56 protein-coding genes and 3 pseudogenes (1 of these 59 cut by a window edge) are annotated in these 54,036 nt (G+C 62.8%); 31 read left to right on the forward strand and 28 right to left on the reverse strand.

Translation table 11 applies throughout. From position 1 onward, the window contains the following. From CCOS864_RS21220 to CCOS864_RS21270, 11 genes are all read left to right on the forward strand, one after another. Positions 1–775 carry the end of a thiamine pyrophosphate-binding protein gene (locus CCOS864_RS21220; RefSeq protein ID WP_115088233.1) on the forward strand. It extends 908 nt beyond the left edge of the window, so only the last 775 of its 1,683 coding nucleotides appear in the window; its start codon lies off the left edge, out of view; the stop codon is at positions 773–775. A 10-nt stretch (positions 776–785) separates the two neighbouring features. Continuing rightward, positions 786–1,589: an aspartate dehydrogenase gene (locus tag CCOS864_RS21225; RefSeq protein ID WP_115088234.1), complete on the forward strand. Its 804-nt coding sequence runs from the start codon at positions 786–788 to the stop codon at positions 1,587–1,589. Positions 1,590–1,599: 10 nt separating this feature from the next. Beyond that, positions 1,600–3,090 carry an aldehyde dehydrogenase gene (locus tag CCOS864_RS21230; protein ID WP_115088235.1) on the forward strand — a complete coding sequence of 497 codons (1,491 nt, stop codon included), beginning with the start codon at positions 1,600–1,602 and terminating at the stop codon, positions 3,088–3,090. Continuing rightward, positions 3,087–4,052, forward strand: coding sequence for a VOC family protein (locus tag CCOS864_RS21235; protein ID WP_115088236.1), 966 nt, complete (start codon positions 3,087–3,089; stop codon positions 4,050–4,052). Before CCOS864_RS21230 ends, CCOS864_RS21235 begins: the two co-directional genes overlap by 4 nt. Before the next feature lie 13 nt (positions 4,053–4,065). Then, complete coding sequence (locus tag CCOS864_RS21240) at positions 4,066–5,208, forward strand: FAD-dependent monooxygenase (protein WP_115088237.1); 1,143 nt, start codon at positions 4,066–4,068, stop codon at positions 5,206–5,208. Between the two features lie 9 nt (positions 5,209–5,217). Further along, a complete protein-coding gene (locus CCOS864_RS21245; protein WP_115088238.1) occupies positions 5,218–5,535 on the forward strand; it encodes a hypothetical protein in 318 nt (105 codons plus the stop codon). Between the two features lies 1 nt (position 5,536). After that, entirely contained in the window at positions 5,537–5,764 is a 228-nt protein-coding gene (locus CCOS864_RS21250; RefSeq protein WP_115088239.1) for a recombinase-like helix-turn-helix domain-containing protein, read from the forward strand. Positions 5,765–5,784: 20 nt separating this feature from the next. Then, on the forward strand, positions 5,785–6,816 hold the full coding sequence (locus CCOS864_RS21255; RefSeq protein ID WP_115088240.1) for an aromatic ring-hydroxylating oxygenase subunit alpha: 1,032 nt from the start codon (positions 5,785–5,787) through the stop codon (positions 6,814–6,816). Beyond that, complete coding sequence (locus CCOS864_RS21260; RefSeq protein WP_115088241.1) at positions 6,816–7,253, forward strand: Rid family hydrolase; 438 nt, start codon at positions 6,816–6,818, stop codon at positions 7,251–7,253. The genes CCOS864_RS21255 and CCOS864_RS21260 overlap by 1 nt, the downstream gene beginning before the upstream one ends. Before the next feature lie 3 nt (positions 7,254–7,256). Beyond that, on the forward strand, positions 7,257–8,216 hold the full coding sequence (locus tag CCOS864_RS21265; RefSeq protein WP_115088242.1) for a PDR/VanB family oxidoreductase: 960 nt from the start codon (positions 7,257–7,259) through the stop codon (positions 8,214–8,216). A gap of 478 nt (positions 8,217–8,694) precedes the next feature. Further along, complete coding sequence (locus CCOS864_RS21270) at positions 8,695–9,924, forward strand: hypothetical protein (RefSeq protein WP_115088243.1); 1,230 nt, start codon at positions 8,695–8,697, stop codon at positions 9,922–9,924. A gap of 39 nt (positions 9,925–9,963) precedes the next feature. Here the strand turns inward: CCOS864_RS21270 and CCOS864_RS21275 are convergent, their stop codons facing one another. From CCOS864_RS21275 to cysK, 3 genes are all read right to left on the reverse strand, one after another. Further along, positions 9,964–10,854, reverse strand: a complete 891-nt coding sequence (locus CCOS864_RS21275) for a DMT family transporter (protein WP_115088244.1) — start codon at positions 10,852–10,854, stop codon at positions 9,964–9,966. 402 nt (positions 10,855–11,256) lie between these two features. Further along, on the reverse strand, positions 11,257–12,192 hold the full coding sequence (locus CCOS864_RS21280) for an aspartyl/asparaginyl beta-hydroxylase domain-containing protein (protein WP_115088245.1): 936 nt from the start codon (positions 12,190–12,192) through the stop codon (positions 11,257–11,259). Positions 12,193–12,353: 161 nt separating this feature from the next. Further along, positions 12,354–13,328 carry a cysteine synthase A gene (gene cysK / locus CCOS864_RS21285; protein WP_115088246.1) on the reverse strand — a complete coding sequence of 325 codons (975 nt, stop codon included), beginning with the start codon at positions 13,326–13,328 and terminating at the stop codon, positions 12,354–12,356. 130 nt (positions 13,329–13,458) lie between these two features. On the opposite strand from cysK, the gene CCOS864_RS21290 reads away from it, so the two are divergent. The 3 genes from CCOS864_RS21290 (at position 13,459) to CCOS864_RS21300 (ending at position 16,711) form a co-directional block, all read left to right on the forward strand. Next, positions 13,459–14,532, forward strand: a complete 1,074-nt coding sequence (locus CCOS864_RS21290) for a DUF748 domain-containing protein (RefSeq protein WP_115088247.1) — start codon at positions 13,459–13,461, stop codon at positions 14,530–14,532. Between the two features lie 138 nt (positions 14,533–14,670). Next, positions 14,671–15,516, forward strand: a complete 846-nt coding sequence (locus tag CCOS864_RS21295) for an AAA family ATPase (protein WP_115088248.1) — start codon at positions 14,671–14,673, stop codon at positions 15,514–15,516. Positions 15,517–15,532: 16 nt separating this feature from the next. Beyond that, positions 15,533–16,711 carry a vWA domain-containing protein gene (locus tag CCOS864_RS21300; RefSeq protein WP_010223112.1) on the forward strand — a complete coding sequence of 393 codons (1,179 nt, stop codon included), beginning with the start codon at positions 15,533–15,535 and terminating at the stop codon, positions 16,709–16,711. 96 nt (positions 16,712–16,807) lie between these two features. Here the strand turns inward: CCOS864_RS21300 and CCOS864_RS21305 are convergent, their stop codons facing one another. Genes CCOS864_RS21305 through CCOS864_RS21320 form a run of 4 tightly spaced genes read right to left on the reverse strand, consistent with a single transcriptional unit; the run spans position 16,808 to position 20,490 of the window. Further along, positions 16,808–17,728, reverse strand: a complete 921-nt coding sequence (locus tag CCOS864_RS21305) for a 5-oxoprolinase subunit C family protein (protein WP_115088249.1) — start codon at positions 17,726–17,728, stop codon at positions 16,808–16,810. Then, positions 17,725–18,429 carry a 5-oxoprolinase subunit PxpB gene (gene pxpB / locus CCOS864_RS21310; protein WP_115088250.1) on the reverse strand — a complete coding sequence of 235 codons (705 nt, stop codon included), beginning with the start codon at positions 18,427–18,429 and terminating at the stop codon, positions 17,725–17,727. The genes CCOS864_RS21305 and pxpB overlap by 4 nt, the downstream gene beginning before the upstream one ends. Further along, positions 18,426–19,178 carry a 5-oxoprolinase subunit PxpA gene (locus CCOS864_RS21315; RefSeq protein ID WP_095161870.1) on the reverse strand — a complete coding sequence of 251 codons (753 nt, stop codon included), beginning with the start codon at positions 19,176–19,178 and terminating at the stop codon, positions 18,426–18,428. The genes pxpB and CCOS864_RS21315 overlap by 4 nt, the downstream gene beginning before the upstream one ends. Before the next feature lie 25 nt (positions 19,179–19,203). Next, positions 19,204–20,490: an MFS transporter gene (locus CCOS864_RS21320; protein ID WP_095161868.1), complete on the reverse strand. Its 1,287-nt coding sequence runs from the start codon at positions 20,488–20,490 to the stop codon at positions 19,204–19,206. 142 nt (positions 20,491–20,632) lie between these two features. Here CCOS864_RS21320 and CCOS864_RS21325 point away from each other — a divergent pair, with 142 nt between their 5' ends. Beyond that, positions 20,633–21,544, forward strand: a complete 912-nt coding sequence (locus CCOS864_RS21325; RefSeq protein ID WP_095161866.1) for a LysR family transcriptional regulator — start codon at positions 20,633–20,635, stop codon at positions 21,542–21,544. Here CCOS864_RS21325 and CCOS864_RS21330 read toward each other — a convergent pair. From CCOS864_RS21330 to CCOS864_RS21340, 3 genes are read right to left on the reverse strand one after another with little or no spacing between them, the layout of a single operon-like run. Then, positions 21,541–22,062, reverse strand: coding sequence for a DUF2937 family protein (locus CCOS864_RS21330; protein ID WP_115088251.1), 522 nt, complete (start codon positions 22,060–22,062; stop codon positions 21,541–21,543). The two genes, CCOS864_RS21325 and CCOS864_RS21330, sit on opposite strands and share 4 nt — an antisense overlap. 10 nt (positions 22,063–22,072) lie before the next feature. Then, on the reverse strand, positions 22,073–22,849 hold the full coding sequence (locus CCOS864_RS21335) for a class II glutamine amidotransferase (protein WP_095161862.1): 777 nt from the start codon (positions 22,847–22,849) through the stop codon (positions 22,073–22,075). Positions 22,850–22,870: 21 nt separating this feature from the next. Further along, on the reverse strand, positions 22,871–23,362 hold the full coding sequence (locus CCOS864_RS21340; RefSeq protein ID WP_095161860.1) for an MFS transporter: 492 nt from the start codon (positions 23,360–23,362) through the stop codon (positions 22,871–22,873). A gap of 84 nt (positions 23,363–23,446) precedes the next feature. Between CCOS864_RS21340 and CCOS864_RS21345 the strand changes: the two genes are divergently transcribed. After that, entirely contained in the window at positions 23,447–25,498 is a 2,052-nt protein-coding gene (locus CCOS864_RS21345) for a S9 family peptidase (RefSeq protein ID WP_115088252.1), read from the forward strand. 137 nt (positions 25,499–25,635) lie between these two features. Next, the gene (locus CCOS864_RS21350; protein ID WP_115088253.1) at positions 25,636–26,109 is read left to right on the forward strand and encodes a cyclic nucleotide-binding domain-containing protein; all 474 of its coding nucleotides are present in this window, start codon (positions 25,636–25,638) and stop codon (positions 26,107–26,109) included. Here CCOS864_RS21350 and CCOS864_RS21355 read toward each other — a convergent pair. After that, on the reverse strand, positions 26,106–26,378 hold the full coding sequence (locus tag CCOS864_RS21355) for a hypothetical protein (protein ID WP_115088254.1): 273 nt from the start codon (positions 26,376–26,378) through the stop codon (positions 26,106–26,108). The two genes, CCOS864_RS21350 and CCOS864_RS21355, sit on opposite strands and share 4 nt — an antisense overlap. 126 nt (positions 26,379–26,504) lie before the next feature. Between CCOS864_RS21355 and CCOS864_RS21360 the strand changes: the two genes are divergently transcribed. The 3 genes from CCOS864_RS21360 to CCOS864_RS21370 all read left to right on the forward strand — a co-directional run bounded on the left by CCOS864_RS21360 (position 26,505) and on the right by CCOS864_RS21370 (position 27,841). Beyond that, positions 26,505–26,876 carry a YajD family HNH nuclease gene (locus CCOS864_RS21360; RefSeq protein WP_038996595.1) on the forward strand — a complete coding sequence of 124 codons (372 nt, stop codon included), beginning with the start codon at positions 26,505–26,507 and terminating at the stop codon, positions 26,874–26,876. A gap of 62 nt (positions 26,877–26,938) precedes the next feature. Further along, on the forward strand, positions 26,939–27,409 hold the full coding sequence (locus CCOS864_RS21365; protein WP_010223125.1) for an RNA methyltransferase: 471 nt from the start codon (positions 26,939–26,941) through the stop codon (positions 27,407–27,409). A 66-nt stretch (positions 27,410–27,475) separates the two neighbouring features. Beyond that, complete coding sequence (locus CCOS864_RS21370; RefSeq protein WP_115088255.1) at positions 27,476–27,841, forward strand: YgaP family membrane protein; 366 nt, start codon at positions 27,476–27,478, stop codon at positions 27,839–27,841. On the opposite strand, the gene CCOS864_RS21375 is transcribed toward CCOS864_RS21370, so the two are convergent. Both CCOS864_RS21375 and CCOS864_RS21380 read right to left on the reverse strand, forming a co-directional pair. Next, positions 27,838–29,058: a hypothetical protein gene (locus CCOS864_RS21375; protein ID WP_115088256.1), complete on the reverse strand. Its 1,221-nt coding sequence runs from the start codon at positions 29,056–29,058 to the stop codon at positions 27,838–27,840. The genes CCOS864_RS21370 and CCOS864_RS21375 overlap by 4 nt on opposite strands. A 50-nt stretch (positions 29,059–29,108) precedes the next feature. Then, the gene (locus CCOS864_RS21380; protein ID WP_045193480.1) at positions 29,109–29,558 is read right to left on the reverse strand and encodes a YcgN family cysteine cluster protein; all 450 of its coding nucleotides are present in this window, start codon (positions 29,556–29,558) and stop codon (positions 29,109–29,111) included. Positions 29,559–29,706: 148 nt separating this feature from the next. Between CCOS864_RS21380 and CCOS864_RS21385 the strand changes: the two genes are divergently transcribed. Continuing rightward, positions 29,707–30,300: a nitroreductase family protein gene (locus CCOS864_RS21385; RefSeq protein WP_115088257.1), complete on the forward strand. Its 594-nt coding sequence runs from the start codon at positions 29,707–29,709 to the stop codon at positions 30,298–30,300. 90 nt (positions 30,301–30,390) lie between these two features. On the opposite strand, the gene CCOS864_RS21390 is transcribed toward CCOS864_RS21385, so the two are convergent. From CCOS864_RS21390 to CCOS864_RS21410, 5 genes are all read right to left on the reverse strand, one after another. Beyond that, positions 30,391–31,323, reverse strand: coding sequence for a D-2-hydroxyacid dehydrogenase (locus CCOS864_RS21390; protein WP_115088511.1), 933 nt, complete (start codon positions 31,321–31,323; stop codon positions 30,391–30,393). Between the two features lie 66 nt (positions 31,324–31,389). Further along, positions 31,390–31,683, reverse strand: a complete 294-nt coding sequence (locus CCOS864_RS21395; RefSeq protein WP_115088258.1) for a YcgL domain-containing protein — start codon at positions 31,681–31,683, stop codon at positions 31,390–31,392. Next, entirely contained in the window at positions 31,680–32,813 is a 1,134-nt protein-coding gene (rnd, locus tag CCOS864_RS21400) for a ribonuclease D (protein WP_115088259.1), read from the reverse strand. The genes CCOS864_RS21395 and rnd overlap by 4 nt, the downstream gene beginning before the upstream one ends. Before the next feature lie 99 nt (positions 32,814–32,912). Next, positions 32,913–34,547: a phosphoethanolamine transferase gene (locus CCOS864_RS21405; RefSeq protein ID WP_115088260.1), complete on the reverse strand. Its 1,635-nt coding sequence runs from the start codon at positions 34,545–34,547 to the stop codon at positions 32,913–32,915. 169 nt (positions 34,548–34,716) lie between these two features. After that, the gene (locus tag CCOS864_RS21410) at positions 34,717–35,082 is read right to left on the reverse strand and encodes a 5-carboxymethyl-2-hydroxymuconate Delta-isomerase (protein WP_115088261.1); all 366 of its coding nucleotides are present in this window, start codon (positions 35,080–35,082) and stop codon (positions 34,717–34,719) included. Between the two features lie 120 nt (positions 35,083–35,202). Here CCOS864_RS21410 and CCOS864_RS21415 point away from each other — a divergent pair, with 120 nt between their 5' ends. Beyond that, entirely contained in the window at positions 35,203–35,427 is a 225-nt protein-coding gene (locus CCOS864_RS21415) for an HP1242/YdcH family protein (RefSeq protein ID WP_115088262.1), read from the forward strand. 84 nt (positions 35,428–35,511) lie between these two features. Here the strand turns inward: CCOS864_RS21415 and CCOS864_RS21420 are convergent, their stop codons facing one another. Next, positions 35,512–36,315 carry a phytanoyl-CoA dioxygenase family protein gene (locus CCOS864_RS21420; protein ID WP_115088263.1) on the reverse strand — a complete coding sequence of 268 codons (804 nt, stop codon included), beginning with the start codon at positions 36,313–36,315 and terminating at the stop codon, positions 35,512–35,514. A 203-nt stretch (positions 36,316–36,518) separates the two neighbouring features. Here CCOS864_RS21420 and CCOS864_RS21425 point away from each other — a divergent pair, with 203 nt between their 5' ends. Continuing rightward, positions 36,519–37,916 carry an amino acid permease gene (locus CCOS864_RS21425; RefSeq protein WP_115088264.1) on the forward strand — a complete coding sequence of 466 codons (1,398 nt, stop codon included), beginning with the start codon at positions 36,519–36,521 and terminating at the stop codon, positions 37,914–37,916. Here the strand turns inward: CCOS864_RS21425 and CCOS864_RS21430 are convergent, their stop codons facing one another. The 5 genes from CCOS864_RS21430 to CCOS864_RS21450 all read right to left on the reverse strand — a co-directional run bounded on the left by CCOS864_RS21430 (position 37,917) and on the right by CCOS864_RS21450 (position 43,631). Beyond that, entirely contained in the window at positions 37,917–38,813 is an 897-nt protein-coding gene (locus CCOS864_RS21430) for a LysR substrate-binding domain-containing protein (protein WP_115088265.1), read from the reverse strand. It lies immediately after the preceding gene. 42 nt (positions 38,814–38,855) lie between these two features. Continuing rightward, a complete protein-coding gene (locus CCOS864_RS21435; RefSeq protein WP_115088266.1) occupies positions 38,856–39,512 on the reverse strand; it encodes a DUF1266 domain-containing protein in 657 nt (218 codons plus the stop codon). 10 nt (positions 39,513–39,522) lie between these two features. After that, positions 39,523–40,743, reverse strand: coding sequence for a hypothetical protein (locus CCOS864_RS21440; protein ID WP_115088267.1), 1,221 nt, complete (start codon positions 40,741–40,743; stop codon positions 39,523–39,525). Beyond that, a complete protein-coding gene (locus CCOS864_RS21445; RefSeq protein ID WP_115088268.1) occupies positions 40,734–43,061 on the reverse strand; it encodes a hypothetical protein in 2,328 nt (775 codons plus the stop codon). The genes CCOS864_RS21440 and CCOS864_RS21445 overlap by 10 nt, the downstream gene beginning before the upstream one ends. 192 nt (positions 43,062–43,253) lie before the next feature. Next, positions 43,254–43,631 (reverse strand): type 1 fimbrial protein, encoded by a 378-nt coding sequence (locus CCOS864_RS21450; RefSeq protein ID WP_115088269.1) that lies wholly within the window; start codon positions 43,629–43,631, stop codon positions 43,254–43,256. 631 nt (positions 43,632–44,262) lie between these two features. Between CCOS864_RS21450 and CCOS864_RS21455 the strand changes: the two genes are divergently transcribed. Continuing rightward, positions 44,263–44,496, forward strand: coding sequence for a helix-turn-helix domain-containing protein (locus CCOS864_RS21455; RefSeq protein ID WP_244211943.1), 234 nt, complete (start codon positions 44,263–44,265; stop codon positions 44,494–44,496). A gap of 956 nt (positions 44,497–45,452) precedes the next feature. Further along, entirely contained in the window at positions 45,453–45,836 is a 384-nt protein-coding gene (locus tag CCOS864_RS28280; protein ID WP_167458915.1) for a fimbrial protein, read from the forward strand. Positions 45,837–46,166: 330 nt separating this feature from the next. On the opposite strand, the gene CCOS864_RS21465 is transcribed toward CCOS864_RS28280, so the two are convergent. From CCOS864_RS21465 to CCOS864_RS21475, 3 genes and pseudogenes are all read right to left on the reverse strand, one after another. Beyond that, positions 46,167–46,961: a DNA adenine methylase gene (locus tag CCOS864_RS21465; protein WP_115088271.1), complete on the reverse strand. Its 795-nt coding sequence runs from the start codon at positions 46,959–46,961 to the stop codon at positions 46,167–46,169. A gap of 155 nt (positions 46,962–47,116) precedes the next feature. Then, positions 47,117–47,224, reverse strand: a pseudogene (locus CCOS864_RS28525) (lysis protein); the annotation flags it as partial. A 29-nt stretch (positions 47,225–47,253) separates the two neighbouring features. After that, positions 47,254–47,838 (reverse strand): phage baseplate assembly protein V, encoded by a 585-nt coding sequence (locus CCOS864_RS21475; RefSeq protein ID WP_115088272.1) that lies wholly within the window; start codon positions 47,836–47,838, stop codon positions 47,254–47,256. A 97-nt stretch (positions 47,839–47,935) separates the two neighbouring features. Here CCOS864_RS21475 and CCOS864_RS21480 point away from each other — a divergent pair. The 3 genes and pseudogenes from CCOS864_RS21480 to CCOS864_RS28530 form a co-directional block, all read left to right on the forward strand. Next, positions 47,936–49,333: pseudogene (locus CCOS864_RS21480) on the forward strand (terminase gpA endonuclease subunit); the annotation flags it as partial. A gap of 170 nt (positions 49,334–49,503) precedes the next feature. Further along, positions 49,504–50,091, forward strand: a complete 588-nt coding sequence (locus tag CCOS864_RS21485) for a Clp protease/crotonase-like domain-containing protein (RefSeq protein WP_244211944.1) — start codon at positions 49,504–49,506, stop codon at positions 50,089–50,091. A 131-nt stretch (positions 50,092–50,222) separates the two neighbouring features. Beyond that, positions 50,223–50,768, forward strand: a pseudogene (locus tag CCOS864_RS28530) (hypothetical protein); the annotation flags it as partial. Positions 50,769–50,850: 82 nt separating this feature from the next. Here the strand turns inward: CCOS864_RS28530 and CCOS864_RS28535 are convergent. Further along, positions 50,851–51,387, reverse strand: coding sequence for a hypothetical protein (locus CCOS864_RS28535; protein ID WP_415842475.1), 537 nt, complete (start codon positions 51,385–51,387; stop codon positions 50,851–50,853). 265 nt (positions 51,388–51,652) lie between these two features. Between CCOS864_RS28535 and CCOS864_RS21515 the strand changes: the two genes are divergently transcribed. From CCOS864_RS21515 to CCOS864_RS21525, 3 genes are all read left to right on the forward strand, one after another. After that, positions 51,653–51,916: an AAA family ATPase gene (locus tag CCOS864_RS21515; protein ID WP_115088273.1), complete on the forward strand. Its 264-nt coding sequence runs from the start codon at positions 51,653–51,655 to the stop codon at positions 51,914–51,916. Then, positions 51,913–53,592, forward strand: a complete 1,680-nt coding sequence (locus CCOS864_RS21520) for a DNA cytosine methyltransferase (RefSeq protein ID WP_115088274.1) — start codon at positions 51,913–51,915, stop codon at positions 53,590–53,592. The genes CCOS864_RS21515 and CCOS864_RS21520 overlap by 4 nt, the downstream gene beginning before the upstream one ends. Before the next feature lie 114 nt (positions 53,593–53,706). Beyond that, positions 53,707–53,910: a hypothetical protein gene (locus CCOS864_RS21525; protein WP_115088275.1), complete on the forward strand. Its 204-nt coding sequence runs from the start codon at positions 53,707–53,709 to the stop codon at positions 53,908–53,910. The last annotated feature ends 126 nt before the right edge of the window (positions 53,911–54,036 follow it).

A 54,036-nucleotide genomic window follows, 5' to 3' on the forward strand; every position in this document is an offset into this window, starting at 1 on the left:
CATCGAAGGACGCAGCTATTCCAGCGAACTGTTCATCTGCGGCGACTCGGCCCTGGCCCTCGATGGCCTGGCTGATCGGCTTGAAGGCCGGCTGAACATCGACCCGAACTTCATCGACGAGTTGAAGGCGGTGCGCACGCAGTCCCGCGCGCAACTGGTGGCCGACCTCGGCCCGTACTCGGCGATGGTCGAACAGCTGCAAGGGCTGACCGGGCGCAACTTCTCCTGGGTGCGCGACGTGACCCTGTCCAACAGCATCTGGGGCAACCGCCTGCTCAACCTCTACCACCCGCTGGCCGGCGTGCACGCCCTCGGCGGTGGCATCGGCCAAGGGTTGGCCATGGGCATCGGCGCGGCGGTGGCTGCGGCGGAAACCGACCCGCAGCGCAAGGTCTTCGCCCTGGCCGGTGACGGCGGCTTCATCCTCAACCTCGGTGAGCTGGCGACCCTGGTGCAGGAGAAAGCCAACGTGGTGATCCTGCTGATGAACGACCAGCGCTACGGGGTGATTCGCAACATCCAGGACGCCATCTACGGCGCCCGCCACGCCTATGTCGAACTGCACACCCCGGACTACACCAAGCTCGCCGAGTCCATCGGCCTGCGCCATGGCCTGGTCAGCGACCTCAAGGACTTCGGCCCGGTGCTGGACAACGCCCTGAGCCAGGGCGGGCCGTTCCTGCTGGAAGTCGACATGCTCAGCGTCGGCGGCTTTGCCACCCAGTTCGCCGGCCCGCCCAACAGCGAAACCAAAGCCCAGAAAGCCACGGCCTGAGGACTTGAAGATGCTCAATATCACCATGATCGGCTGCGGTGCCATTGGCGTCGCAGTGCTGGAACTGCTGGAGAACGACCCGCAGCTGCGCGTCGAGCATGTGATCGCCTCGGCCGGCTCCGAAACCCTGGTAGAGCAGCGCCTGGCCAGCTTCAAGCGCCCGCCGCAGGTGCTCACCGCCCTGCCCGCCGACGCCCGCCCGGACCTGCTGGTGGAGTGCGCCGGGCACAAGGCGATCGAGGAACACGTACTGCCGGCGCTGGAGCGCGGCATCGCCTGCCTGATCGTCTCGGTCGGGGCCCTGTCGGAGCTGGGCCTGGTCGAACGCCTGGAGGCTGCCGCCGCCCGTGGCAACACCCGCATCGAGCTGCTGCCCGGCGCCATCGGCGGCATCGATGCGCTGTCGGCGGCCAAGGTCGGTGGCCTGGATTCGGTCGACTACACCGGCCGCAAACCGGCCAGGGCCTGGAAGAATACCCCGGGCGAGCAGGTCTGCGACCTGGACGCCATCGACCAGGCCACGGTGATCTTCGAAGGCAGCGCCCGCGAGGCAGCACGCCTGTACCCGAAGAACGCCAATGTCGCCGCCACCCTGTCGCTGGCCGGGTTGGGCCTGGACCGCACGCGGGTGACGCTGATTGCCGACCCGCTCAGCGAAGAGAACGTGCACCACTTCGAAGCCCGTGGCGCCTTCGGCGGTTTCGAGATGAGCCTGCGCGGCAAGCCGCTGCAGGCCAACCCGAAGACCTCGGCGCTGACCGTCTACAGCGTGGTCCGTGCCCTGGGCAACCACGCCCATGCCATTTCCATCTAGGGGAACGACGATGACTCTGGAACAGACTTTACCTATCTGCGTCGCCGGCACCTGGCGCCTGGGCGGTGGCGAGCGCTACGCCACGCGCTACCCGGCCACGGGCGAGCCGGTGGCCTGGCTCAACGCCGCCAGCCTCGAGGATGTCGAAGACGCCGTGCAAGGCGCCCATCAGGCGTTTCTCAACAGCGGCTGGGCCCAGCGCAAGCCCCACGAACGCGCCACAGTGCTGTACCGCATCGCCGAGCTGATCCGCCAGCGCAGCGAAGAGCTGGCGCAATTGCAGCGTCAGGACAACGGCAAACCGATCAATGAAACCCGGGCGCTGGTGGCCAGCGCCGCCGGTACCTTCCAGTTCTTCGCCGCCGCCTGCGAAACCCTGGAAGAAACCATCACCCCGTCGCGCGGCGACTTTGTCAGCATGAGCGTCTACGAGCCGATGGGCGTGGTGGCGGCCATCACCCCGTGGAACTCGCCGATCGCCAGCGAAGCGCAAAAGGTCGCCCCGGCCCTGGCCGCCGGCAACGCCGTAGTGATCAAGCCGGCGGAAATCACCCCGCTGCTGGCCCTGCAACTGGCACAGATCTGCGAAGAAGCAGGTTTGCCCAAGGGCCTCGTCAGCGTGTTGCCGGGCAAGGGCTCACTGCTCGGTGATGCGCTGACGCAGCACCCGCTGATCAAGCGTGTGTCGTTCACCGGCGGGACCAAAACCGGCAAGCACATCGCCCATATCGCCGCCGACAAGATGATGCCGGTGTCGCTGGAGCTGGGCGGCAAGTCGCCGACCATCGTCCTCGATGACGCCGACCTCGATCACGCCGTGGCCGGAGTGTTGTACGGCATCTTCAGCTCCTCGGGCGAGGCCTGCATTGCCGGTTCGCGGCTGTTCGTCGCCCGCGCCCTGTATGCGCCGTTCATGCAGCGCCTGGTGGCCGGGGCAGCGCGTTTGCGCCTGGGTGACCCGGCTGACGAATCGACGCAGATGGGCCCGCTGATCAGCGCCGCGCACCGCGAGTCGGTGGAGCGCTATGTCGCTCTCGGCCTGGCCGAAGGCGGTCGCCTGCTGCTCGGCGGTCAGCGCCCCAGCGGCGGCATCTACGATCAAGGCTACTTCTACCCGCCGACCATCCTCGAAGGCCTGGGCAACAACCAGCAGACCTGCCAGGAAGAGATCTTCGGCCCGGTGCTGGTGGCCCTGCCGTTCGACAGCGAAGCCGAGCTGATCGAGCAGGCCAACGACAGCCTCTACGCCCTCGCCGCCGGCATCTGGAGCCGCGACTACAAGCGCGCCTGGGCCCTGGGCCGCAAGATCCAGGCCGGCACGGTGTGGATCAACACCTACAAGCAGTTCTCCATTTCCACGCCGTTCGGCGGCTGGCGTGACAGCGGCCTGGGCCGCGAAAAGGGCCGCCTGGGGATCCTGCAGTACATGGAACAGAAAAGCCTCTACTGGGGCATGAACGAACAACCACTGGCCTGGGCCGGTGCGGAGGCAAGGCCATGAGCGTATTGGGCATCGATGAAGTCACCTACGGCGTCGAAGACCTCGCCACCTGCGTGCGCTTCTTCAGCGACTGGGGCCTGGACAAGGTCAGCGAACAGGCCGACGAGGTGATCTTCGAAACCCTCAACGGCTGCCGGGTGGTGTTGGCCGACATCAACAAGGCCGGCCTGCCAGCGGCCATCGAGCCGGGCTCGACCGTGCGCGAAGTGGTCTGGGGCGTGGAGAGCGAAGCCGATCTGGCCCTGTACAGCCAGCGCATCGCCAACGACCCGGGCTTTGTCGAAGGTAACGGGCGCATCGGCTGCACCGACCCCAACGGCCTGGCGATCCGCCTGCAGGTGACCCGCAAGCGCGCGCTGGATATCGAGTGCAGCGGCCACAACACCTGGCAGACCAAGGGCCGGATCAACAAGCCGGCGCCGGTCTACGAGCGCGCCACGCCGATCGAAGTCGGCCACGTGGTGTTCTTCGTCAAGGATGTGAATGCCTGCGAAGCCTTCTACCACGAGCGCTTCGGCTTCCAGGCCTCGGACCGCTACCCCAATCGCGGCGCGTTCTTGCGCACCGCCGAGGAAGGTGGCCACCACGACCTGTTCATGCTCCAGCTGCCCGCGCCACGGGCCGGCCTTAACCACGTGGCCTTCACCGTGCGCGACCTGCACGAAGTGTTTGGCGGCGGCATGCACATCTCGCGCAGTGGCTGGGCCACCGAGATCGGCCCGGGCCGCCACCCGGTGTCGTCGGCGTTCTTCTGGTACTTCAAGAACCCGGCCGGCGCCCTGGTCGAGTACTACGCCGACGAAGACCAACTGACCGGCGAATGGCAGCCGCGCGAGTTCGAACCGGGCCCGACGGTGTTTGCCGAATGGGCGATTGCCGGCGGCATCGATGGCAATACCCGGCGTCAGCAGCATGTCGAGGCGCCGCAAGGCAAGTTCCTTACCGACAAACCCAAACCCTGAGCAGGAGTCGTCCATGTCTTCGCTGAACATTGCCATCAACGGTGCCGGCATCGGCGGCCTCACCGCCGCCATTGCCCTGCGCCAGGCCGGTCACCAGGTCACGGTATTCGAACAGTCCAAAGCGTTTTTGCGGGTTGGTGCCGACATCAACCTCACGCCCAATGCCGTGCGCGCCCTCGACGGCCTCGGTGTAGGCCCGGCCGTGCGTATCCCGGCAGCGCGCCCCACCCATCGCATCAGCCGCCTGTGGAACACAGGCGAAGAAACCTCGCGCCTGGAGATGGCCGATGCCGCCGAAAGCCAGTATGGCGCCCCGCAACTGACCATCCACCGCGCCGACCTGCTGGCCGCCCTGGCCGAAGTGTTCCCGCTGCAGAACGTGCAGTTCGCCAAGCGCGCCGAACAGGTGCTGCAGGATGCCAGCGGCGTCGAGTTGCGCTTCAAGGATGGCAGCCACCATCGTGCCGACCTGCTGATCGGCGCCGACGGCATTCACTCGGTGGTGCGCAACGCCCTGTTCGGTGAAGAGCAGCCACGCTTCACCGGCGTGGTCGCCTACCGCGCCGTGGTCCCGGCCAGCCGTGTGGCCCAGGTGCCGAACATCCAGGCCTTCACCAAATGGTGGGGGCCGAACCCGCAGAGCCAGATCGTCACCTTCCCGCTGAACCAGGGCCGCGACATCTTCATCTTCGCCACCACCGCCCAGGACAGCTGGCACCTGGAGTCCTGGACCACCGCCGGTGACGCCGCCGAGCTGCGCAGCCACTACCAGGACTTCCACGCCGACGCCCGGGCCCTGCTCGACGCCTGCGACGATGTCCTCAAGACTGCGCTGTACGAACGCGACCCGCTGCCGTACTGGTCCGAAGGCGCGATCACCCTGCTCGGTGATGCCTGCCACCCGATGATGCCGTTCATGGCCCAGGGCGCCGGCCAGGCCATCGAGGATGCGGTGGTGCTGGCCCGTCATCTGCAGAACGTAAACAGCCCTGCGCAGATCGCCAGCGCGCTGCAGGGTTATCAGCTGGCACGCCTGGAGCGTACCAGCCAGATCCAGATCGGTTCGCGCGGCAACCAGTGGCTCAAGGCCGGCGGCAACGCCGACTGGGTCTACGGCTATGACGCCTGGGCCGTGCCCACCGCCAGCGCCGCCTGAGGCCTGAACATGAGCGAAACGATGCAACTGACGGTGCTGCTCAAGCACGACCAGTCAAAGAACCTGGAAGAGATCCAGGCGCACATGAAAACGATGGGCTGGTGGGACAGCTTCCCGCCTGCTGGCGTCGAGCTGGTGTCCTGGACCGTGGCCATGGGCCTGGGCCAGATCGTCACCCTGCGCCTGCCGCCGAGCCTGCTCGGCAAGGTCAATGTGGAACTGGAGCGCGCCGCCTGGGGCGTGTTCCGCACCGAATGCTATCCGACGTACGACTTTGTCCCGGTCCGCGAAATGATCCGCGAACGGGTCCGCAATGGAGGTCAATGACATGAGCAACAACCAACCGTACCTGGAGCCCCATCAGGCGCGCAAACGGCCCAACACCCCGTTCGAGGAGCTGCTCGGCGACTCCATCGAGCGCGCCTACGGCAACGGCGTGACCCAACTGCCCGAATTGCTGGCGCACCTGAACCTGGCCGGGCCGCCCTGCCCGCTGACCAGTGGCGAGTGGACCGAAGATTCCTATAAAACCCTGATGGCGCGGCTGGGCGCATGACCCGCCGGAGGTAAAACAAGATGAATATGCAATTCACCGTCGATCCTGTTGAGAACCACCTGGCCAACGGCCTCAAAGACCTCTGGTTTCCTGTGTTGCCCTCGCAGCTGCTTGGCGAGAAGCCGGTGTCGGTGCGCCGCCTGGGCTACAAGATCGCCCTGTGGCGCGACAACGATGGCAGCGTGCATGCCCTCGAAGACCACTGCCCGCACCGTGGCGCGCCGCTGTCCCAGGGCCCGGTGCTGGGCGACCGCCTGCAGTGCCCGTACCACGGCGTCGAAGTACGCTGCGACGGTACCGTGACCAAGGTCCCCGGCAGCCCGGGCTGCAAGCTCGAAGGCAGCCGCCCGACGCGCATGTTTCACACCCGTGAAGCGGCCGGGGCGATCTTCCTCTTCAACGCTACCGAGCCGCACCTGGACACCCCGCCGGAACTGGTGCTGCCCGAGCAGCTGACTTCGCCCGAGTGGAGCAGCTTCCTCTGCTACACCGAGTGGCAAGGCGATTACCGCTACGTGCTCGACAACGTCATGGACCCGATGCACGGCACCTACCTGCACAAGATGTCGCACTCGATGAGCGAAGGCGAAGCCACCGCCAAGTTCGTCACTCGCGATACCGAGCAGGGTTTCTTCTTCGAGAAGGAAGGCCAGCGTGGGGTCAACTTCGACTGGACCGAATTCCTCGACAACGGCTGCCACTGGCTGCGCCTGGAAATTCCTTACCCGAAGACCGGCGGCCCGGGCGGCAACTTCACCATCATCGGCAGCTACACCCCGAGCAGCCGCAGCCTGTCGGCGGTGTTCCACTGGCGCGCGCGGCCACTGACCGGCTGGCAGCGCGACACCTGGCGCTTCCTCTACAAGAACCGCCTGGAAGCCCGTCACTGGGCGGTGCTGGAACAGGACCGGGTGCTGCTGGAGTTCATGGAGTACGACGCCAACCAGCGCGAGAACCTCTACCAGCATGACCTGGGTGTGGTGCGCCTGCGCCGCTACCTGAAAGGCAAGGCCAAGGAACAACTGGCGCTGATCGAAGCGAAACAGCTGTGATGAACCTGGCCGTACAACGTATCCAGGCCCAGGGCTTGACCGAGCCGGCCAGTGCCAGTTGGTCCAACGCCCTGCTGCTCGGCAACGACCTGGTGATGTCCGGCATGACCGGTCATCCCGCCACCCGTCAGGCCGTCGAGCGCGGCACGCCACTGGGTGCTTACCAGCAGACCCTGGTGGTGCTGGACAAGGCCCGGGCACTGGTGGAAGCGGCAGGCGGCCACATCGGCAATATCTATCGGCTGACGGTGTACCTCACCGACATTGCCGACAAGGACGAAGTGGGTCGCGCCCGCCGCGACTTCTTCACAGGTTTTGCCTGCTACCCCACCTCCACCCTGGTTGCAGTGAGCGCCCTGGTGTTCCCTGAACTGCTGGTGGAAATCGAAGCCAGCGCCCGGCTCGACATTGACTTGCGCACTGCGCCATTGAGGTGACCGATGTCCAACTCCTCTACCATCACCGCGCTGGTGCACACCCTGCGCCACGAAGCCGAAGGCATCATCAGCGTCGAACTGCGCCCGTGGGGCGATACCGTGTTCGCGCCGTTCGAAGCCGGCTCGCACATCGACCTGCACCTGCCCAACGGCCTGGTGCGCAGCTATTCATTGCTCAACTCGCCGAGCGACCAGGGCCGTTATGTGGTCGGCATCCTGCGTGATCGCAACAGCCGCGGCGGCTCGGCGTTCGTCCATGAGCAACTGCGCGTTGGCACGCAACTGAACATCTCGCCGCCACGCAACAACTTCGCCCTCGACCCGCACGCCAGCCACAATGTGCTGGTGGCCGGGGGTATCGGCATCACGCCGATCTACTGCATGTTTCGCCAGTTGCTGGCCCTGGGTAAATCCGCCGAGCTGGTCTACTGCGCCCGCTCACGCAAGGAAGCGGCGCTACTGGAAGAGCTCAGCGGGGTCGATGCCAAGGTGCTCTACCACTTCAACGACGAGAAGAACGCGGTGCCGGACCTGGCTCACTACCTGGCCGGGCAGCCCAGTGATACGCACTTCTACTGCTGCGGCCCGACGCCGATGCTCGATGCCTTCGAGAGCACCTGCGAAAGCCTGGGCTACCCCCATGCCCACATCGAACGCTTCACCGCCGCCGAGCTGCCGCCTTCGGAAGATGCCCAGGACAGCTACAGCGTCGAGCTGAAAAAGTCCGGCAAGACGCTGAACATCGAGCCCGGATTGAACCTGCTCGATGTGCTGCTCGAAGCCGGTTGCGATATCGAATACAGCTGCCGCGAGGGTGTATGCGGCTCGTGCGAGACCCGGGTGCTGGAGGGTGATATCGACCACCGCGATGGTGTACTGACCAAGGCCGAACGGGCGGCGAATACATCGATGATGGTCTGTGTGTCGGGCTGCAAGAGCCGGCGCATGGTGCTTGACCTGTAACTGTTGCAACACGCGCAATTGGCCGGCACCGGGTGTGCCGGTTTTTTTTGCGCGGCTTTCAGGACCTGTGGGAGCTGGACTTGCCAGCGATGGGCCGCAAAGCGGCCCCAAAACAGTCAATTACTTATTCATTGATAAAACAACCCACGCACTGTCAACGCGCGCTGTGCAGTTAAACCGCACTGCCATTGCCCACTGCTGTTACTTAAATCCCGGCCTGTTCCACCCACGGCACAACTTCATGTGTTTCAGATATAAATAATTGTTTTACATGATATTTATCTGACAACAAACCGTTTATCCGCACTGGCACAGTTCCTGCTCTTTCCCTCTCGAGTTCAAATATAAAAACAACGTACCACCTATAAAACAATAAAAAACCCACCGATGCGCCACCGCTGACTCTCGCTTAACGCCTTGCTCAAGGCGGCGGACAGCTGTTGCCCACAGAAACTGCTCAACCTTGCGGGGCATTGATATGAACAAGTACGTGATAAGCCTGGGCCTGATCATCAGCAGCGCCGCCAGTTTCGCTTCCGAGCCCGGCCCTGCGGCGCCGGACCAGCCGCCAGCAGTGAAAAAACCATTCCCGCACATTGCCTGGCGCAGTGACGACGGCCAGAGTTCGCTGGATATCGGCGGCGCGCTGCGGGTCAACTACCGCGATGAACACTGGGACACCACCGAGAACAACGGGCGTTTCCTCTTTGATACGTTCCGCCTGGATGTCCAGGCCACCCACAAACAACTGTTCAGCGATGTCGGCTACTGGTTCCAGGATGATGGCAAGCGCTCGATCGACCGCGGCTACGTCGGTTATCGCTTCAATACCAATTCCAACGTGCAACTGGGCGCGCCGTTCAAACCCTTTGGCCTTGAGCCGTACCCGCAGTTTGGCTGGAGTTACCACATCCCGTTTTTCATGGGCTATGGCGTCAGCGCCGGCACGGGCCTGAAATACAGCTACAAGGACAAGGACTGGGACCTGCAACTGGGCTACTTCCCGCGCATGCTGCCCAGCGGCATTCGCTACTCGCCGGAAGTCGGCCGTTATAGCGATCTCGACGACAACGCCGTGGCCTTCACCCAGTCGCGCCAGGACAACGAGAAGCGCAACCAGGTCAATGCCCGGGTCGCCCGGACTTTTACCGGTGACGGCTGGAAAACTGAAATCGGTGCCTCGCTGGCGGCGGCCGAACTGTACAACGCCACTACCCGTGACGATGGCGACTACTGGGCAGGCGGCGTGCATGCGATCGTCAACGCCGGCAACTGGACCGTGACCAGCCAGGCCATACGTTACGAATACGATCCAGAGAACCCCGACGGCGTCAGCAATGACTCGGTGCTGATGGGCGGCAACGGCCTGACCCCGGCCTACCTGATCGCCTCCAAGGCCACCATCGGCTCGATCAACGTCGGCTACGACATCTTCACCCCGAGCCTGGGCCAGTTGAAGAAGATCAAGGTGTACAACGACTACAGCCGCATGATGAAAGACAAAAGCGGCTGGGATGATTCGCAGATGTTTACCGTGGGCGCGCAGTTTCTGGCCATGCCGATCATGGCCTGGGTCGACTTCACCTGGGCGAAGAACGCCAACCCCTTCGGCGGCGCCGAGAACGGCACGGGCTGGACCAACACCAACTCGGTCGGCAGCAACGACTGGTACTACCGCACCAACATCAACATCGGCTACTACTTCTGAGGGCAGGCCGCCCGGCGTTGTGCCGGGCGGCCTGCAGTGCTAGTCAGCTTGCAGTTGCGCCTGTGCGGCAGCCGGCTTGCGAAACACGAACAGCAGGCCAATGACGATCAGCCCCATGCCCAGCAAGCTGAGTGCCGCCAGACGGTTGCCGAAGATCAGGTAGTCCATCACCGCAGTGACGGCCGGCACCAGGTAGAACAGACTGGTGACATTGACCAGATTGCCCTTGGCGATCAGCCGGTACAGCAGCAAGGTCGCCAGCAGCGACACCACCAGTCCCATCCACAACAAGGCGCCAATGAAGCTGTCGGTCAGCTCCACCTGCAGCGGCTGAAACGGTGCGAACACTGCACACATCAACAGCCCGGCAAGGTACTGCAGCGGCAAGGTGCCCATGGGGTTGCTGGTGATGCGTTTTTGCATGATCGAACCAAAGGTCATGCTCATCAGCGCCAGCAAGGCAAACAACATGCCGCCCAGCGACACACCGCCGAGGTTGATGCCCTGGTAGACCACCATGATCAAGCCGCTCAAGCCCAGGCCCAGGCCGAACAGCCGGCTCCAGGAGCGCTGACGCTCCATCAGCACCACGGTGAGGATCGGTTGCACGCCCATGACCGTGGCCATGACCCCGGGAGTGACGTGGGTGTTGAGCGCCAGCAGGTAGAAGATCTGATAGGCACCCAGCAACACGCAACCCGTGGCCAGTGCTTGCAACACCGCCGGGCGGGTGCGCGGCCAGTGCAATCTGAGCAACGGGCTGAGCAACAGCAGGCCCGCCAGGGCCAGGGCCGAACGCAGCAGCAGGAAGGCAAAGGGGCTGGCGTGGGCCAAGCCAAGCTTGGAGACGATCGCCCCGCTACTCCAGAGCAGGACGAACAGGCTGGTAGTGGCCGCCGAGGCCACGGATTGTTTCGATAAAACAGACATGAATGCCACCTGTAATTCGGGCAGATAAGCCGAACGGTGCCACCCGCGAGGGGCAGCCAACCGTATTCAGTAGGGTGCAGGTGTGTGGGGACGCAGCGATTGGCCGCTTAGCCCAGCACTACCACGCTTGGCGGTGCAACGCTGCACACGACCACGCTACTGACAGGTGGGGGGTAGTGACTGATCATGGCCGGCTGCTGAATCCCGCGCACAACGACAACCGCGTCAGGCGCGGTAGCGAATACGGTGGATAGGCAGGAAGCTGGCATGAGCAGGTCTTCGGTGAGGTGAAGTGGGGTGACTATAGACCAGCCTGTTTCAGGCTGGCAAGTCGGTGGTGAATGCAGATCCACTGTGGAAGCCGGCCTTGCCGGCGATGGGCCGCAAAGCGGCCCGAAACAATCAGAACAACCAGCGATACAGCAGGTAGGCAACCACCACCGCCAGCACCGGTCGCAACACCCGGTAGGCTTTGGGATTGGCTCGCTTGAACTGCTTCACGCGGCTGCTGATGACATTGCTGAAACGCTTGCTCCAGGCATAGGCCTGGTTAATCCCGCCAACGCGTTCTTCGTCGGTGTTCTGCGGCGCGGTGGCGCGGCCGAGGAAGGCACTGACCTTGCGGTTGATGCGGGTCATCAGCGGGCTGTTAAGCGGCCGCTCGACGTCGCAGAAGAGGATCACCCGGGTGGTCTCGGTTTCGTTCTTCACCCAGTGCACGTAGGTTTCGTCGAACATCACGTCTTCACCGTCGCGCCAGGCATACACCTGGCCATCGACGTAGATCCGGCAGTCGTCGGAGTTCGGTGTCGACAGGCCCAGGTGATAGCGCAGGGAACCGGCGAACGGGTCACGGTGCGGGTTCAGGTGACTGCCGCCAGGCAGCAAGGCGAACATCGCGCCCTTGACGTTGGGGATGCTGTTGACCAGCTCGACGGTCTTCGGGCACAGCGCCTCGGCCGAGGGCAGCGGCTTGTCATACCACTTCAGGTAAAAACGCTTCCAGCCCTTCTTGAAGAACGAACCGAAACCGGCGTCGTTGTCTTTTTCGGCGGCGCGGATATAACCCTCGTCGAACAGGTGCATGGCCTCTTCGCGAATCACTTCCCAGTTGTCCTTGAGCACGTCGAGTTCAGGGAAGCGGCTGCGGTCCAGGTACGGCTTGGACGGCACACCGGAAAACAGGTACATCAGGGCGTTGTAGGGGGCGAACAGCGCCGAATGGTTGACGAACTGGCGCAACATTGGCAAACGCGCCTTGCCGCGCAGGTGTACATACAGCGTGCTGCCGAAAAACAGCAGCAGTACACCTGCCTTGGCGACAAAGGAAAAGGTCATGCAACACTCCTTGGAATTTCGATCAGGCCATCACTGCCGGATTAATCGAACATATTAACCGATCCGGCCCCGGTGAAAACCTGCGGGGCCGGGATTCAGTGTCAAGGATTGTGCAACAATCGACGCTGGCGGTTATTGCCCAGGATCAGCACCGCCGCGACTTACTGCTGGGTTTCCTGCTCGGTGAACAGGTCGGCGAACAGCATGCTCGACAGGTAACGCTCGCCGGAATCCGGCAGGATCACGACGATGGTCTTGCCTTGCATCTCCGGTTTTTCCGCCAGGCGCACCGCCGCGGCCATGGCCGCCCCGGAGGAAATGCCGCAGAGGATGCCCTCCTCCTGCATCAGGCGCAGGGCCATGGCCTTGGACTCTTCGTCGCTGACCAGCTCGACCTGGTCCACCAGGGACAGGTCGAGGTTCTTCGGCACGAAACCGGCGCCAATGCCCTGGATCTTGTGCGGGCTGGGCTTGATCTCTTCACCGGCGCGGGCCTGGGTGATCACTGGCGATACGATCGGCTCGACCGCTACCGACAGGATCGCCTTGCCCTGGGTCTGCTTGATGTAGCGCGACACGCCGGTAATGGTGCCGCCGGTACCGACGCCGGACACCAGTACATCGACCGCGCCATCGGTGTCGTTCCAGATTTCAGGGCCCGTGGTCTTCTCGTGGATCGCCGGGTTGGCCGGGTTTTCGAACTGGCCAGGGAGGAAGTACGCCGACGGCTCGCTGGCGACGATCTCGTTGGCCTTTTCGATAGCGCCTTTCATGCCCTTGGCCGGCTCGGTGAGCACCAGTTCCGCGCCCAGGGCCTTGAGCACCTTGCGCCGCTCGATGCTCATCGATGCCGGCATGGTCAGCAGCAGCCTGTAGCCACGGGCAGCGGCGACAAAGGCCAGGCCGATGCCGGTATTGCCCGAGGTGGGCTCGACGATGGTCATGCCCGGCTTGAGTTTGCCGCTGCTTTCGGCGTCCCAGATCATGTTCGCGCCGATCCGGCACTTGACCGAATACCCGGGATTGCGCCCTTCGATCTTGGCCAGCACGGTCCCCCCGCGCGGGGCGATGCGGTTGATCTGCACCAGCGGTGTATTGCCGATGGAATGCGCGTTGTCAGCAAAGATGCGGCTCATGGCGGGGTCCTTTTATGCACCAGGCGGAAAACTTCAAGGGTAAGCCTGCAACGCCAGTGCGTCCACAACCGGCGAACCCCTGCAACTGACAGGGGTCAACCGATCACCACCTTGCCGGAAACCGCCGCCGATGAAACGCCGCTACCGCTGGCCCTTGTGGGGGCTTTTAGGCATCGCCCTGTTGCTGCTGGCCCTGCACCTGACCTTGCCGGTGCTGGTGCGCAACTACCTCAACGATAAACTCGCCGACATGGGCGACTACCGCGGGCAGATCACCGACGTCGACCTGGCGCTGTGGCGCGGCGCCTACAAGATCAACGGCCTGAACATCGTCAAGACCAGCGGCAAGGTCCCGGTGCCGTTCCTGGAGGCACCGTTGATCGACCTGTCGGTCAGCTGGCATGCGCTGTGGCACGACCAGGCAGTGGTGGCTGAAGTGATCTTCCTCAAGCCACAACTGAATTTCGTCGACGGCACCAGCAAGCAGACCTCGCAAACCGGTCAAGGCACCGACTGGCGCCAGCAGCTGGAAAAACTGCTGCCGATCACCCTCAACGAAGTGCGCATCGACGACGGTATCCTGAGCTTTCGCAACTTCAACTCCAAACCGCCGGTCAACCTCAAGGCCACCCAGCTCGACGCCAGCATTCGCAACCTGACCAACGTCGAGGACCGCAAGGGCCGGCGCGATGCCACCTTTGACGGCAAGGCCCGCCTGCTGGGCGATGCCAGCGTCGAAAGCAGCGCCACCTTCGACCCCTTCAGCGATTTCCAAGACTTCAGATTCCGCCTGCGCGCCACCGGTATTGAACTGCGCCGACTCAACGACTTTGCCAGTGCCTACGGCAAGTTTGATTTCAATGCCGGCCATGGCGACCTGGTGATCGAGGCCGAAGCCGAGAAAGGCCGGCTCAAAGGCTACATCAAGCCGCTGCTGCGCGACGTCGATGTGTTCAACTGGCAACAGGACGTAGAAAGCAAGGACAAGGGCTTTTTCCGCTCGATCTGGGAAGCCCTGGTCGGCGGCGGTGAAACCGTGCTGAAGAACCAGCGCAAGAACCAGTTCGCTACCCGCGTGGAACTCAGCGGCAGCGTGCATAAAAGCGATATCAGCGCCTTCGAGGCGTTCTTGCAGATATTACGCAACGGCTTCGTCCAGGCCTTCAACTCCCGCTATGAACAGCCACCGCCCAAGGCTGACTGAGTCACCGAGTGACGGTCCATTCAGAGACTGAATGGGCCGTCTGCGTTCCCAGTCGCCCGGAGCCCGCGTTATAGTCGTGCATGACAATTTTTCCGCCAGGGGCCATGTACCCCCGGCGCTACGTTAGAGGATCGGTTCATGAAGTTCGAAGGCACCAGCGCTTATGTCGCTACAGACGACCTGAAACTGGCGGTCAACGCGGCGATCACCCTGGAGCGGCCGCTGCTGGTCAAGGGCGAGCCGGGCACCGGCAAGACCATGCTTGCCGAGCAACTGGCCGAATCCTTTGGCGCCAAGCTGATCACCTGGCACATCAAGTCGACCACCAAGGCCCACCAGGGCCTCTACGAGTACGACGCGGTCAGCCGCCTGCGTGACTCGCAACTGGGCGTCGACAAGGTTCATGACGTGCGCAACTACCTGAAGAAAGGCAAGCTCTGGGAGGCTTTCGAGTCCGAAGAGCGGGTCATTCTGCTGATCGACGAGATCGACAAGGCCGACATCGAGTTCCCCAACGACCTGTTGCAGGAACTGGACAAGATGGAGTTCTACGTTTACGAGACCGACGAGACGATCAAGGCCAAGCAGCGCCCGATCATCATCATTACCTCGAACAACGAAAAAGAGCTGCCGGACGCCTTCCTGCGCCGCTGCTTCTTCCATTACATCGCCTTCCCCGACCGCACCACCCTGCAGCAGATCGTCGATGTGCACTACCCGAACATCAAGCAGGACCTGGTCAGCGAAGCGCTGGACGTATTCTTCGACGTGCGCAAGGTGCCGGGCCTGAAGAAAAAGCCGTCCACCTCCGAGCTGGTCGACTGGCTCAAGCTGCTGATGGCCGACAACATCGGCGAAGCGGTGCTGCGCGAACGCGACCCGACCAAGGCCATCCCGCCGCTGGCCGGGGCCCTGGTCAAGAACGAACAGGACGTGCAGTTGCTCGAGCGCCTGGCCTTCATGAGCCGTCGCGGTAACCGCTGAGCCGGGAGCAATAGCCATGCTGCTCAATCTGTTCAATGAAATGCGCGCGGCCAAGGTGCCGGTTTCGGTGCGCGAACTGCTCGACTTGCTCAATGCCCTCAAGCAGCGCGTGACCTTTGCCGACATGGACGAGTTCTACTACTTGTCGCGGGCCATCCTGGTCAAGGACGAGCGCCATTTCGACAAGTTCGACCGGGCGTTTTCGGCCTACTTCAAGGGCCTGGAGAACCTCGACCGGCACCTGGAAGCGCTGATTCCCGAAGACTGGCTGCGCAAGGAGTTCGAGCGCTCGCTGACTGACGAGGAGCGCGCGCAGATCCAGTCCCTGGGTGGGCTGGACAAGCTGATCGAAGAGTTCAAGAAGCGCCTTGAAGAGCAAAAGGAACGCCATGCCGGCGGCAACAAGTGGATCGGCACCGGCGGCACCAGCCCGTTCGGCTCGGGCGGCTTCAACCCCGAGGGCATCCGCGTCGGCGATGCCGGCAAGCGCCAGGGCAAGGCGGTCAAGGTCTGGGACCAGCGCGAGTACAAGAACCTCGACGACCAGGTCGAACTGGGCACGCGCAACATCAAGCTGGCCTTGCGCCGGCTGCGCAAGTTCGCCCGCCAGGGTGCGGCCGAAGAGCTGGATATCGACGGCACCATCGACCACACCGCCCGCGATGCCGGCCTGCTCAACATCCAGATGCGCCCGGAGCGGCGCAACAGCGTCAAGTTGCTGCTGCTGTTCGACATCGGCGGCTCGATGGACGCCCACGTGAAGATCTGCGAAGAGCTGTTCTCGGCCTGCAAGACCGAGTTCAAGCACCTGGAGTATTACTACTTCCACAACTTCGTCTACGAGTCGGTGTGGAAGAACAACCTGCGCCGCACCTCGGAGCGCACCTCGACCCTGGACCTGCTGCACAAGTACGGCGCCGACTACAAGGTGGTGTTCGTCGGCGACGCGGCCATGGCGCCCTATGAAATCACCCAGCCGGGCGGCAGCGTCGAGCACTGGAACGAAGAAGCCGGTTACGTGTGGATGCAGCGCTTCATGGAGAAGTACAAGAAGCTCATCTGGATCAACCCCTACCCGAAGGACACCTGGGGCTATACGGCCTCGACCAACATCGTTCGCGAGCTGGTCGAGGACCGGATGTTTCCGCTGACCTTGCGCGGGCTGGAGGAAGGGATGCGGTTTTTGTCCAAGTAGACACGGGGCCGCTACGCGCCCCATCGCCGGCAAGGCCGGCTCCCACAGAGGTTTGCATTCACCTGTGGGAGCTGGCTTGCCAGCGATGAGGCCCTCTCAGCCAACAAACCTTTCAAGAAACGCCCGCTGCTCAAGCCACGCAATCTCCTGCACCACCGGCCGAAACCGCACCACACTCCCCGGCAGCATCTGCGCCATCCTCGCCAGGGCCAGCGGCGTCAACGCGCCCAGGCGTGGATAACCACCAATGGTCTGACGGTCATTGAGCAGCACGATCGGCTGGCCGTCCGGCGGCACCTGCACCGCGCCTAAAGGGATACCTTCAGAGATCATCGCCGGGCCCTGATACTGCAACACCGGCCCCAACAGGCGAATGCCCATGCGATCGGCCCGGCTGTCGAGGGTCCAGTCACGGTTGAACGCTTCGAACAGGCTCATACCGCTGAAGTCGCCGATCTGCGCCCCCAACAGCAGATCAAGCGGCAACCTGTCGGTAAAGTCCGGCCAGAACGCCTCCGGCACTTCTTTAGGCGCCGGTGCCGCACCGCCATATTCCAGCTGTTGGCCCTTGGCCAGCGGCGAACCCAGGCCATCCAGCCCGCCCAGTTCCTCGCGCACCACGCTGGCACAACTACCCAGCACCTGCGGCGCCTTGAAGCCACCCGGCGCGGCGATGTAGGCACGGGCACCGTGCAACGGCGCATTCAAGCGCAGGCGCTGGCCCTTGTTCATGCTGAAGCTGCGCCAGGGCTTGAGCGGCTGGCCGTCGAGCCGTGCGTCCAGGTCGGCACCGGCCAGGGCCAGGCAGCAGTCCTGCTCGGCAATCAGGCTGAAGCCACCGAGGGTGACCTCGACCACGGCGGCCCCAGGCCCATTGCCCAGCAGCCAGTTGGCCCAGCGCATCGACACCCAGTCCAGCGCCCCGCCCTGGGTCACGCCCAGGTGGCGCACGCCAAAGCGCCCGGCATCCTGCAACAGGCACAGCGGCGTGCTGGCCTCGATCGACAAGCGGCTCATGCCTGTGCCTCCAGCGGGGTATCGTCGCCGCCCAGGTTGATGAAGGTCGCGCGCTCGACAGCGACGAAACGTACCCGATCGCCTGGCTGCAGCAGGCTGTAGCCCTCACGCTGACGGTCAAAGAGTTTGCTCGGGGTGCGCCCGATCAGGTTCCAGCCACCAGGGGAAACCGCTGGATAGGCGGCGGTCTGCCGCTCGGCAATCCCGACACTGCCGGCCGCCACGCGTTTGCGCGGGGTGGCCAGGCGCGGCGCGGCCAGTGCTTCTTCGACCAGGCCCATGAAGGCGAAGCCGGGGGCAAAGCCAAGGGCGAACACCTGATATTCACGCTCGCTGTGGCGGCGAATGATGTCTGCCACCGTTGTGTTGCAACGCTCGGCCAGCAGCTTCAGCTCCGGGCCGACGCTCAGGTCGTACCACACCGGGATCTCATGCTCACGGCCACCGCTGCCAGCGTCCGCTTGCAGGTCGTTGAGCGCTTCACGGATGCACGCCTGTGCCACGGCTGGTGATACCTGGAGCAGGTCGAAATGCACCATCAGCGTGGTATAGGACGGCACCAGATCAACCAGGCGCTCGGCAAAAGCGCTGCGCAGGCGCTGGCTGGCGGCGAGCATCCACGGCATGTTGCTTTCGTCGATGCGGTCGAACAGGCGCACCATCAGGCAGTCGATGGCCACCACCTCAATACGGTAGTTCATGGCACCGCCTGGGCATCAAGGGCCTGACGGATCTGCCGTACAGCGGCGATCGAGCTGTCGTTGTCGCCATGCACGCACAGGGTATGAGCCTGCAACTGCAACGGGCTGCCATCGCTGGCAATCAGCGGCTCGCCCCGGGCCAGGCGCAGGGCCTGCTCGACGATCACCGCCGGATCGTGGTGCACCGCCCCCGGCAAGCGCCGCGACAGCAGGTGGCCGCTGGCGTCATAGGCGCGGTCGGCAAAGGCCTCGAACCACAGGGTCACACCGTACTCATCACCCAGGGCCTGGGCCGCGCTGTTGTCGGCGGTGGCCATCAGCATCAGCGGCAACTGCCGGTCATAGGCGGCCACCGCTTCCAGCACGGCACGCAGCTTGAGCGGGTCGGCCATCATGTCGTTGTACAGCGCGCCGTGGGGTTTGACGTAGGCAACCTGCGTCCCCTGGGTACGGCAAATGCCGTCCAGGGCGCCGATCTGGTAATGCAGCAGGTCGCGGATTTCCTCGGCGCTGCAGGCCATGGAGCGGCGGCCGAAGCCAGCCAGGTCCTGGTAGGCGGGGTGGGCGCCGATGCGCACCTGGCTGGCCACGGCCAGGGCCACGGTCTTGCGCATGATGCCGGGGTCGCCGGCGTGGAAGCCGCAGGCGATGTTGGCGCAATCAACATAGGGCATGACCTGGGCGTCCAGGCCCATGGTCCAGCTGCCAAAACTTTCACCCATATCGCAATTCAATAGCAGGCGGCTCACGACTGACACTCCTTCAGGCTCGGCCTCATTGGGCTTCTAGTTCTTTGCCGCGGGTTTCCGGCAGGCTCAGTGCTGCCAGAATTACCACTCCGTAGGACACCGCGGCAAATCCGCCGATGCCCAGGCCCAGGGGGATCTTCTGGCTGAGCAGGCCGATCAGCAGCGGGAAGAACGCTGCCAGGGCACGGCCGATGTTGTAGCAAAAGCCCTGGCCCGAGCCGCGGATGCGGGTGGGGAACAGTTCGGTGAGAAACGCGCCCATGCCGCTGAAGATCCCCGAGGCGAAGAAGCCCAGTGGGAAGCCCAGCCACAACATCACGCCGTCGCTGACCGGCAGCTGGGTGTAAAGCAGGACAATGATGAACGAGCCGACGGCAAACAGGATGAAGTTCTTTTTGCGCCCCAGCAGGTCGGTCAGGTAGGCGCTGATCACATAGCCGATGTAGGAGCCGAAGATCACCATCGCCAGGTAGCCACCGGTGCCGAGCACACTCAGGCCGCGCTCGTTCTTGAGGAAGGTCGGCAGCCACGAGGTGATGGCGTAGTAACCGCCCAGGGCGCCGGTGGTCAGCAACGAGGCGCGAAGGGTGGTGAAGAGCATGCCCGGGGCGAAGATTTCATAGAAGTGCGAAGGCGCTTCGGTCTTTTGCGCAGCCTTGGCCTGCTGGTAGATCTCCGGGTCCTTGACCAGGCGCCGGACGAAAATCACGAACACCGCTGGCACGATGCCCAGCAGGAACAGCGCACGCCAGGCGTCTTCGGGCGGCAACAGCGAGAACAGCACGGCATACAGGATCGCCGTCAGGCCCCAGCCAATGGCCCAGCCGGACTGCACCATGCCCACCGCCTTGCCGCGGTCCTGGGCGCGGATCACTTCACCGATCAGCACCGCGCCAGCCGTCCACTCGCCGCCAAAGCCAAAGCCCATCAGGGTGCGGGCAATCAGCAGCTGTTCGTAGTTCTGGGCAAAGCCGCAGAGGAAGGTGAAAAACGCGAACCACAGCACTGTCAGTTGCAGGGTGCGCACGCGGCCGATACGGTCAGAGAGGATACCGGCAATCCAGCCACCGAGGGCCGAGGCGATCAGGGTGCTGGTGTGGATCAGTCCGGCCTCGGCGGTGGTGATGCCCCACAGGGCGATCAGGGTGGGGATGACGAAGCTGAGCATCTGCGTGTCCATGCCATCCAGGCCGTAGCCGATCTTGCAGCTCCAGAAGGTCCGGCGTTCCTGCTTGTTGATGTTGCGGTACCAGTCGAATGGCCCCGCCACTGACCTGGCTTTGACCTGTTGCTGCACGCCCGATGGGTTCATGGTTGCCTCAGCTTGTTGGTATTGTTTTAACGACGACAACATGTGTCGCGGCCTGAGGATCATTTTTCGACGGGTGCGGGTTGTCGTCCAACGAGAAAAACCAGCTGTCTGGCATAAGAAAAACTTGATCAGTGAGCGCGCCATGAACCTCAAATTCCTCGAAACCTTCGTCTGGGTCGCCCGGCTCAAGAGCTTTCGCCTGACCGCCGAAAAACTCTTCACCACCCAGGCCTCGATCTCCAGCCGCATTGCCGCGCTGGAGGCCGACCTCGGGGTCAGGTTGCTGCTGCGCGACTCACGGGGCGTGAGCCTGACCCCGGAAGGCAGCAAGGTGCTGGAATACGCCGAACAGATGCTCGATACCGCCAAGGCCCTCAAGCAATCGCTGGACAGCGACCGGGCCAAGGTCGGGCGGATTCGCATCGGCGTGATGGACACGGTGATCCACACCTGGATGAGCCCGCTGGTCTCGGAGCTGATGGAGCGCTACCCGCAGGTGGAGATCGAACTGGTCGCCGATACTGCACTGAACTTGCGCGAACAGCTGCAAAAAGGCTTTCTCGATGTGATTCTGCAAACCGACCTGTTGCGCCAGGAAACGATCCGCAGCCTGGACCTGGCGCGCTACCCCATGGGCTGGATCGTCGCCAGCCAGTCGATCTACAACCGCGACTACGCGTCGCTGGCGGACCTGGCCCGCGAGCGCATCATCACCTTCTCGAAGAACTCGCGGCCCCACCAGGAAGTGCTCAGCCTGTTGCAGGCCGAAGGCGTCGGCGCACCACGGCTGAACTGCGTGAACTCGGTGGCGGCGATTACCCGCTTGTTGCGTGATGGTTTTGGTATCGGCGCCCTGCCGCCAGCGCTGGTCAGCGAAGAGCTGGCCCGTGGCGAACTGATTCTGTTGCCGCTGGCCCGGCAACCACCGAGCCTGGAGCTGGTGGTGGCCTGGCAGACCGGCGTCGAGCTGGTCGATGAAGTGGTGCAGCTGTGCCGCAACGTGCTGGAGCGCTACGCTCGCGATGCCGGGCCGCAGCGCATCGTGCTGGTTTAGCGCCAGCTCTCCTGCACGGCCTTGCGTCGCCCGCCGAGTGCCACCCAGCCGAGCAACAGCAGCAGGCTTTCGACCACCAGCGCCAGCACCAGCGCGCAGCTCAGGCCCCAGGCCAGGGCTTCGGGGTTGAGAAGGATCTGGTAGCGATAGCCGTTGAGGGTTTCTTCGCGCAGTTGCGGGTTGGCGGCCGCCAGCACATGCCAGGTTTTTGCCAGCCACGGGCCTTGGAGAATCTGCCACTCCTGCTCGAACTGGCGGTTGCGGATCAGCAGGCTTTCAATGCTGTTGGCATCGCTGGTGAACACCGGATCGTCGCTGCTGCGGTAATGGCGCACCAGCGCCTGCAGGTCGCCGTTGAAGAAACGTCTGGCGGTGTCTTCAAAGCCCTTGAGGCCCTCACGGGACTCGAGCAGGTGCGCCTCGACCCGCTGGCCGTAATCGACGATATAGCCCGGAACCTGCAGCCCGACCAGCAAACCGCAGGTAAACAACAGCAAGCGCAGGTAACTTCTGAACATGGACTGATCCTTAGCTGGCCTGACCTTCGGCGATGCATTCGCCACGGCGCCACAGGGCCCACTGGCCAGGCTCGTAGCGGTGCCAGGTTTCGTTCTCGGTGAGGGCCTCGGTGGCGATCACCGTGACCACATCGTTAGGGGTGGTTTCGGCCTGGAAGTCGACGATCACGTCGACGTCCTTCAGCCGTGCCGGGCCGAACGGCGCACGTCGGGTGATGTGCACCAGCTTGGTCGAGCAGAAGCAGAACAGCCAGTCGCCATCGCTGAACAGGCAGTTGAACACGCCCTTGCCACGGTATTCGGCACAGGCCTCGACCAGCACCGGCAGCAACTGCTCGACCTCAACCGGCTCGGGGAAGGCTTCGCGCACGCGGTTGAGCAGGTCGCAGAACGCCGCTTCGCTGTCGGTGTCGCCAATCGGCCGGTAAAAGGTCGCCTGCCCCTTGAACTCACCGAGCTGACCATTGTGCGCAAAGCACCAGTTGCGGCCCCACAGCTCGCGCACGAACGGATGGGTGTTGGACAGGCAGACCTTGCCGACATTGGCCTGGCGAATGTGGCCGATCACGACTTCGCTCTTGATCGGGTAGCGCTGCACCAGGTTGGCGACTTCCGACTCGCAACTGGCAGCCGGGTCCTGGAACAGGCGCAGGCCACGGCCCTCGTAGAAGGCGATGCCCCAGCCGTCACGGTGCGGGCCGGTGCGCCCGCCGCGCTGCATCAGCCCGGTGAAGCTGAAAACGATGTCGGTCGGCACATTGGCACTCATGCCCAGTAGTTCACACATGCTTGGCTGCTCCGGGCAATCCTACAGACGCGGCTCGACCCGCGTGCCACTGCCGCCCAGCGGCGCTGCAGGTGGCGGGTTACGGTAGCGGTCGCTGCGGTCGGCGGCGAACGGCTCATCGCTCACAGGCTCGTCGGCATCACGCTGGGCGGCCGCTTCGGCCTGCTCGCGGCGGGCCTTGGCGCGCCGCTCAAGCGGCCAGCGGATGAGCACGAACAGCGCATACAGGGTGAACGCGAGCATGCCGTACATGGCCAGGTCAGCAGCGGCGCGCAGGGCGTTGTTGCCGACCTTGAACAAGGTATCGAGGGCGGCGATGGCGATGGCCGGGGCGAATTTTTCCTTGACCGGGTCGACGATGGTCGGGGTCAACAGCAGTACCGCCATCAGCACCCGCAGCGGCTCACGCAGCCAGCGCCACATCCATGAGGTCAGGCGAAAGCCCACCAACAGGCATCCCAAGGCGGCAAGGGCGTAGAGGCCCCAGGCGAGCAGATAGTCGTTCTCGGTCATGGTGTCCGTGGCAAGCTAGGCAAATAGATGCTTATGATAAACACTTTTCCGCGCGCAGGCGCCCCCCAGCCAAGAGAACCCCGCATGTCCGCAGACGCCACCGCTCCCCGTGCCCCGATTGCCCGCAAGGCCGAAGGTGCCGATCCCTATGCCTGGCTGCAGCAGCGCGATACCCCTGAGGTGCTGGCTTACCTGACCGCCGAGAACGCTTATCAGGAGGCACAGCTGGCCGATCAGGCGCCGCTGCGCGAACAACTGTTCGAAGAGATCAAGGCGCGCATCCTCGAAACCGACCTGTCGCTGCCCTCGCCCTGGGGCCCGTACCTGTACTACACGCGCACCACGGCCGGTGACGAATACGCCCGCCATTACCGCTGCCCGCGCCCGGCCGATGATTCCAACACGGTTGATGAAAGCCGCGAAGAGCTGCTGCTCGACCCTAATGAGTTGGCCAAGGGTGGCTTTTTGTCGCTGGGCGCATTCAGCATCAGCCCCGACCACCAGCGCCTGGCCTACAGCCTGGACACCACGGGCGACGAGATCTACACCCTGTACGTCAAGGAGCTGGCCGACGGCGCCATCGAGCAGCTGCCGTTCGAGGACTGCGACGGCAGCATGACCTGGGCCAACGACAACCAGACGCTGTTCTTCGCCGAACTGGACGACACCCACCGTCCGCATAAACTGCTGCGCCACCGCCTGGGCAGCGGCGTGGTCGACGCGGTCCATGAAGAAACCGATGGCCGCTTCTTCCTGCACTGCTATCGCGCCAGCTCCGAGCGCCAGCTGATCCTGCTGCTCAACAGCAAGACCACCAGCGAAGCCTGGGTGCTCGATGCCGAACACCCCGAGCAGGCCTTTACCTGCCTGGCGCCCCGGGTCGAGGGTCACGAGTACTACCCTGACCACGGCCAGCTCGAAGGCCAGTGGCGCTGGTTTATCCGCAGCAACCAGGACGGCATCAACTTCGCCCTGTACCAGGCTGTTGCCGACGTAGTGCCCACCCGCGAGCAATGGCAACTGTTGGTGGCCCATCGCGACACGGTGATGCTCGAGGGCCTGACCCTCAACGCCAGCGCCCTGAGCCTGAGCCTGCGCGAAGGCGGCCTGCCGATCATCGAGGTGCACCCGCAGGGCTTGCCGGCCTACCGCGTGGAGCTGCCGGATGCCGCCTACAGCCTGTACGTGCAAGACAGCCTGGAGTTCGTCAGCCCGCGTATCCGCCTGCGTTACCAGTCGCTCAACCGCCCGCCCCAGGTGCGCCAGCTGGAGCTGGCCAACGGCGCCCAGCAGGTGCTCAAGGAAACCCCGGTGCTCGGCCCGTTCGACCCGGATGCCTACGTCAGCCAGCGCCTGTGGGCCACCGCCGCCGATGGCACCCAGGTGCCGATCAGCCTGGTGCAGCGCCGCACCGACGTTGGCAAGCCGGTGCCGCTGTACCTGTACGGTTACGGCGCCTACGGCGAAAGCCTCGACCCGTGGTTTTCCCACGCCCGCCTGAGCCTGCTCGAACGCGGCGTGGCCTTTGCCATCGCCCACGTGCGTGGCGGCGGCGAGCTGGGTGAAGCCTGGTACCGCGCCGGCAAGCAGGAGCACAAGCACAACACCTTCGGCGACTTCATCGCCTGTGCCGAGCACCTGATCGCCCAGGGCGTGACCCGCGCCGAGCAACTGGCGATCAGCGGCGGCAGTGCCGGTGGCCTGCTGATCGGCGCGGTACTCAACCAGCGCCCCGAGCTGTTCAAGGCAGCGATTGCCGAAGTGCCGTTCGTCGACGTGCTCAACACCATGCTCGACCCCGAACTACCGCTGACCGTCACCGAGTACGACGAATGGGGCAACCCTGAAGAACCCGAAGTGTACGAGCGGATCAAGGCCTACGCGCCGTATGAAAACGTCCGTGCCCAGGCCTACCCTGCCCTGCTGGTGATTGCCGGTTACAACGACAGCCGCGTGCAGTATTGGGAAGCGGCGAAGTGGGTGGCACGCTTGCGGGTGACCAAGAGCGACGACAACCCGCTGCTGCTCAAGACCGAAATGGGCGCCGGCCACGGCGGCATGAGCGGGCGTTACCAGGGGCTGCGCGATTTGGCGCTGGAGTACGCGTTCGTATTTAACGTGCTGGGCGTGGTGTAAATCGGAAAATTTGTTGTCTGATCCACCAAATCGCCGGCAACGCCGGCTTCCACAAATCCTGTGGGAGCTGGCCTTGCCAGCGATGGGCTGCGCAGCAGCCCCAGAACAGACACCATAAATCTAAAAGAACGACGCCAATGCCTGAACCCACCCACCTCAACAACGAAATCCGCGACATGCTCATGGATTGCGGCCTGTTCGACCCGTTGCTGCCTGGCGACTTCCAGGCCGCCGCCGGTTATTTCAGCATCAGCAGCATGAGCGAAGGCACGGAAATCTTTCGCGAAGGCGACGCCGGCACCTTCATGTGCATCATCCACCACGGCGTGGTTTCGGTGCGCAAGACCGATGCCGAGCAGCGCCAGGTCGAAATCGCCACCCTGCGCAAGGGCCGCGCCTTCGGTGAAATGGCCGTGCTCGACGGTGAACGGCGCTCGGCCAGCTGCATTGCCGCCAGCGACTGCCAGTTGCTCAACCTGGGCAAGGACTCGCTGGAAAAGATGCTCAACGACGCCCCGAAGATCGCCGCCAAGATCATCCGCGCCCTGGCCGTGGCCCTGTCCCGGCGCCTGCGCATGCAGGACGGTCAGCGCCTGGCACAGCAGGTCTAGTTGCCCTTGCCCTTGCTGTTGTCCGGGTTCAGACCGGGCAGTGGCTGGTCCTTGGGCGGATTGGGCACCGGCATCGGCGGTAGCAAGGGTGCCCCCGGCCGGCTGTCACCCGCCCGGGGAATAGTGCTCGGCGTCACCTGCGGATACGGCGTTGGCGTCGCCGTGCCCGGCGCACCCGGCACCGGCGTGATCAGCCGAGGCTGTACGTCGGCAGCCACGGCAGGTTGCAGGCTGGCACAGATCAGTACGGCAATGATCGAGTAACGCATGCACAGGCTCCTTGAGGGTCCTGCCTACAGGCTACTCCCACGGCGCACGGTTTGCCTGTCCGAATTGCCCGCCATCGGGCTAAACTTCAAGGCATAACCGTAACAAGCCCGAGAAAAGGTAATCCCATGAGTTCGTCATCCTCTGCCGCCGCCACCGCACGGCTAGACCGCATCCTCGCCGACGCCAAGCGCGACAAGGAAATGGGCTACCGTGACAAGGCCCTGCGCATGTACCCGCACGTGTGTGGCCGCTGCGCCCGCGAGTTCGCCGGCAAGCGCCTGAGCGAGCTGACCGTGCACCACCGTGACCACAACCACGACAACAACCCCCAGGACGGCTCCAACTGGGAACTGCTGTGCCTGTACTGTCACGACAACGAGCACTCGCGCTATACCGACCAGCAGTACTTCAGCGAAGGCTCGACCAGCAGCCCGAGCATCGCCAAGGCCACCCACAATCCGTTCGCGGCCCTGGCAGGCATGCTGAAGAAGGACTGAAGCCGCCCACAGTTGCCGGCAAGCCCGTATAATCGCGTCTTTTTTGCGAAGGGCCCCGGCACGTGGCGAACAAACGGTACAGCTGCATTGGTCTGTTCAACCCCAAGTCAGCAGAGAACGTCGGTTCGGTGATGCGCGCTGCGGGTTGCTACGGCGTCAACTCGGTGTTCTACACCGGCAAGCGCTATGAGCGCGCCCGCGACTTCGTCACCGACACCAAGCGTGTGCACTACGACATCCCGCTGATCGGCATCGACGACCTGCAGAAGATCATCCCCCTGGGCTGCACGCCGGTGGCGGTGGAACTGGTCGACGGCGCCCGGCCACTGCCCGAATACACCCACCCGGACCGCGCAATCTACATCTTCGGCCCTGAAGACGGCTCCCTCGACCCGAGCGTGCGCGCCTGGTGCGAAGAGACCATCTACATCCCGACCAACGGCTGCATGAACCTTGCCGCCACCGTCAACGTGGTGCTCTACGACCGCCTGGCCAAAGGCCTGAACACCCGCTCCGGGCCGAAATTCAAGTAAGTCGAATGAACAGGCCGGCTTGCCCGGCGGTCTGCTGTAGACCATCGTCCCTACTGGAGAATGACCATGTCCGAGAAACAGAGGCTTATCCCGGCCAATTCAGCGCATATGGCCAGCGAACATAACGTCCACGGCTGGGAGCGCGCAGGTTCCGTCGCCACCGGGGTGATCATGGTCGGCAAGGGCCTGCGCCGCGGCGGCGTGTTTGGTTTGATTCAGGTGGCCATCGGCGGAGTTGCCCTGGCCCGTGGCATCACCGGCCACAGCTCGGTGAAAAGCCTGATCGAGCGCGGCCGTAGCGATCTCGATAACATCCGCGCCAAAATCGAACGCAGCGGCGCCGAGCTGCAAGCACTCAAGGCCAACGCCGAAGCCGCCACCCGCGGTACCACGGTGACCGGCAACGATGCCCTGAAAGACCCCAAGCCTTAACGCAGCAGCTTGCTCTGCAGCACCTCGGAAGATCTACCCAGCACGCTTTCGCTGAGCTGGATGAACTCCTCGGTGCTGACGCTGTTCAGGCGCATCATCGCCCGGGTGACATCATCCAGCGAGCGCTGGTTATGGGTGTGCAGGCGGATTTCCTGGTCCAGCGCCCGCAACAGCAGCACGCCACGGGCGATCACCGCGCTGTCGACCTGCTCGCCGCGCAAACTGCTGACCTTCTTGCCACTGCGCTCAAGGCTCGCCTGCTGGGCCTGATAGCGCTCCTCGGTCATGCCTCCGGCGCGGCGCAGCAGTTCGCTGGCGTAATACTCGGCCAGGCTTTCACCGATCCAGTCGCTGTCCTGGCGGTCGTTGATCTGCGCGAACACATGCACCAGTTCGCGCAGCACCGGGCTTGAGCCGTTCTCGGCGACCAGCGGGCGACTGCTGTGCAGGTATATGGAGTTGTGCCCGGCCCGGACGCCACGCCACAGCTCGTCCCGGGCGCCAACCAGCAGCAGCTTGGGCGGGTTGCGCGGGAACACCGCCTGCAACTGCGGCCAGACGAAGGTCAGCAAGGTCAGGTTGTCCAGGCGCCGCATGGCCTGCCCTTGCGGCGCGGCAACGCTGACTTCGGTTTCGCCCAGGCGCGCGCGGCGGGTGCCGATGGTTCCGGCGAGCATCCAGCCGGTCGGGCGGTCGAACAGGCGCGAGACGTTGTCGATGCGAAAGCGGTTCTTGCCAATGCGCGGCCACGGGGTCTCGACACTTTTCCAGCCCTTGGGCAGCTCGAAGCTCAGGCGCGCCACCAGTTCGGTGCCGTCGTGCTGGTCCAGGCGGGCCGGGGGCACCAGATCGTCACCACGAAACAGCGCCCAGTCCGGGGTCATGCGGGTTTCATAGGCGCCGCCCTTGAGCCGCTGGCTCAGGCGCACCTTATAGGTCAGCTGGCTCTTGCCTGGCGCCGGTTGCCAATGGCCGCGCTGATCATCGCCCTGCACCTGCCATTGGCCATCGGCCTGAAAATCGCTGTAGGCGCCGTCCTTGCCCAGGTCGAAGTCCAGGCTGCGCACTGTCGCCCCATCGGCCAGGGTAAGGCGCACCTCGGCCTGCTCGCTTTGCGGCAGCAAGCGCACGTGGTAATCCAGATCGACTTTTTTCGCCCAGGCCGGCGAACTGGCCAGCAGGCCCAACACCAGCCACCAATGGCAATGCACACGCATACAGAAACTCCTTGTTCCCCCAAACGCGATACCCGACAAGCCTGGGCGGCTCAACCGGCGCGGAAAATCAGATAGTCTTCCCAGTCGTCTTCATCGACGCTGTCTTCGCTGAGCATGCGCCCGGATTGTGAAATCCGCTGCTTGTGCACCTGTTCGCGGTCACCGCAAACCAGGTGGTGCCAGTCGGGCAGGTCCTTGCCCTCGCTGACCAGGCGGTAACCGCAGGTGGTCGGCAGCCATTTGAACTGGTCGGCCTTGCCTGGGGTCAGCTGAATGCAGTCCGGTACGATCTGCATCCGCTGCGGATAATCGCTGCACTGGCAGGTCTTGAGGTCCAGCAACTTGCAGGCGATTCGCGTGTAATAGACGCTGTTGTCGTCTTCATCTTCAAGCTTTTGCAGGCAGCACAGGCCACAGCCGTCACACAGCGACTCCCACTCCTGCGGGTCGAGTTGCTCGAGGGTTTTACGCATCCAGAATGGATTGGCGTTGGCAGTCATGTAACGGGTGTCCTGTTTCAATTCGTGCGCGGCGGCGCGGCGGCGCCAGTCTAGGGCCTGTCACCGGCCATTGCCAGACCGCTTGTCAGCGCTGATGCGACACAGTAGTTTGACCAGCGGTCACCACCCCAACTCTCAGGAACTCAAGATGAGTGCAAATCCTCGCGTTGCCGATCACGCCATCAACGAACAGTTCATCCAGCGCTGGTCACCGCGCGCCTTCACCGGCGAGCCGATCGACCAGGCCACCCTGCTGAGCTTCCTTGAGGCTGCCCGCTGGGCACCTTCGGCCTACAACTCGCAGCCTTGGCGCTTTCTCTATGCCCGCCGCGACACGCCGAACTGGGAACGCTTCCTCGGTTTGCTCAACGAGTTCAACCGCAGCTGGGCCCAGCATGCGTCGGCGCTGGTGATCATCATTTCCAAGACCAGCTTCACTGCACCGGGTGCAAGTGAAGAAACTCCGGCCCTGTGGCACACCTTCGACACCGGCTCGGCCTGGGGCCACCTGGCGTTGCAGGCGAGCCTGAGCGGCTGGCACACCCACGGCATGGCCGGTTTCGATCAGGAACTGACCCGCAAGGAGCTGAAGATTCCCGAAGGCTACGCCCTGCACGCGGCAGTGGCGATCGGCAAGCTGGGCGACAAGTCGACCCTTGCTGAAGGCCTGCAGGCGCGGGAAGTACCGAGCCCGCGTCGGCCGTTGAGCGAGTTGGCGGCTGAGGGTGATTTCAGCCTTTGATTTTTCGGGCTGTCTTGCAGCCCATCGCTGGCAAGGCCAGCTCCCACAGGGTCAACGGTGCCTTCAAACCTGTGGGGGCCGGCGTTACTGTTAGTAGCCGCGCTGAAAGTCCACTTCCCCACGCAACCCTTCACCCGCCTGATACGCCCGCAGATTCTCGACAAACAAGCGCACCATCGCCGTCGGCGAGGTCGGTGCCGAGCTGTGCCCGGTCAGCAGCAAGCCCCAGGCAGTCCAGAACGGATGACGTTGCGGCAGCGGCTCCTGCCGACAGACATCGATCACCGCACCTGCCAGATGGCCTTTCTTCAAAGCCTCGACCAGGTCGCCATCGACCACCGCCACGCCGCGCCCGGCATTGATGAACAAGGCCTCGGGGTTGAAGCGCTGGAACAGCGCGGCGTCATACAGGTCATGGGTCGCCGGGGTGTCGGGCAGCAGGTTGATCACATAATCGACCTGGCCGACCAAACGCCCCAGGTCCTCAAGACCGGCCACTTCGATAAACGGCGCCTGCTCGCGCGGCTGGCTGGCGATACCGTACAGCTGCACGCCAAACGGCAGCAGAAACTCCGCCACCCGTTGACCGATATCGCCGGTCCCGACGATCAGCACCCGCCGCCCTTCCAGGCTGCGCCCCGGACGCTCATCCCACTTGCGCTCGACCTGGCTGACCAGGCGCGCCAGCACCTCGCGCTCGTGGCCGAGCATGTAGGTGAGCACGTACTCGGCCATGACCTGGCCAAAGATGCCCACCGCCCGGGTCAGGCGGTAGTCACGCTGCAGGCCGTCAGCCAGCAGCGGCGTAATCCCGGCCCAGGTCGATTGCAGCCACTGCGGCTGATGGCCCTGGCGCAACAAGGTTGCCAACAGGTCCGGCTGGCCCAGCCACACCGGGCTGTCAGCGGCCAGCCGTGCCAATTCGGCCGAGTCACCACTGTTCAGGACTTCCAGGTCCGGTGCCGCCTCGCGCAACAGGCGAGCGTAGAGGGCATGATCCTGTTCAGCGATCAAAACACGCATGTTCATAACAACCTTGGATAACGGCAAAGGCCGCCAGCGGAGGGCGGCACTACAGCGAAAGGGCGGTCAGACCGGGTCGTTGCGACGCAGCAGCTCTTCGGGCAAGTGCTCGATGTACTCGTCCTCGGCCGGTGGCATCTGCAGGTGATAGCCCTGCTGTTCGAGGTTTTCCAGGACCTTGGCGATATCCTCGCGGGCCAGCTGGCGCTCCGGGGTCAGCACCAGGTCGAAGGCATGCACCGGTTTGCCGAAGAACGGCAGCAGGCCTTCGGGCACGCGCTCCAGGCCGTCGGCCTTGAGCACGTACAGGTACATTTCGTTCTTGCGCGGGCTCTTGTAGATCGAGCAGATACGTTTCATGACTGGTCTCCGGCGCCCGCCAGGCAATCGAGCAGCGCCTGCCCCATGCGCTCACGGCGCCAGCCGCGCAGCGACTCGGGGAGTTGATAGGGTCCGTTGGGGTAGCCACTCTTGAGCAGCAGTTCCAGGGTTTTCTTGCGCAGCATCAGCTCCGGGGCGATGTTCAGGCGCTCGGCCTCGGCCTGGCCGATGGCGCGCAGCTGCTTGAGCAGCGCCGACGCTTCGATCGGCAGCGGCTCGGGCACCGCCGGCGGCCATTCAGATGGCGGCAGGCTGGCAGCCTGCTTGATCAGGCCGAGCAGGAACTCGCCATCCTGACGGATGGTACGCGGGTGCATGTCTTCGATCTTGGCCAGCGCCGACAGCGAATCCGGCTGGGTGCGGGCCATCGGCCACAAGGCGTTTTCGCGAACGATGCGGTTACGCGGCAGGTCGCGGGCGCGGGCTTCGCGTTCACGCCAGGCGCACAGCTCGCGCAGTACCGCCAGTTGCGCGCGCGACAGCTTCCAGGCCAGCTTGGCATCGCGGTACAGCTCATACGGGTCGATCTCGCGGCGCAACTGGGCAACCAGTTCGGCACCGTCTTCGAGCACCCAGGCATTCTTGTCATCCGACAACTGCGGGCGCAGGCGCTCGTACAGTTCGGCCAGGTGCACGGCGTCTTCGGCGGCGTAGCTGACCTGGGTTTCCGACAGCGGGCGTTGCAGCCAGTCGGAGCGGGTTTCACCCTTGGGCAGGTCGATGCCGAGCACCTCCTGGACCAGGCGCGAATAGCCCATGGAGAAGCCCAGGTTGAGGTAGCCGGCGGCCAGCTGGGTGTCGAACAATGGCGCCGGCAAGCTGCCGGTCAGGCGTGACAGCACTTCGAGGTCTTCGCTGCAGGCATGCAGGACCTTGATCACCTGCGGATCTTCAAGCAGGCCGGCCAGCGGCTGCCAGTCGCCTATGCGCAGCGGATCGATCAGGTAGGCCCGTGCCCCGTCACCGACCTGGATCAAACCGGCTTTCGGATAGAAGGTATCGACCCGCATGAACTCGGTGTCGAGTGCCACGAAGGGCAGCGTGCGCCACTGCAGGCAGTGCTCTGCCAGGCTGCGATCGTCGCAAATCCAGTGAATATCGATGGCCACAAGGCTCTCCCACAAACAATGGCGCGCAGTATATACGGCGCAGGCCATCGTCGGGAAACCACTCGACCGCTATCCCTGCCGCCGCTACCGCATCGGTGATCAGTGCCTGGCCAACATCGGCCGGCAGCTGGCAAACAGGTCCAGTTCGGGCTTGTACAGGTTGGTGTGCACCTGCAGCAGGCCGAGCATGGAATGAAACAGGTTGTCCTGGCTCAGCGGCTCGTTGCGGACCTTCTGCAGGCAGTCGCTATCGACGCCGAAGCTGGCTTTGTAGCTGTCGGAAAACCACGCCAGCAGCGGCACGTGCTTTTGCTGTTCCGGTGCCAGCATGTAAGGCGTGCCGTGCAGGTACAGGTTGTACTCACCGAGCGATTCGCCATGGTCGGACAGGTACAGCATGGCGGTGTCGACCTTGTCCTGCTTGCTGCGCAGGAGGTCGATCAGCGCGGCCAGGACATGGTCGGTGTACACCAGGGTGTTGTCGTAGGCATTGACGATGCTGTCCTGGCTGCACTGGTTCAGGGCATTGCTGCGGCACACCGGGGTGAAGCGCTCGTATTCTTTCGGGTAACGCTTGTAGTAGTCCGGCCCATGGCTGCCCATCTGGTGCAGCACCAGCACGGTGTCCTGTTGCAGGCTGTCGATGAAGCTGTCCAGGCCCTTGAGGAGGATTTCGTCGCGGCACTCGTCATCGGCGCACAGTGCCGGGTCCTTGAGGTTGCTGACATTCTCGAACACCACCCGGTCGCAAGTGCCCTTGCAGCCGGACTGATTGTCGCGCCAACGCACCGCGAGCCCGGCCCGCTGCAGCACATCGAGCAGGCCTTCCTGGTTTTTGGCGGTGCTGGCGTCGTAATCCTTGCGGGTGAAGCCAGAGAACATGCACGGCACCGACACGGCGGTTTCGGTGCCACAGGAGTGCACATCGGTGAAGGCGATCAGGCCCTTTTCCTTGCTCAACTGTGGGGTGGTATCGCGCCCGTAGCCGAGCACCCCGAAGTTCGGCGCGCGGGCGCTCTCGCCGACCACCAGCACGGTCAGCGACTTGCGCGAACGTTGCTGCCAGGCGACGTCGAGCTTGGCGTCCTCGCCGATGGCGCGAAACGGCGTGGCGGCGCTGCCGACCCGCTCGCCGACATAGCCCAGGGAGGCACCGACAAAATTGCTCGGCACCAACATCAGGCGGATTTCATGGTGATTGCGAAACAGCGAAGCCAGGCCCTGGTAATTAATCAGCGCAACAGTGCCCAACACCACAATACAGGCGACACTGGCGAGTAACTTGCCGAACAACTCGCGGGCCCAGTTTCGGTATAAAACCGGTGCCTTGTACAACAATATAGACGGCAAAACACCTAACACAGCGATATATAAAAAAAGTTTAATCGAGAGCAGGTCACGCACTTCCGTGGCATTGGTCTCCATGGCATTGCGCAGCATGCCGACATCAATCATTACGCCGTACTGGCTCATGAAATAAGCCACCCCGGCACTGACCATGAACAGGGTGATCAGCAGCGGTTTGAGCAGCATCCGGAAGGCCAGCAGGGTCAATACCAGGTTGAACGCACACAGGATCATCACGCCAAAGGCCACACGCAATAACAGGCCGTGCGCATCGCTCGCAAGTACCGACGCCAGGTGTTGCCACAACAATGAGTTGAAGCCGATCAACAGGTACAGGCTGGCAATCAACGTGACCCATTCGGCCCGCAGGGGTTTGACCTTGAACATGACGATTCGCTTATTTGAACGGCGGGAACAGTGCCCTTGCGGCACCACCTGGAAACTGCCCGAACTTTAAGTAGCGAGTCATCAATTTTTTGTGAAAAAGACGCCAACAAATAGTCGGCTGGCGTCTATTTAAAAGACGTGTTCAGCCTGTGTTCAGCCAGACGATTATTTACGCTGGCAGATGCACTTTTGAATAAGAATCGCGATCGATATCGATCACCTCGACGCACAGCTGGATGTCCAGCCCCGGCGTGCTCGGAACGGCCTCCTTGAGCACCTCCAGCAGGCTGGCCGACAGTTGGCGTTTGATCTCGGCGGAGCGACCGCTGAGGATTGCCAGCTTGATGTGGGCGAACGCGCGTTCCGCAGGGGCAACACCCACCCGAAAACCGGCCAGGGCCACGGCGCGGCTCTTGATGTCCAGCTCTTCGGCGAACTGGCCGCTGCCCACCAGGGCATTGTTGAGACGCAGCAACAGGCGGTCGACCTCAAGGTTTTTCAGGTTGTCGCTGTATTCCACATGAAGATGAGGCATTGCACGGAGTCCTGGGGTGGGCAAATGTTGCAACAGACTACCCCAGCCCCGAAACCCGGCAAAGACGACTATCCTCTAAGTTCATGACTTCCACCCCACAAACCCCGGAGAGGTGAAGAAATGCCGGTCAAGCACGATTTGCTCGCAGACTTGAATCTGACCAAGGAACAGTTCATCGAGAAGAAACAACACGACCCGCGGCTGAGTCAGCTGCATGAAGACTACAACAGCAAAGACGCCGAAGTCGTCGATGCCGAGAACAAAAGCGCCGCCGATGACACGGTCACCCGGCTGCGCAAGGAACGCCTGAAGATCAAGGACGAGATCGTCGCCCATCTGAAGTAAACCCTGTAGGAGCGGGCTTGCCCCGCGATCGCGATCTACCTGCCCCATCGCATCGCGAGGCAAGCTCGCTCCTACGGGCAGCCCTTATGGCCGCGCCCACACCACCGGAAACCAGTCCTCGCGCATGCGATCGCCGGTCTTCAGGTCAATCCCTGGAAACGGCGGCGAGGTCCGCCCAGGGCGCTGGATATAGCGCACATCATCACCCATGAAGCGGGTCGAGAAGGCCCGGCGGCGATTGCTGCCGATGTTGCCGGCTGCACCATGCACGGTACGAAAATCGAACACCACCGCGTCCCCCGGTTCCAGCTCCGGCGAGAGGATCTGGTACTCGCCGTTCTCCACATCCGGCATGTCCATGAACAGGCTTTCCCCGGAACCTGCATCGCTGGCGCCATAGAAATCCTTGTTGCTGGCCCAGCTTTTGGGCCGCACCGGCTTGGGCCAGCGATGGGAGCCGAGCACCACGCTCAAGGTGTTGTGACGGCTGACCGGGTCCAGCGGTATCCAGTAGCTGGCGGTTTGCAGGCCGTCGACGCAGTAGTACGGCAGGTCCTGGTGCCAGGGCGTGGGCTTGGAGGTGCCCGGCTCCTTGACCAGGATATGTTCATGAAACACCTGCACTTGCCGTGACTGCATCAGCGCTCCGGCAATCGCCGCCGCCGGCGAATTGAGCACGAACGCCTTGAACGCCGGGATGCGTTGCCAGTTGCAGTAATCCTCGAAGAAGCGCCCGCCTTCGCCACTGCCGACGTTCTCGATGGCAAAGGCGCTGGGCGCGGCCAGGTTCTGTTCAAAACCTTCGCGCAGGGGTTCGATCCAGTCACGGAACACGCCACGCAACACCACTGCACCGTCACGCTGGAACTGTTCGATATCGGCATTCATCGGGGCCACCTCTCTTGTTGTAATGAACAAAAGTATTGGGCGGCCCCGCGCGGCCGGTAAACCACAGATTACCTATGCGCCACTATAGGCAATCTGTATGGCGCGCCGGTTGTCAGCCCGCCACCTTTGGCCGGTTAATGGCCCTGCCTGTGTCCTACGGCGCCTTGCTATCCAAGAATAAGAACAACGAGGAGTTACCTGGGATGAACGAAAACAGCACCGCCATGCGGCGCGGTCTGAGTACCCGCCACATTCGCTTCATGGCGCTCGGTTCTGCCATCGGCACCGGGCTTTTCTATGGCTCCGCAGCCGCCATCAAACTGGCCGGCCCTTCTGTGTTGCTCGCTTACCTGATCGGTGGCGCGGCGATCTACATGATGATGCGCGCCCTCGGCGAGATGGCCGTGCGCAACCCGGTGTCCGGCTCGTTCGGTCAATACGCCAGCCAGTACCTGGGGCGCTTTGCCGGCTTTCTCACAGGCTGGAGCTACGCCTTCTCGATGCTGGTGGTGTGCCTGGCAGATGTCACTGCCTTCGGCGTCTACATGAGTTTCTGGTTCCCCGACACGCCGCGCTGGATCTGGGTGCTGGGCATCGTCTTCTTCATTGGCGCCCTCAATCTGTGCAGCGTCAGGGTGTTTGGTGAACTGGAGTTCTGGTTGTCGCTGCTGAAAGTCACCGCCATCGTCTCGATGATCCTCGCTGGCGCGGCCGTGCTGATGTTCGGCATCCAGTTGGGCGGCAGCGGCGAGCCCCTGGCAGCGGTGAGCAACCTGTGGAGCCATGGCGGTTTCTTCCCCAATGGCGTGGGCGGCATGATCGCCTCGTTCACCGTGGTGATGTTCGCCTTTGGCGGCGTCGAGATGATCGGCATCACCGCCGGCGAAGCCAAGGATCCGCAACGGGTGATTCCACGGGCGATCAACTCGGTGCCGCTGCGCATCCTGCTGTTTTATGTGTTCACCCTGTTCGTGCTGATGTCGATCTATCCCTGGTCGAAGATCGGCAGCGAAGGCAGTCCCTTCGTGCAGATCTTCAGCGGCCTGGGGATCGGTTCGGCAGCCACGCTGCTGAACATCGTGGTGATCTCGGCAGCGGTGTCGGCGATCAACAGTGACATTTTCAGCGCCGGGCGGATGATGTACGGCATGGCCCACAACGGCCAGGCACCCGCCAGCTTCGCCCTGCTGTCGCGCTTCGGCGTGCCGTGGATGACCGTGGTGGTGATGGCCGTCGCCTTGCTGCTGGGGGTGGTGCTCAATTACCTGGCCCCGGACAACCTGTTCCTGATCCTCGCCGCCGTGGTGACCTTCTCGATCGTCTGGGTGTGGCTGATGATCCTCCTGTCGCAAATCGTCATGCGCCGCGGCATGAGCGCCGACGAGGTGGCCAGGCTGCACTTCCCGGTACCGCTCTGGCCAGTCGGCCCGGCCTGTGCGGTGGTGTTCATGCTGTTCATCTTCGGCGTGCTGGCCTGGTTCCCGGACACGCGCATGGCCCTGTACGTGGGCATCGGCTGGCTGGCCTTGCTGTCGCTGGGCTACTGGCTGTTCGTCGCCCGCCAGCCGCTGGCAACGCTGGCAGATCCGGCCAGCCGCTGATCAGGCCGGAAACTGCTCGCTGGCCCAGTCGAGGAAGGCCTGCGCCGCCGGAGAGGGGCGCATGGCGCTGGACTGGGCCAGCACCACCGGCTGCGGGCTGACCGCTTCCAGCAGCGGCCGGCAGGCCAGGGGTTGGCCGTCATAGCTGCAATCGGCCACCGGCCGGGTGCAGGACAAGGCCACGCCATAGCCATGGGCGACCAGCCCGCGCTGCATCTCGAAGGTCTGGGTCAGTTGCAGGCTTGCCGGTTGCAGGTCGTGGGCCCAGAACAGCGACAGGAAATACTCGCGGGTCCTGGCGATGTCTTCAAGGATCAGGCATTCATTGGCCAGGTCCACCAGCGACACCCGCTCCTGCAACGCCAGGGGGTGGTCCGCCGGCAGCAAGGCGTAAGGCGTCAGCTGCGCCAGCACGCGTTTTTCGATCGGCGAATCGAGCCCCACGTCATAGGTCAGCGCCAGCTCCACCTTGCCATCGGCCAGGCGCCGATTGACCTCGGCAAGATCGGCCTCGAACAGGGTGATGGTGACTTCCGGATGGCGCCGGCGAAAGCCGCTCAGCAGGCGTGGCGCGTAATACGGCCCCAGGTCCTGGAAGCAGATCAGGCTCAAGGCGCCGCGCACCACCTGTTGCTGCTCGCCCTTGCCGCCGATTGCCGTGGCCAGGTTGAGCATATCGCGCGCCTGCTCGAGCAATTTGCGCCCCGCCGGGGTCAGTTCCAGGCCACGGCTGACCTGGCGATGAAAGAGCTTTTCGCCCAGGCTCGCCTCCAGCTGCGACAGCGCCAGGGACACCGACGGCTGGGAAATGTGCTTGGTTCGCGCTGCAGCGCTGACACTGCCCTGCTCGGCGGCAGCGACGAAATACTCCAGCTGGCGGAAAGTGAAGCCGATCATCGCTATGCCCCCTCCGGGATGCTTGAACCAACCGCTGCGCCGTTATCCCGCCAGGGCCGGGCTCAACGCCGCTGGCGTACGCCAGGGTATATCGGCCCAGGCGCCGCTGCCGGGCGTCAGCAACTGGTGCAGATGCTGCTCGTTGAACACTTCGCCCAGCGAGTCGACGCGAAACGCCGCGACCCACTGCTCGCGCCCCAGCTTATAGGCCTTGCCGAAATCTTCCCAACTGTCGAAACAATCCTGCGCCCGCTGCGCGTTGAGCAACAGCACGCGCCAGGCGAGCTCGGGCTCGAGCCAATGCATCAGTACCCCACAACGGACCAGAAACGCCACCCGCGCACAGGCAAAGGCCATGGCCGCACGCGGCTCATCGCTGGCCGTCAGCCCTTGCAGGTCGAGGCTGTACCATTGCTGTTCGAGGGTAGCACTGAAGTGCGCACGCACCGCCTCGTCATTGGAGTTGCTGCGAATCCCGGCCTGGTGCAGCAACGCCGCCCGCACGATCGTCTGGGCCTGTTCGGTGAAGTGGTCGCACGCTGGCGAGTAAAAGCCCTCGACTTCCATCGCATCGGCCATGGGCCTGGCCAACAGCAGCGACCAGTGCTTGCGTTGGCTGAACAACGGCGCGGCCCCGCGCGGGCGGAATGCACGCCACAACAACCAGGCTGAAATAACAGCCGCGATAAGCAAAAACATGCCGCTCTCCTTACCTTGCCCGGGTCTGCCAGGCCTGGATTTCCTCGGCCTGGGGCGGCGCCATGTCTGGCCACGGCACGCCTTCGGTCAGGTACAGCGGATCATCGGGCAGACGCTGCAAGCGCTTGCTGAAGATATGCCGGGTGGCGTATTTGACCGACACCGCCTGCGGGGCAACCTGCAAGAACTGCTGCGGCTGACGCCCGGCCACCAGCCACTCGACCATGGCTGACGGCGCATCGAGGCGCTCGTACAGCTGGGGGTAGCGGGCCACCAGACGGGTCTGGGCGGTCGGGTCGCTGACCTCTTCGATGCGCAGCCAGCCGGCTTCGGTGCGCACGATGCCGATGGCGATACAGTCAGCGGGCGTCTGCTGGTCGGTGCCCAGGGCATTCAGGCACTGCAGCAGGTCCTGGTAATAGCGCTCGACCGGCGGCCGGTTCTGCTTGCCCTTGACCTGCTCGACGGTCAAGCTGCCGTCGGCCTGGACGATCAGGCTGATGGTGATGTGTGGCTGGCCCTGGCCGTCGCGAAAGCTGAACACGCGCATGCGCCGCTGCTCCACCGCTTCGGCATAACGCTCGCCGTAGCCGCCGGTCAGGGCGCGGCGATCGGCGAACTGGCCCAGGCAGTGGCGCATCACATAGCTTTCAAAGGCCATTTCAGCGCGCAGCAAGGCACTGTCGGGGCGCAGCTCCTGCAAGACGTGCTCAGTGGTGGTCACCAATGTGGCCAAGGCCTCGGGCTGGCTTTGGCGCCAGCCCTGCTCGACCCGCGCGGCCATCTGCGCGTGTTCCTTGTCCCACAGCGCCAGCGCCTGGGGGCAGTTGATGCGATCGAGCTTGCCGGCCAGCGCAGTGCCCTGACGCGAGGTCAGAAACTCCACCAGCAAGGCCTCCTGCGCCAGCAGTGGCGCCTGCTGCGGATCCACCCAGACCAGGGGCGCGAGCGCCTGCTGCGAGCCTTTACCGGCGTCGCTCAAATGCCTGGTCACCCATGGCGGCGGTTCGCCTCCCAGCACTTCGACAGCCTGCTCCAGGGTCAGGATCCGTCGCGCCGGCTCGAAGTTGCCGACCAGATGACGGTAGAAATGGTTGAGCAACCATCTGCCCACCTCCGGCGCATCACCACGGGCTTTGCTGCGTTCGGCAATGCCGCGCTTGAGTTGATCGGCATTGAGTGCGTTGCGCGGGGCGTAACCGGACTGTCGCAGCTCCGGTGTCACTTCCATATCTGCCACCAGGCCTTGCCTGCCGGTTTTTCCGGTGCCTGCAGCTCGGCGATGCTCTGGCGGAAGAGCTCATTGTTGCCCTGGTCGACGGCGTTGTCCGGATCACTGCGCAGGATCGAGCGCTGGTAGTAGGCTATGGCCTCCTCCTTGCGCCCCAGGCCCTTGAGCACATCGCCGGCGCAGCCCAGCAGCGAGCTCTCGTCGCGTTCGTTGATCTGCGGCGCATATCGCAGCCACAGGCTGGTGGCCGCCTCCGGCAGGCTGTAGGACAGGTACATGGCCACTTTCATCCGCGCGAACAGCGGCGAGTACTCCAGGTCCTTGTCGCTGATTTCGCGCTCTTCCTGCCACTTGAGGATGCGCTCCAGCCAGATCAGGATTTCGCGTTCGCGGTCCAGGCGGTACAGGGCGCGGCTGACTTCCAGCAGGTACTCTTCCGGGTCGTGGCGGCTGTAGCCATAGTCGGCTGCGTAGTGCCAGAGCTGCTCGGCGGCTTCGGCGATGCCCGCGTCATCCCCCAGCTCAATGCGGTTTTGCAGGGTGCCATGATAGTGCTCGGCGAACGGACTGGCGGCAATGCCACGGGCATGCAGCTCCAGGGCCTGCTCATACATGCGCTGGTCGTTGTAGCAGCGGTAGTTGATCGCCAGGTTGTTGCAGAGCATCGAGTACATGTGCGCACAGGCATCGTAACGATGCCCGCGACCGGTGGCGAAGCATTGCTCCATGCGAGCCTGGCCGTGTTCGTAGGCCAGCTTTTGTACTTCGCGCAACAACGACCAGGCCTGATCTGCCTCCTCACTCGAGAGCTTCTCGACTTCCACCTCGACCAGGTCGTCGATGTTGCAAGCGAAACTGTAATAGTTCATGCCACCGGCCATTGTCGGCAGCGGTTGGCGCAAGGCATCGACAATGCCGAACACACTGGCATGAGCGCTGAACAGGCTGTAGGCGCTGCGGTGGTCTTGCATATTGCCGGCCGAAACGGCCTCGCGCAGCATCGTAAGTTCAGTGTTGGCGTCAATGCGCCCGGCCTGGCGTTCACGCACTGCCAGCAGGCGGTTGATCCAAGGGTGGTTCGGCGCGCGGCGGCGGGCTTCTTCCAGGGCCAGAGCGAAAACGTTGTCGAGCTGCTCAAGGTCATCGCGGGCAGCATGCAGCGCATCGAGCAACGGGCCCAGGGACGGCGTCGACTCGTCGCGCCATGGCAGCCCGGAAACAAACCGCTCCAACACCTTTTGATCATCACAGGCGCGCATCACGCACAACGGCCACCACGCCGACTGGTCCTCGGCATCGAGCAGGCGATCGTGTACCCAGTAGGCAGTGCCCGGCCACATCTGGCTGCGAACTCCATAGATTTCCATGAATGCACGCTGCCCGGCGTCGTCGATCTGACCGTTTTCAAGCAACCAGGGCAAGTGGAATTCGACAAAGTTGTCACTGCCGCTGGAGTCCAGTTCCAGGGTCGCCACCTCACAGATTTTCAAGGCGCCGGGCAGGTCGCCCTGGGCCTTCAATGAGCGTGCAGCCAGGCGCGCCAGGCGCACTTCCCACTCCCGGCGCTGGGGCAACGACAGCTCGGCGATCAACTGCACTACAGGTTGCTCGAACATCGCCAGGCGCAACGGCACGATTTCGATCAGCGCATCGCCCAGCCACAGCCAGTCGTTGCCGTCGACATCCTGACCTTCGCCAGCGGTACGCAACGCGGTAATTGCCGCCAGCGCCGCTTCGCGAGCCTCTTCGTCACGCTCGTGGGCAGCCAGCACCCGCGCCCGGCGCCGCTGCTGGTCGGCATCGTCCCAGGCCCGCAGGGCATGGCGGCCGGGGTTGATCAACGCCAGGGTGTGACGCACCTCGATGGCCTTGAGGGCGACGTCGAGGGTGGTGTGCTGCAGATCGTCGAAAATGCGGTAGCGCCGGTACTGTTCGATATCGAACGCCAGCGCCTCGTTGCTCAGTTGCTGCAGGGCGTCGAGGGCCTGCAGCAGGCCTTGCTCGTCTTTGAGGTAGTTGCACAGGCGCAGCTGGTAGATCAGCAGGTTGACCTTGAGTTCGTTGCGCGCCTCTTCTGGCGTCGCCTCGATCAGCGCCTGGCCGTCGTCGGCCAGCACCGCCCTGGAGGCTTCGGCGTCACCGGCGTTGACCCACAGCACGTGCAGACGGTCGATCGATTCCAGCGAGGCAGCCTTGAGCGGCTGGACGCGCAGCTGGCCCAGCAGGTAATCGGCACCGTGTTCCTGATGCTCGACCTCAAGACGGTCCATGAATTGATCCAGCTGAATGCCGGACAGCACGGTGCTGTTTTGCGTCATCGTGAACTCCATTTGCGAATGACTTGTGCATCGCCCGGTGCCCCGTACTGGCTCTTCAAGGAGACGACGGGTACCCGCATACGGCTGCACTCAACAGGCAACGATAGCGAAAGGGATCGGGCGATACAGCGGGGGTGCTGCACGCTACCAGTTGGCGTTTGAAAAACCAAGAGCGTGCAGGTGATAGAAGGCTCAGGGCGTGGTCAGGGTAATCAGGAAGGTGCCGGAAGTGACAGGCTTGCCGGAGACATCCACCAGGGCGTACTGCTGATGGTAAAAACGACCCGTCTTGCCGCTGTCGGCCACCAGCTTGACGTTGACCGGAGCGTGATCGGGGGCACTGACCGACGCTTGCGGCTCGACCCTGTGCAAATCGATCCGGGTGCCCCGCACCTGCGCCGGGCAGTCATTGAGGTTCAAGGCGCCTGCCTGGGCTGAAGCCGTGCAAGGCGACTCGACGACACTACCGGTGAAATTGATCACCCCCTGGGCGATCGGTGTCTCAGCCACGCAGGCCCCGCTTGCGCCCAACAACAACCCTGCAGCGATAGCAACATACTTGCGATTCATGCTGACACTCCGGCGATAGCGGTTAGTACCTCAAGTATCGGCCAGGCGCAGAAAAATCTAAGGATTGTCTGATAGGCAAAGGCGCGCTTTGCCAAGCGCGTCGCAGAACGGTGTAAACAAGCGCCGACCGGTTCGTCAACCCGCCTCCCGAAGCCTATGGTTAAACATTGGCGGGTGGTTGAGACGCTCAATCAGCGGAAACGAAAAAGCCCCCGGACCTTTCGGTCAGGGGGCTTTCTCTTGTATGGCGGAGAGATAGGGATTTGAACCCGCCCGCAACGGAGTGCAGGCCGTTATAGGCCCGAATTTGCTGGACCTAGTACACTTTATCTCGGGCTGCAACGGCATATAGCGGCCCCAGTTTTGCCCTAAATTTGCCCTAAGAAACCGCTCTCCCCAGCGCGCGCGCACATGCCTCAATGCGGCGGAGCTCCCATTTTTTGCGTGGACCATCGCCAGGCCTTACACTGTACAAGAATACAGTCATGCGAGAGCACCAATGCCTACAGACGAAGACCACATTCAACCCGTTCGATTGGCCCTGGACGAAGAACAGAGAGAAACAATGGAGTGGCTTATGGAGCACCTGCCACTTGGCTTTCGTGGTGCCCATTGCGCCGAAGCGCGCACGATGCTTGGATGGAGCATCGAAGCTTTGGCATTCCGTTCGGGGGTATCACCAGGTGCGATTAGGCGCCTGGAGAATGGGGCCGAGCTGCGCCGCGTCACGATGCAGGCCCTCGCCTACGCTCTGGAGGCAGAAGGATTTTTCTTCCTTCCAGGCCACCAACCAATGCGAGGAGAAAATTTCAGAGGCGCCACAGCGTGCCCCAGAACCAGGGATGACTTTCATTTGATCGAATGATCATCAACCAGGGGCAAGCACCCAGTGAACAGTCAGCCACTGAGCAAGGCCAGAAGCCCTGGCTCGCTGGAGCGGATCGCTGCTCAACCCGAGACGCCTGAGCACTCAGCCAAGCCTTACTCAAGGCTCTTAGCTCATGGCCGTCTAGGTTTGACAGCATTTGATCTCCTCAAAATTTAGTGCCTAGCTGTAAGCGCCGCTATCACCAAAATACTGTATATACAAACAGCCAACCTCCGACACCTGCCTGGCTATTAAGGTGGTAGCAGGGAAGCTGTCGCCGAAAAACTAAGAAATTTCTTATGTTCTCAGTGTCTGATGGTAGCTAGAGTGCCTCCCCTCCGTAATCATGTGTAGCCCTCAGTATGGACCGTTCAAACAAGCAGAATCGACTTCGCCTCCTAATGAGTACCGCTGCCGTAGCAGCACTACTGTACTCGTTTGGAGCAGCGGCTGCCTGCGAGTTCATCACCCCACACAATACACACACAATCAACTTCGGAAGTAACCTTGCGGGTGTCAACCTGACAATCCCCCAGGATGCGCCCGTTGGAACTGTTATATACCAAGACAGCATCGCCGCGGGGGAAAGCAACTTTAGATGCACCTCGACGGCGCGCTATGGATTTGTCCCGACTCCAGCACTCGGAACAGTCACTAAGGGATACACCTTTCCGCTAGGCAAAACCGGGCTCTCATTTCGAATAGTTAGCCCCCTCAATAATAGTACAGCCTACCTATATGCATTATCGGATCTCTATCCAAACTCTTATCGCATTCCAGCGGGAACCTATAAACTTGAAATCCTTAAGTCAGCGGAACTGATGTCACAAAGCGTCCCCCCAGGTCCCTTAGGCCGATTCCAGGCCGATGACGTGGTGCTCGCACGTTTTAATCTAGTCAATCCTATTACCCTGAATACTGCCTCCTGCCAGACTCCATCGGTCCCGGTGGCAATGGGCGACGACTATCAGTTGCACGAGTTCAAAAAAAGCGGCGATGCACCTCGTGCGATCAAATTCAACATTGCCCTTAACCAATGCCAGTTCGGCATCAAGAAGGTCACCTATCAGCTCAAGGCAACCACCCAGGTCCTCGATGCGCAAAAAGGTGTCGTGGCACTAAACACCGGCTCGACGGCCAAAGGTATAGGGCTGCAATTGATGAACGATGTCGGGCAACCCATCGCCTTGGACACCCCGTATCCGTTCGATGGCTTCAACCCCTCCGGTACTGATTTCAAGATTCCCTTGTCAGCGGCCTACTATCGCCTGGCCGAAGGCAAGCTCGAAGCCGGCACTGCGAACACTGAAGTGACGTTCATTGTGAGTTACCTATAACTAATTAATAGCGGCTTGCAACAGCCGGCAACAACACTCTTGGCCTCGCCACGATCTACTTCGCGCCAGTCAAGATCATTTACCTGAAGCAAAAAAGTCGTAAAGAACACGCCCCGCGTCTGCCAGCCAGGGGAGTACGCCCCTGGTCTTTTCGCCAGCGCGCAGCCCGCAGCGTCGGATCCACGATGCAACCGGGACGAGTCCCGGCGCCCCCAAATTTGGGGCATGAAGCCTGAGATGCTGAGTTCCAGCTACACACAACCGGCCTGATCAACTTTGGACGGTCTTGGCAATCGAAATCATCAGATTGATCCAGATGATGGTAATTGGTTAGAACAGGCCGCCAAGTGCAGAGGGCATCCAGTTCATGATGACCAGCTCTCCCGTTACCTCAGCCTTGCCTTGCCGCTGGTTGGCCGTGGTGTACCTGATATTTAGGGTTTCAAAATGAAAGCCTTCAAAAGCACGCCGAATATCCGGGTGGTCGTTGATGCTGACCATGACCTTGCCTTTGCAGCGCCGCATAAACTCGGCCATCCGTTCGTAGTTGTCGAAGGGGAAGTCGGCCCCGTATCCGGCAGTCTGCCAGTAAGGCGGGTCCATGTAGTGGAAGGTGTGCGCTCGATCGTAGCGCTCAGCACATTCCAGCCAGGAGAGGTTCTCCACGTAGGTACCGGCCAGCCGCTGCCACGCGGCCGACAGGTTCTCCTCGATGCGCAGCAGGTTGATGGCCGGACCGGTTGTCGCGGTACCGAATGTCTGGCCCGTGACCTTGCCGCCAAAGGCATGCTGCTGCAGGTAGAAGAACCGAGCAGCACGCTGGATATCGGTGAGGGTTTCAGGCCGGGTCATCTTCTGCCATTCGAAAATCTGGCGCGAGCTGAGGGCCCATTTGAATTGGCGGACGAATTCTTCCAGGTGGTTTTGCACCACCCGATAGAGCGTCACCAGGTCGCCATTAAGGTCGTTGAGCACCTCCACCGGCGCGGGCTGCGGGCGCATGAAGAACAGCGCAGCACCACCGGCGAAGACCTCGACGTAGCATTCGTGAGGGGGAAAGAGTGGGATAAGGCGGTCGGCCAGGCGGCGTTTGCCGCCCATCCAGGGAATGATAGGAGTCGTCATTTGATAGCAAGTCTTTACTGTATGGATAAACAGGTGTTAGGCTCGCCGCGCTTTGTGCACGGAGCAGGAGCCTCGGCTGGACTTGCAGGAAGGGTCTGCGGGTTCGGTGGGCCAGGTGGATGTTGACGCATCCACCTGGCCCGCTCCTTTTCACTTCAGCGCGTGATAGCGCGCACGTAGGCCTGACAGGCCTTCAGGGCGATCAATCCTTTGTCGCCTCGATCGGTGATACTGATAATTCGTTGAGCATGTCTTGGGTCCAGGCAGAAAAAAGCCCGATCAAGTCGGGCTGTTAGTGTTTGTGGTTGGCCGTGTTGCCGCCGGTGTCGATGATCTTGCCGCCGCCGTTGATGTCGCCCGTGACCGCCAAAGGTCCGTTGATTTGCACCTGGCCCTCCAGGGTGATACTGGTCGCCTTGGCAGTGATCGCGGAATCCGTGACAACCAGCGTGCTGCCCCCGACCTTGACGGTCGCGGTACCGCCGGGCAGCTCGATGGTGTAGCTGCTGGCCTGCCAGTCGTAGATCAGCGAACCGCCGTCATCGAATCGCCATACCTCGACGTGATCGCGGTTGTCCGGCTGGGCACCGGCGCTGCCGTACAGCCCCGGTACAAAGGTGCCCTGCGCGGGCTCACCGCTCGGACTGATCAAGGCGCCCTGCTCGCCCAGGCTCGGAGACCGCCAATGCCGGGCCTTACCAGCGGCCTGGCTGTGCCAGCGGACCCAGGCGCTGGTCCATCCAGCACCGTCGGACACGCGGACCATGGCGGCGGCCAGATCAACCGCCACCACACGGCACGGAATGATCAGACCGGCCTTGATGTGCTCCTCGATCGCCGTAAACACGCTGCCGAGGGGAATCGGGTCATCAGACATTGCCGCTTCTCCGTAGGTATTTCTGCAGTTCAAAGTTCAGCTCCTGGCCCATAACCTCCAGCAGCCGTTGATGAGCACGCTTGACCCACGCCTCAAAGTGAGGCCTTGCGTCGTCCAGCGAGATCTTCGCCTTCGCCAACGGGATCCGTCCCCGATCCTGATACTGTTTCCCAAGGCCGAAGCGGCCAAGCAGTACGTCGCTGAAAAGCTGGAGCCGATGATCGCGGCGACCAAGCGCTTGCGTAAGAAGGTCGATCTCCGCAGCCGCAAGCTGCAGCAGCGCCAGGACTTCAAGCGCTTCCCTGGCGGTTTCCTCAAGATGGTCGGATCAAACAGCCCCTCCAGCGTAAAGTCCACGCCGGTGCCTCGGGTCGCGGTCGAGGAGCCAGATGACTGCAACCTCAACCTGCGGGGGCAGGGGGACAGTATCAAACTGGCCAAGGAACGCCTCAAAACGTTCCGGCGCTCCAAGATCATTATCGGTGGCACGCCTACCATCAAGGGGCTCTCGGCGATTGACGCGGAACTGGAGCTATCGGACAAGCGCATTGGCTTGGTGCCATGCCATGGCTGCGGTCAGTCGCATGCGCTGAGCTTCGAGCACCTGCATTGCGACGAGGATCCCAGCTATCACCACGAGGTATACGGCAAGCGTCGGCCTGAAACGGCGTACTACGCCTGCCCTCATTGCGGCGAGATCTGGGACGACCACCAGAAGAACGCCAACCTCCAGCACGGCCGTTGGGAAGCTACCGCCGAGTTTCGGGGTATCGCGGGTTACATCCTCAATGAGCTGTATGCCACGTTCCACGGCTCTCGATTTGAAGTGCTGATGGAGAAGAAGCTCCAGGCTGAACACGCCGCGTCGAACGGCAACCACGGCCCGATGATCGCGTTCACCAACAGCCAGATGGGCGAGTGCTACGAGTACAAAAGCAATGCGCCCAAGACGGACGAGCTGGAGAAGCGCGCCGAACCTTACGCCGAGTTGACCGCGCCGAAAGGCGTGCTGTTGGTCACTGTCGGCGTGGACGTTCAAGGTGACCGCCTGGCCCTGGTGATCGTGGGCTGGGGCAGGGGAGAAGAGTCCTGGCGGCTGTACTGGGGCGAGTTGGAGGGCAATCCGATCGATCCCCACGATCCGGTATGGACTGAGTTGGACAAGATCATCGCCACGCCGATTCCCGCCGAGGGCGGCGCTCAGCTGGCTGTCTCAGCGGTGAGCATCGACAGCTCCGACGGCAACACCAACGATGCGGTTTACACCTACGTTCGGGATCGGCAGCGCTTCAATATCATGGCGATCAAGGGCGCATCGATCGACAGCCGGGACCGGGAGATCTTCACCAAACCGGCCCAGTCGGCGGACACCAGCCAGGACAACACCAAGGCCGCCAAGTACGGCCTGCGGGTCTATATCGTTGGCACCCACAAGGCCAAGACGCTGATCGATGGCCGTATGCGGCTCTCGGGCAGTGGGCCCGGCCGCATGCACTGGTACAGCGAGATTCGCGCTGACTACTACGAGCAGGTGACTAACGAAGTGCTGGCGCCGCACCCACGACAGCCAAGCGATACCAGATCGTCAGCCGCAACGCCCCGAACAAGCGCCTGGACCTCTCAACCGAGGAAGGGCGCAGCAAGCTCGGCGAGACCATCGACGCCCTGGGCGATGTCTTCGTTAGCAAGGTTGCCCGCAACCTTGGTGTCGATGCCGAGAAAGTCCCCGAGATGGGCGACCACGGCGGATTGCGTGTCGGCGCTGATGCCGTCAAGCACGGCCTGGCCCATCGCGTGGGCTCGCTGGAAGCCCTGATCACCGAACTGGCCAAACCGGCCATCACCTCCACAAGGATACACACCATGACCACCGTCAAGACCACGGCAGACCTGCGTGCGGCACTGGCTGCCGGTACCGACGTCAACACCATCGAGATTGCCCAGGCTGACCAGCCGGACACCGCCTCTATCCGTACCGAGGCTGCTACCGAAGAGCGCGAGCGGATCAAAGGCATCAACGCGCTGGCCAGCAAGGGCTTCGAGAAGGAAATCGAGGCGGCCATCGATAACGGCAGCTCTGTTGAAGCGACCGCGCTGGTGATGTTCAAGGCCGCACAGGATCGCGGTATTTCGCTGGCAAGCATCAAGAGCGATGCCCAGGGCGTCACCGGAACTACCCCCAGCGGGGACAGCAAACAAGGTGAGCGCAAGGCCGCCGTCAGCGCAATTGTTTTAGGCGCCTCGCGCCGTTAACTGGAGATATCCATGAGCAACCCCGAACGCAAAACTTACCAGCCACGGCAGTTGTCTGCGGGCGACTTCCCTATCGCAATGGACACCGGTGTTATCGCTGCAGGCCAAACCTTGAGCTGTGGCGCAGTCCTTGGCCAGGTACCCACATTTCTCGTGCAGTTGGTCAACAAGAGCGCATTGCAATTGCGGCGGTACGGCAGCGCCTGCGGGCCTATCCGATGGGTAGCAATGGTCAGGGCAAACTGTGGTTCGGCCTTGATCCGATTGAGGCAAGCCGTGCAGGCAGGCCTCGGCAAAGCCGTGGCGGTGTGTCGGTCGCGGGGCGTCGTTACCAAGGCGCCTTTTTCAAGAAGGTCTATGGCGGCCAGCCAGACATCTGGATTCGGACGGCCAGCAAACACTTCAAGGCCAGCGACTATCCCAACAGCGACGTACTTGGCGGGGCGAAGCAGTTCGGTTGGATCTCTGAAAATGATAACGGCAGCCGCTTCAAGGTCGATCCACTTGCCGATGGCGTTACCCATCACACCCGACGTCCAAGCCACCTGGGCGGACTTGCGGCCAACGATCTCGAACACATTCGGATCGTCCAGGGCTTCCAGCGGGCCACCCGGCCAGACCAGGTGAGGCGTGACATCGAAGCGGTATTTACCAGGCTTGCCCGCCTCTTCAGTTGAGAGGTAGCGGTACTTGGTGGCCCACTCGATGATGCTCATTCGTGGTGGCGGCGCCCATTTTCGGCACGCCCGGCTGATGCCCTTACTCGCCGTCTTCTTCAGAGCCCTCCTCATCGTCCGGCTCGTCAGGATCCCATTCGGGATCATCGTCGTCCTCATCATATGCGGACAACCTCCTGAGTATTTGTTCGATGGGGTCGCGAATCAGTTGGTCATCGACTTCGACGCCGTACTGCGCGGACAAGGTTGCTGCCAACTCATCCGGCAGGGTATTAAGCAGCTCGATCTTGGCAGCAGTGATGACGTCCTCGAAGCGGGAAACCATCTCTGCCTCGATCACGACTTCACCCAGGTCCTTGACCCAGTTACGGTAGGTCCGATCAGCATCTTCGGCGAGCCCCACCTGGTGCATTTGCTCGCGGATCGTTGCGCCATGCAAGTAGCGGAACTGGGCCAGCTTTGCCAACGTTGCACCACGCTGATCACGGCGCTCCAGTTCCGCGACCGCTGCATCGACTTCTGCCGCTGAGTGATCCAGACCAGCTCCGGCTACAAGGATGCGCGCCCCAGATGATCCGCCTCGGGGGGCTGCCCCCTTCCATTCCATGATGCTGCCCATTTGGCTGCCTAATCCAGCATCCAGTCCGAGCAGGGACCGCTGCCTGCCCCAATGACACATCAAATCCGCTACCGCTTGACCACGACCTGCTAACCAAAACCGCCAACACGTTGAAGCTGGCTGGCCGCACCTGGAAGGCCCTGCACGTCGACCCTCAGACCCAGCGCGCTACTGACCAGCAACGCTATATCGAAGAGCTCGCCGCCCGCGTACATGCTCAGTTGCGTATCACCCCTGCCAAACCAGCGGGTGCGGGAGAAGCAGCATGACTACTACCACCAAAGCCACACCCTACAGCTGCCTTGTTCACGGCCCCCAGGGTTGCGGAAAGACCTCCAACGCACAAGCCATTGCCAAGGCCCTTGGCCTCAGCAACGTGCTGGACGACTGGCAAGCGGGTGCGCCCGTGCCGCTGCTGGACACTCTTGTATTGACCAACGCAGACAATCCTCGGTGGTACTTCAGCGGTCGGGTCATGACGTTCGACCAGGCGATGCAGATCACTGTGCAGCGAGGTACCTCGGCATGACGCCTCGTAAGCACATCCTCAAGCACTTTCACATGTGCTGCGGTCTGGGTGGCGGCGCCAAAGGGTTCAACCGCGCCAATCCGGTAGTAGGAAACCTGCAAGCCAAGTGGCAATGCATCGGCGGCGTAGACGTTGACCCGGCCGGGCTCGCTGACTTCGAACGCCTGAGCGGTGTAAAAGGCACGCTGCTCGACCTGTTCACCCGCGATCAATACACCCGCTTCCATGGGCAAGAGCCGCCACCAAGTTGGCGCGAAGCCACGCCTGAGGACCTGCGGCGCGCTGCTGGAGGCCAACGCCCGGACGCAGTGTTCATCAGTTCCCCATGCAAGGGGGCTAGCGGATTGCTCTCCGAAAAAATGAGCCTCACCCCTAAGTATCAGGCGCTCAACGAGCTGACACTGCGCTGCATCTGGCTGTTCGGGGAAGCCTGGAAGGATGACCCGGTACCGCTCCTGGTGTTCGAGAACGTACCGCGCCTGGCTACCCGTGGCCGCCACCTGCTCGATCAGATCAACAGCCTGCTCAGCTTCTACGGCTATGCCGTCGCTGAAACCACCCACGATTGCGGTGTGATCGGCGGCTTGGCCCAGAGCCGTAAGCGCTTTTTGCTGGTTGCGCGCCACGTCGAAAAGGTCCCGCCCTTCCTCTACGAGCCCGAGAAAAAGAGCCTACGCGCAGTGGGCGACATTCTTGGCCGCATGCCACTCGCGGGCGACGTGGTAGCCGCGGGGCCGATGCATCGCGTACCAGCACTGCAGTGGAAGACCTGGGTGCGGCTTGCCCTGGTCGAAGCGGGCAAGGACTGGCGCAGCCTCGATGACTTGGCCATCGAGGACGGTTACCTGCGCGACTTCGTTATCGTGCCAAAGGCGTATGCCGGGTACCTGGGCGTCAACGAGTGGGAGAACTCGATCGGAACCGTCGCAGGCAGGAGCAGCCCTACCAACGGGGCATTCTCGGTAGCTGACCCTCGGGCGAAGTCAGGCGCCCTGCAGTACCAGCAGTACGGGGTCCGGCGCTGGGAAGACAGCAGTGGCGCAATGATTGGGGTCAAGAGCCCAGGGCAAGGCACATTCAGTGTCGCCGACCTTCGACGCGCCGCTGGTGGCTTCGGCAAGTATCTGGTCACCCCATACGCGGGAACCGCTGGCACCGTCATCGCGGGAAGCACCACGGGGCAAGGTGCCTTTGCAGTACAGGATCCACGCCCGGGCATGCGCCGCAGCAAAGGTGATGCGTACCTGACCGGCGGCCATTACGGGGTAGTCGATTGGAATGGTCAGGCCGGGGCAGTCTCTGCCAGTGCCATGCATGACAACGGCCGCTGGAGCGTGGCCGACCCACGCATGCCTGCAGCCAACGACAGGCTGACCTGCGTGATCACCAGCCTGGACGGAACTTGGCACCGTCCGTTCACGACGCTGGAGATGGCTGCCATCCAGTCACTCGTTGAGCCTGAGGAACAGTTGGAACTGGATGGCCTGAGCGACCAGGCATGGCGGGAGCGCATTGGAAATGCCGTACCGCCCAAAGCGGCCGAAGCAATCGCCGACGTGATGGGCACCACCTTATTGCTGGCTGCCCAGGGCGAAACCTTCATGCTCAGCAGCATGCCGATCTGGGTACGGCCGGTTGCGGTGGGGCTGAGTGTGTCTCAGCGGGAGGCCGTATGACCATGCAAACACACGATTGTCCGGTATCCGACGCAGAGTACAACCACGCCGCTTGGCTCGGCCGGGCCGGGTCGGACGCTCGTCTTGATGCCGTGCGCAACGGAGAGCAGCTCAATGACCAACTCTGCACGCAACTGGCAACTGATCAGCCTTGTGCTGGCTATCGCACTCACCGCCGCCCTGATTGCCTTGCATCACCTTACCACTACCGGTCGCCACACCACCGACACAATTCCGACTGTAGACAGCTTCAGCGATGCCCCGACCCTGGTACTGAGTCCCGCCGCACGCCGAGCTCAAGAGAGGTATTCGCTGTGATCACCACACCGACATATCAACCAGAGGTCCGCCTACTGAAAGGCTTCCAGCCTCTGACCAGACCAGCAATGTCGATCATCTGCGACGTGTGCGGCAAAGCACGGACCCGCAAAGGCGGCCACGACA

Source organism: Pseudomonas wadenswilerensis, from assembly GCF_900497695.1.
Classification (GTDB): domain Bacteria; phylum Pseudomonadota; class Gammaproteobacteria; order Pseudomonadales; family Pseudomonadaceae; genus Aquipseudomonas; species Aquipseudomonas wadenswilerensis.

What these genes read in the sequence shown, in the direction of transcription:
- CCOS864_RS21225 (WP_115088234.1), top strand. Translation starts at nt 786, where the DNA reads ATGCTCAATATCACCATGATCGGCTGCGGTGCCATTGGCGTCGCAGTG.
- CCOS864_RS21230 (WP_115088235.1), top strand. Translation starts at nt 1,600, where the DNA reads ATGACTCTGGAACAGACTTTACCTATCTGCGTCGCCGGCACCTGGCGC.
- CCOS864_RS21235 (WP_115088236.1), top strand. Translation starts at nt 3,087, where the DNA reads ATGAGCGTATTGGGCATCGATGAAGTCACCTACGGCGTCGAAGACCTC.
- CCOS864_RS21240 (WP_115088237.1), top strand. Translation starts at nt 4,066, where the DNA reads ATGTCTTCGCTGAACATTGCCATCAACGGTGCCGGCATCGGCGGCCTC.
- CCOS864_RS21245 (WP_115088238.1), top strand. Translation starts at nt 5,218, where the DNA reads ATGAGCGAAACGATGCAACTGACGGTGCTGCTCAAGCACGACCAGTCA.
- CCOS864_RS21250 (WP_115088239.1), top strand. Translation starts at nt 5,537, where the DNA reads ATGAGCAACAACCAACCGTACCTGGAGCCCCATCAGGCGCGCAAACGG.
- CCOS864_RS21255 (WP_115088240.1), top strand. Translation starts at nt 5,785, where the DNA reads ATGAATATGCAATTCACCGTCGATCCTGTTGAGAACCACCTGGCCAAC.
- CCOS864_RS21260 (WP_115088241.1), top strand. Translation starts at nt 6,816, where the DNA reads ATGAACCTGGCCGTACAACGTATCCAGGCCCAGGGCTTGACCGAGCCG.
- CCOS864_RS21265 (WP_115088242.1), top strand. Translation starts at nt 7,257, where the DNA reads ATGTCCAACTCCTCTACCATCACCGCGCTGGTGCACACCCTGCGCCAC.
- CCOS864_RS21270 (WP_115088243.1), top strand. Translation starts at nt 8,695, where the DNA reads ATGAACAAGTACGTGATAAGCCTGGGCCTGATCATCAGCAGCGCCGCC.
- CCOS864_RS21275 (WP_115088244.1), bottom strand. Translation starts at nt 10,854, where the DNA reads ATGTCTGTTTTATCGAAACAATCCGTGGCCTCGGCGGCCACTACCAGC.
- CCOS864_RS21280 (WP_115088245.1), bottom strand. Translation starts at nt 12,192, where the DNA reads ATGACCTTTTCCTTTGTCGCCAAGGCAGGTGTACTGCTGCTGTTTTTC.
- cysK (WP_115088246.1), bottom strand. Translation starts at nt 13,328, where the DNA reads ATGAGCCGCATCTTTGCTGACAACGCGCATTCCATCGGCAATACACCG.
- CCOS864_RS21290 (WP_115088247.1), top strand. Translation starts at nt 13,459, where the DNA reads ATGAAACGCCGCTACCGCTGGCCCTTGTGGGGGCTTTTAGGCATCGCC.
- CCOS864_RS21295 (WP_115088248.1), top strand. Translation starts at nt 14,671, where the DNA reads ATGAAGTTCGAAGGCACCAGCGCTTATGTCGCTACAGACGACCTGAAA.
- CCOS864_RS21300 (WP_010223112.1), top strand. Translation starts at nt 15,533, where the DNA reads ATGCTGCTCAATCTGTTCAATGAAATGCGCGCGGCCAAGGTGCCGGTT.
- CCOS864_RS21305 (WP_115088249.1), bottom strand. Translation starts at nt 17,728, where the DNA reads ATGAGCCGCTTGTCGATCGAGGCCAGCACGCCGCTGTGCCTGTTGCAG.
- pxpB (WP_115088250.1), bottom strand. Translation starts at nt 18,429, where the DNA reads ATGAACTACCGTATTGAGGTGGTGGCCATCGACTGCCTGATGGTGCGC.
- CCOS864_RS21320 (WP_095161868.1), bottom strand. Translation starts at nt 20,490, where the DNA reads ATGAACCCATCGGGCGTGCAGCAACAGGTCAAAGCCAGGTCAGTGGCG.
- CCOS864_RS21325 (WP_095161866.1), top strand. Translation starts at nt 20,633, where the DNA reads ATGAACCTCAAATTCCTCGAAACCTTCGTCTGGGTCGCCCGGCTCAAG.
- CCOS864_RS21330 (WP_115088251.1), bottom strand. Translation starts at nt 22,062, where the DNA reads ATGTTCAGAAGTTACCTGCGCTTGCTGTTGTTTACCTGCGGTTTGCTG.
- CCOS864_RS21335 (WP_095161862.1), bottom strand. Translation starts at nt 22,849, where the DNA reads ATGTGTGAACTACTGGGCATGAGTGCCAATGTGCCGACCGACATCGTT.
- CCOS864_RS21340 (WP_095161860.1), bottom strand. Translation starts at nt 23,362, where the DNA reads ATGACCGAGAACGACTATCTGCTCGCCTGGGGCCTCTACGCCCTTGCC.
- CCOS864_RS21345 (WP_115088252.1), top strand. Translation starts at nt 23,447, where the DNA reads ATGTCCGCAGACGCCACCGCTCCCCGTGCCCCGATTGCCCGCAAGGCC.
- CCOS864_RS21350 (WP_115088253.1), top strand. Translation starts at nt 25,636, where the DNA reads ATGCCTGAACCCACCCACCTCAACAACGAAATCCGCGACATGCTCATG.
- CCOS864_RS21355 (WP_115088254.1), bottom strand. Translation starts at nt 26,378, where the DNA reads ATGCGTTACTCGATCATTGCCGTACTGATCTGTGCCAGCCTGCAACCT.
- CCOS864_RS21360 (WP_038996595.1), top strand. Translation starts at nt 26,505, where the DNA reads ATGAGTTCGTCATCCTCTGCCGCCGCCACCGCACGGCTAGACCGCATC.
- CCOS864_RS21370 (WP_115088255.1), top strand. Translation starts at nt 27,476, where the DNA reads ATGTCCGAGAAACAGAGGCTTATCCCGGCCAATTCAGCGCATATGGCC.
- CCOS864_RS21375 (WP_115088256.1), bottom strand. Translation starts at nt 29,058, where the DNA reads ATGCGTGTGCATTGCCATTGGTGGCTGGTGTTGGGCCTGCTGGCCAGT.
- CCOS864_RS21380 (WP_045193480.1), bottom strand. Translation starts at nt 29,558, where the DNA reads ATGACTGCCAACGCCAATCCATTCTGGATGCGTAAAACCCTCGAGCAA.
- CCOS864_RS21385 (WP_115088257.1), top strand. Translation starts at nt 29,707, where the DNA reads ATGAGTGCAAATCCTCGCGTTGCCGATCACGCCATCAACGAACAGTTC.
- CCOS864_RS21390 (WP_115088511.1), bottom strand. Translation starts at nt 31,323, where the DNA reads ATGCGTGTTTTGATCGCTGAACAGGATCATGCCCTCTACGCTCGCCTG.
- CCOS864_RS21395 (WP_115088258.1), bottom strand. Translation starts at nt 31,683, where the DNA reads ATGAAACGTATCTGCTCGATCTACAAGAGCCCGCGCAAGAACGAAATG.
- CCOS864_RS21405 (WP_115088260.1), bottom strand. Translation starts at nt 34,547, where the DNA reads ATGTTCAAGGTCAAACCCCTGCGGGCCGAATGGGTCACGTTGATTGCC.
- CCOS864_RS21410 (WP_115088261.1), bottom strand. Translation starts at nt 35,082, where the DNA reads ATGCCTCATCTTCATGTGGAATACAGCGACAACCTGAAAAACCTTGAG.
- CCOS864_RS21415 (WP_115088262.1), top strand. Translation starts at nt 35,203, where the DNA reads ATGCCGGTCAAGCACGATTTGCTCGCAGACTTGAATCTGACCAAGGAA.
- CCOS864_RS21420 (WP_115088263.1), bottom strand. Translation starts at nt 36,315, where the DNA reads ATGAATGCCGATATCGAACAGTTCCAGCGTGACGGTGCAGTGGTGTTG.
- CCOS864_RS21425 (WP_115088264.1), top strand. Translation starts at nt 36,519, where the DNA reads ATGAACGAAAACAGCACCGCCATGCGGCGCGGTCTGAGTACCCGCCAC.
- CCOS864_RS21430 (WP_115088265.1), bottom strand. Translation starts at nt 38,813, where the DNA reads ATGATCGGCTTCACTTTCCGCCAGCTGGAGTATTTCGTCGCTGCCGCC.
- CCOS864_RS21435 (WP_115088266.1), bottom strand. Translation starts at nt 39,512, where the DNA reads ATGTTTTTGCTTATCGCGGCTGTTATTTCAGCCTGGTTGTTGTGGCGT.
- CCOS864_RS21440 (WP_115088267.1), bottom strand. Translation starts at nt 40,743, where the DNA reads ATGGAAGTGACACCGGAGCTGCGACAGTCCGGTTACGCCCCGCGCAAC.
- CCOS864_RS21445 (WP_115088268.1), bottom strand. Translation starts at nt 43,061, where the DNA reads ATGACGCAAAACAGCACCGTGCTGTCCGGCATTCAGCTGGATCAATTC.
- CCOS864_RS21450 (WP_115088269.1), bottom strand. Translation starts at nt 43,631, where the DNA reads ATGAATCGCAAGTATGTTGCTATCGCTGCAGGGTTGTTGTTGGGCGCA.
- CCOS864_RS21455 (WP_244211943.1), top strand. Translation starts at nt 44,263, where the DNA reads ATGCTTGGATGGAGCATCGAAGCTTTGGCATTCCGTTCGGGGGTATCA.
- CCOS864_RS28280 (WP_167458915.1), top strand. Translation starts at nt 45,453, where the DNA reads ATGGGCGACGACTATCAGTTGCACGAGTTCAAAAAAAGCGGCGATGCA.
- CCOS864_RS21465 (WP_115088271.1), bottom strand. Translation starts at nt 46,961, where the DNA reads ATGACGACTCCTATCATTCCCTGGATGGGCGGCAAACGCCGCCTGGCC.
- CCOS864_RS21475 (WP_115088272.1), bottom strand. Translation starts at nt 47,838, where the DNA reads ATGTCTGATGACCCGATTCCCCTCGGCAGCGTGTTTACGGCGATCGAG.
- CCOS864_RS28535 (WP_415842475.1), bottom strand. Translation starts at nt 51,387, where the DNA reads ATGGGCAGCATCATGGAATGGAAGGGGGCAGCCCCCCGAGGCGGATCA.
- CCOS864_RS21515 (WP_115088273.1), top strand. Translation starts at nt 51,653, where the DNA reads ATGACTACTACCACCAAAGCCACACCCTACAGCTGCCTTGTTCACGGC.
- CCOS864_RS21520 (WP_115088274.1), top strand. Translation starts at nt 51,913, where the DNA reads ATGACGCCTCGTAAGCACATCCTCAAGCACTTTCACATGTGCTGCGGT.
- CCOS864_RS21525 (WP_115088275.1), top strand. Translation starts at nt 53,707, where the DNA reads ATGACCAACTCTGCACGCAACTGGCAACTGATCAGCCTTGTGCTGGCT.